The organism is Streptomyces sp. NPDC101191 (assembly GCF_044767915.1).
Classification (GTDB): Bacteria; Actinomycetota; Actinomycetes; order Streptomycetales; family Streptomycetaceae; genus Streptomyces.
Window position 1 is genome coordinate 341331 of the sequence record NZ_JBIWOU010000008.1, and the last position, 56814, is coordinate 398144.

49 protein-coding genes (1 of these 49 cut by a window edge) are annotated in these 56814 nt (G+C 72.9%); 20 read left to right on the forward strand and 29 right to left on the reverse strand.

Annotation, left to right across the window (positions count from 1 at the left end; translation table 11 throughout):
- Positions 1-3 precede the first annotated feature (3 nt).
- On the reverse strand, positions 4-468 hold the full coding sequence (locus tag ACIRQF_RS29790) for a hypothetical protein (RefSeq protein ID WP_376629176.1): 465 nt from the start codon (positions 466-468) through the stop codon (positions 4-6).
- Positions 469-576: 108 nt separating this feature from the next.
- Positions 577-1515 (reverse strand): tRNA (adenosine(37)-N6)-dimethylallyltransferase MiaA, encoded by a 939-nt coding sequence (gene miaA, locus ACIRQF_RS29795; protein ID WP_404096587.1) that lies wholly within the window; start codon positions 1513-1515, stop codon positions 577-579.
- Positions 1516-1629: 114 nt separating this feature from the next.
- Here miaA and ACIRQF_RS29800 point away from each other — a divergent pair, with 114 nt between their 5' ends.
- Entirely contained in the window at positions 1630-1866 is a 237-nt protein-coding gene (locus ACIRQF_RS29800; protein WP_404096590.1) for a gliding motility protein, read from the forward strand.
- A 63-nt stretch (positions 1867-1929) separates the two neighbouring features.
- Complete coding sequence (locus ACIRQF_RS29805) at positions 1930-2175, forward strand: antitoxin (RefSeq protein ID WP_376628555.1); 246 nt, start codon at positions 1930-1932, stop codon at positions 2173-2175.
- A gap of 284 nt (positions 2176-2459) precedes the next feature.
- Here the strand turns inward: ACIRQF_RS29805 and ACIRQF_RS29810 are convergent, their stop codons facing one another.
- The 5 genes from ACIRQF_RS29810 to ACIRQF_RS29830 all read right to left on the reverse strand — a co-directional run bounded on the left by ACIRQF_RS29810 (position 2460) and on the right by ACIRQF_RS29830 (position 8220).
- A complete protein-coding gene (locus ACIRQF_RS29810) occupies positions 2460-3167 on the reverse strand; it encodes a class III extradiol dioxygenase subunit B-like domain-containing protein (protein ID WP_376628554.1) in 708 nt (235 codons plus the stop codon).
- Positions 3168-3398: 231 nt separating this feature from the next.
- Positions 3399-4931, reverse strand: a complete 1533-nt coding sequence (miaB, locus tag ACIRQF_RS29815) for a tRNA (N6-isopentenyl adenosine(37)-C2)-methylthiotransferase MiaB (protein ID WP_404096593.1) — start codon at positions 4929-4931, stop codon at positions 3399-3401.
- Between the two features lie 158 nt (positions 4932-5089).
- A complete protein-coding gene (locus ACIRQF_RS29820; protein WP_404096596.1) occupies positions 5090-5764 on the reverse strand; it encodes a hypothetical protein in 675 nt (224 codons plus the stop codon).
- 36 nt (positions 5765-5800) lie between these two features.
- A complete protein-coding gene (pdxA, locus tag ACIRQF_RS29825; RefSeq protein ID WP_404096598.1) occupies positions 5801-6805 on the reverse strand; it encodes a 4-hydroxythreonine-4-phosphate dehydrogenase PdxA in 1005 nt (334 codons plus the stop codon).
- Positions 6802-8220 (reverse strand): four-carbon acid sugar kinase family protein, encoded by a 1419-nt coding sequence (locus ACIRQF_RS29830; protein ID WP_404096600.1) that lies wholly within the window; start codon positions 8218-8220, stop codon positions 6802-6804. Before ACIRQF_RS29830 ends, pdxA begins: the two co-directional genes overlap by 4 nt.
- 119 nt (positions 8221-8339) lie before the next feature.
- Here ACIRQF_RS29830 and ACIRQF_RS29835 point away from each other — a divergent pair, with 119 nt between their 5' ends.
- Positions 8340-9452: a LysR family transcriptional regulator gene (locus ACIRQF_RS29835; protein ID WP_404096603.1), complete on the forward strand. Its 1113-nt coding sequence runs from the start codon at positions 8340-8342 to the stop codon at positions 9450-9452.
- Here the strand turns inward: ACIRQF_RS29835 and ACIRQF_RS29840 are convergent, their stop codons facing one another.
- The 3 genes from ACIRQF_RS29840 to ACIRQF_RS29850 all read right to left on the reverse strand — a co-directional run bounded on the left by ACIRQF_RS29840 (position 9453) and on the right by ACIRQF_RS29850 (position 12638).
- Positions 9453-10850, reverse strand: coding sequence for a hypothetical protein (locus ACIRQF_RS29840; protein WP_382484852.1), 1398 nt, complete (start codon positions 10848-10850; stop codon positions 9453-9455). It lies immediately after the preceding gene.
- A gap of 299 nt (positions 10851-11149) precedes the next feature.
- Complete coding sequence (locus tag ACIRQF_RS29845) at positions 11150-12073, reverse strand: hypothetical protein (RefSeq protein WP_404096606.1); 924 nt, start codon at positions 12071-12073, stop codon at positions 11150-11152.
- A 79-nt stretch (positions 12074-12152) separates the two neighbouring features.
- Entirely contained in the window at positions 12153-12638 is a 486-nt protein-coding gene (locus ACIRQF_RS29850) for a hypothetical protein (protein ID WP_404096609.1), read from the reverse strand.
- A 589-nt stretch (positions 12639-13227) separates the two neighbouring features.
- On the opposite strand from ACIRQF_RS29850, the gene ACIRQF_RS29855 reads away from it, so the two are divergent.
- The 4 genes from ACIRQF_RS29855 (at position 13228) to ACIRQF_RS29870 (ending at position 17967) form a co-directional block, all read left to right on the forward strand.
- Positions 13228-14451 (forward strand): RCC1-like domain-containing protein, encoded by a 1224-nt coding sequence (locus ACIRQF_RS29855; RefSeq protein WP_404096611.1) that lies wholly within the window; start codon positions 13228-13230, stop codon positions 14449-14451.
- Positions 14452-14467: 16 nt separating this feature from the next.
- A complete protein-coding gene (locus tag ACIRQF_RS29860; RefSeq protein WP_404096614.1) occupies positions 14468-15646 on the forward strand; it encodes an RCC1 domain-containing protein in 1179 nt (392 codons plus the stop codon).
- Positions 15647-15696: 50 nt separating this feature from the next.
- A complete protein-coding gene (locus ACIRQF_RS29865; RefSeq protein ID WP_404096616.1) occupies positions 15697-16881 on the forward strand; it encodes an RCC1 domain-containing protein in 1185 nt (394 codons plus the stop codon).
- Between the two features lie 87 nt (positions 16882-16968).
- Positions 16969-17967 carry a TAXI family TRAP transporter solute-binding subunit gene (locus tag ACIRQF_RS29870; RefSeq protein ID WP_404096619.1) on the forward strand — a complete coding sequence of 333 codons (999 nt, stop codon included), beginning with the start codon at positions 16969-16971 and terminating at the stop codon, positions 17965-17967.
- Here ACIRQF_RS29870 and ACIRQF_RS29875 read toward each other — a convergent pair.
- Together ACIRQF_RS29875 and ACIRQF_RS29880 are read right to left on the reverse strand one after the other, a co-directional pair.
- Complete coding sequence (locus ACIRQF_RS29875; RefSeq protein WP_376628530.1) at positions 17946-19394, reverse strand: ATP-binding protein; 1449 nt, start codon at positions 19392-19394, stop codon at positions 17946-17948. The two genes, ACIRQF_RS29870 and ACIRQF_RS29875, sit on opposite strands and share 22 nt — an antisense overlap.
- A 19-nt stretch (positions 19395-19413) precedes the next feature.
- Positions 19414-20115, reverse strand: a complete 702-nt coding sequence (locus ACIRQF_RS29880) for a response regulator transcription factor (RefSeq protein ID WP_376628528.1) — start codon at positions 20113-20115, stop codon at positions 19414-19416.
- 274 nt (positions 20116-20389) lie between these two features.
- Between ACIRQF_RS29880 and ACIRQF_RS29885 the strand changes: the two genes are divergently transcribed.
- The 8 genes from ACIRQF_RS29885 to ACIRQF_RS29920 all read left to right on the forward strand — a co-directional run bounded on the left by ACIRQF_RS29885 (position 20390) and on the right by ACIRQF_RS29920 (position 27078).
- On the forward strand, positions 20390-21175 hold the full coding sequence (locus ACIRQF_RS29885; RefSeq protein ID WP_376628526.1) for an amino acid ABC transporter ATP-binding protein: 786 nt from the start codon (positions 20390-20392) through the stop codon (positions 21173-21175).
- A gap of 163 nt (positions 21176-21338) precedes the next feature.
- A complete protein-coding gene (locus ACIRQF_RS29890; RefSeq protein ID WP_404096622.1) occupies positions 21339-22259 on the forward strand; it encodes a glutamate ABC transporter substrate-binding protein in 921 nt (306 codons plus the stop codon).
- 150 nt (positions 22260-22409) lie between these two features.
- Complete coding sequence (locus tag ACIRQF_RS29895) at positions 22410-23057, forward strand: amino acid ABC transporter permease (protein ID WP_376628523.1); 648 nt, start codon at positions 22410-22412, stop codon at positions 23055-23057.
- A complete protein-coding gene (locus ACIRQF_RS29900) occupies positions 23054-23950 on the forward strand; it encodes an amino acid ABC transporter permease (RefSeq protein ID WP_376628521.1) in 897 nt (298 codons plus the stop codon). Before ACIRQF_RS29895 ends, ACIRQF_RS29900 begins: the two co-directional genes overlap by 4 nt.
- Positions 23951-24125: 175 nt before the next feature.
- A complete protein-coding gene (locus ACIRQF_RS29905) occupies positions 24126-25802 on the forward strand; it encodes an FAD-dependent monooxygenase (RefSeq protein ID WP_404096626.1) in 1677 nt (558 codons plus the stop codon).
- Between the two features lie 58 nt (positions 25803-25860).
- On the forward strand, positions 25861-25932 hold the full coding sequence (locus ACIRQF_RS29910; protein ID WP_322747027.1) for a putative leader peptide: 72 nt from the start codon (positions 25861-25863) through the stop codon (positions 25930-25932).
- 76 nt (positions 25933-26008) lie between these two features.
- Positions 26009-26596, forward strand: a complete 588-nt coding sequence (locus ACIRQF_RS29915; RefSeq protein WP_404096628.1) for a cysteine dioxygenase — start codon at positions 26009-26011, stop codon at positions 26594-26596.
- Between the two features lie 11 nt (positions 26597-26607).
- Positions 26608-27078, forward strand: a complete 471-nt coding sequence (locus ACIRQF_RS29920; RefSeq protein WP_404096672.1) for a rhodanese-like domain-containing protein — start codon at positions 26608-26610, stop codon at positions 27076-27078.
- Positions 27079-27311: 233 nt separating this feature from the next.
- Here the strand turns inward: ACIRQF_RS29920 and recX are convergent, their stop codons facing one another.
- From recX to ACIRQF_RS29940, 4 genes are all read right to left on the reverse strand, one after another.
- On the reverse strand, positions 27312-27998 hold the full coding sequence (recX, locus tag ACIRQF_RS29925) for a recombination regulator RecX (RefSeq protein ID WP_376628515.1): 687 nt from the start codon (positions 27996-27998) through the stop codon (positions 27312-27314).
- The gene (gene recA, locus ACIRQF_RS29930; RefSeq protein ID WP_404096630.1) at positions 27883-29019 is read right to left on the reverse strand and encodes a recombinase RecA; all 1137 of its coding nucleotides are present in this window, start codon (positions 29017-29019) and stop codon (positions 27883-27885) included. The genes recX and recA overlap by 116 nt, the downstream gene beginning before the upstream one ends.
- A gap of 430 nt (positions 29020-29449) precedes the next feature.
- A complete protein-coding gene (locus ACIRQF_RS29935; RefSeq protein WP_404096633.1) occupies positions 29450-30907 on the reverse strand; it encodes an AI-2E family transporter in 1458 nt (485 codons plus the stop codon).
- Positions 30908-30956: 49 nt separating this feature from the next.
- Complete coding sequence (locus ACIRQF_RS29940; RefSeq protein WP_376628510.1) at positions 30957-31151, reverse strand: DUF3046 domain-containing protein; 195 nt, start codon at positions 31149-31151, stop codon at positions 30957-30959.
- Between the two features lie 79 nt (positions 31152-31230).
- Between ACIRQF_RS29940 and ACIRQF_RS29945 the strand changes: the two genes are divergently transcribed.
- On the forward strand, positions 31231-32166 hold the full coding sequence (locus ACIRQF_RS29945; protein ID WP_376628508.1) for a hypothetical protein: 936 nt from the start codon (positions 31231-31233) through the stop codon (positions 32164-32166).
- Positions 32167-32205: 39 nt separating this feature from the next.
- On the opposite strand, the gene ACIRQF_RS29950 is transcribed toward ACIRQF_RS29945, so the two are convergent.
- From ACIRQF_RS29950 to ACIRQF_RS29960, 3 genes are all read right to left on the reverse strand, one after another.
- Positions 32206-32514, reverse strand: coding sequence for an AzlD domain-containing protein (locus ACIRQF_RS29950; RefSeq protein WP_376628506.1), 309 nt, complete (start codon positions 32512-32514; stop codon positions 32206-32208).
- A complete protein-coding gene (locus ACIRQF_RS29955; RefSeq protein ID WP_376628505.1) occupies positions 32511-33251 on the reverse strand; it encodes an AzlC family ABC transporter permease in 741 nt (246 codons plus the stop codon). The genes ACIRQF_RS29950 and ACIRQF_RS29955 overlap by 4 nt, the downstream gene beginning before the upstream one ends.
- Positions 33252-33553: 302 nt before the next feature.
- Positions 33554-34327 carry an AraC family transcriptional regulator gene (locus tag ACIRQF_RS29960; protein ID WP_404096675.1) on the reverse strand — a complete coding sequence of 258 codons (774 nt, stop codon included), beginning with the start codon at positions 34325-34327 and terminating at the stop codon, positions 33554-33556.
- A 324-nt stretch (positions 34328-34651) separates the two neighbouring features.
- On the opposite strand from ACIRQF_RS29960, the gene ACIRQF_RS29965 reads away from it, so the two are divergent.
- The 3 genes from ACIRQF_RS29965 to ACIRQF_RS29975 all read left to right on the forward strand — a co-directional run bounded on the left by ACIRQF_RS29965 (position 34652) and on the right by ACIRQF_RS29975 (position 41106).
- Entirely contained in the window at positions 34652-39289 is a 4638-nt protein-coding gene (locus tag ACIRQF_RS29965; protein ID WP_404096638.1) for an ATP-dependent helicase, read from the forward strand.
- A 196-nt stretch (positions 39290-39485) separates the two neighbouring features.
- The gene (locus tag ACIRQF_RS29970; RefSeq protein WP_404096641.1) at positions 39486-40289 is read left to right on the forward strand and encodes an Fpg/Nei family DNA glycosylase; all 804 of its coding nucleotides are present in this window, start codon (positions 39486-39488) and stop codon (positions 40287-40289) included.
- Between the two features lie 52 nt (positions 40290-40341).
- Positions 40342-41106: an SDR family NAD(P)-dependent oxidoreductase gene (locus tag ACIRQF_RS29975; protein ID WP_382484873.1), complete on the forward strand. Its 765-nt coding sequence runs from the start codon at positions 40342-40344 to the stop codon at positions 41104-41106.
- On the opposite strand, the gene ACIRQF_RS29980 is transcribed toward ACIRQF_RS29975, so the two are convergent.
- The 10 genes from ACIRQF_RS29980 to ACIRQF_RS30025 all read right to left on the reverse strand — a co-directional run bounded on the left by ACIRQF_RS29980 (position 41054) and on the right by ACIRQF_RS30025 (position 55728).
- Positions 41054-41335 carry a hypothetical protein gene (locus ACIRQF_RS29980; RefSeq protein WP_376628496.1) on the reverse strand — a complete coding sequence of 94 codons (282 nt, stop codon included), beginning with the start codon at positions 41333-41335 and terminating at the stop codon, positions 41054-41056. The genes ACIRQF_RS29975 and ACIRQF_RS29980 overlap by 53 nt on opposite strands.
- 125 nt (positions 41336-41460) lie before the next feature.
- Entirely contained in the window at positions 41461-41931 is a 471-nt protein-coding gene (locus tag ACIRQF_RS29985) for a Dps family protein (protein ID WP_376628494.1), read from the reverse strand.
- A 192-nt stretch (positions 41932-42123) separates the two neighbouring features.
- The gene (locus ACIRQF_RS29990) at positions 42124-42507 is read right to left on the reverse strand and encodes a helix-turn-helix domain-containing protein (protein WP_376628493.1); all 384 of its coding nucleotides are present in this window, start codon (positions 42505-42507) and stop codon (positions 42124-42126) included.
- Positions 42508-42616: 109 nt separating this feature from the next.
- Positions 42617-43150, reverse strand: a complete 534-nt coding sequence (locus tag ACIRQF_RS29995; protein WP_376628491.1) for a CinA family protein — start codon at positions 43148-43150, stop codon at positions 42617-42619.
- Entirely contained in the window at positions 43147-43833 is a 687-nt protein-coding gene (pgsA, locus tag ACIRQF_RS30000; RefSeq protein WP_376628489.1) for a CDP-diacylglycerol--glycerol-3-phosphate 3-phosphatidyltransferase, read from the reverse strand. Before pgsA ends, ACIRQF_RS29995 begins: the two co-directional genes overlap by 4 nt.
- A complete protein-coding gene (gene rimO, locus ACIRQF_RS30005) occupies positions 43830-45338 on the reverse strand; it encodes a 30S ribosomal protein S12 methylthiotransferase RimO (protein WP_376628487.1) in 1509 nt (502 codons plus the stop codon). Before rimO ends, pgsA begins: the two co-directional genes overlap by 4 nt.
- A gap of 81 nt (positions 45339-45419) precedes the next feature.
- Positions 45420-46256 carry a helix-turn-helix domain-containing protein gene (locus ACIRQF_RS30010; protein ID WP_376628485.1) on the reverse strand — a complete coding sequence of 279 codons (837 nt, stop codon included), beginning with the start codon at positions 46254-46256 and terminating at the stop codon, positions 45420-45422.
- Positions 46257-46478: 222 nt separating this feature from the next.
- Complete coding sequence (locus tag ACIRQF_RS30015) at positions 46479-49301, reverse strand: DNA translocase FtsK (protein WP_404096648.1); 2823 nt, start codon at positions 49299-49301, stop codon at positions 46479-46481.
- Positions 49302-49417: 116 nt separating this feature from the next.
- Entirely contained in the window at positions 49418-50092 is a 675-nt protein-coding gene (locus ACIRQF_RS30020) for a two-component system response regulator (protein WP_389758274.1), read from the reverse strand.
- A gap of 299 nt (positions 50093-50391) precedes the next feature.
- Positions 50392-55728 carry a HAMP domain-containing protein gene (locus tag ACIRQF_RS30025; RefSeq protein WP_376629170.1) on the reverse strand — a complete coding sequence of 1779 codons (5337 nt, stop codon included), beginning with the start codon at positions 55726-55728 and terminating at the stop codon, positions 50392-50394.
- Positions 55729-56123: 395 nt separating this feature from the next.
- Between ACIRQF_RS30025 and ACIRQF_RS30030 the strand changes: the two genes are divergently transcribed.
- On the forward strand, positions 56124-56814 hold the beginning of the coding sequence (locus tag ACIRQF_RS30030; protein ID WP_404096651.1) for a SpoIIE family protein phosphatase. 1961 nt of this gene lie beyond the right edge of the window; only the first 691 of its 2652 coding nucleotides appear in the window; the start codon lies at positions 56124-56126; its stop codon lies off the right edge, out of view.

The following is a 56814-nucleotide window of genomic DNA, read 5'->3' on the forward strand; positions in this document are numbered from 1 at the left end:
TGCTCAGCGCAGCCGGGCCACGCGCCAGACCGCGAGGGCGACCAGGAGGGCGCTGAGGGAGACGTACAGGGCGAGCACGCGCCAGTTCGGGCGTTCGCCGGAGCCGCGGGCGGGCAGCCCGGGCCAGGTGTGGCCGACCCGGCGGGCGGCCATCATGCCCCAGCCGGCCGCGCAGGAGCTGATCAGCAGGCCCAGCATGGCGACGACGGCACCGCCCTCGCCCGAGCCGAAGGCGAGCGGGAAGGCGAACATCAGGGAGCCGACGGCGGCGAGCCCGACGATCGGGGCGAGCTGCCAGATCCGCAGCCGGCGCTGCGGGCGCAGTTCCACCTCGACCTCCGCAGCGTCCACCTCGACGGCGCTGCCCTCGGCCTCGTCCGGGCCGTCCGGCGTCAGTCCGGGCGCCTCACCGGGGATTTCACCCCGGACGGCGGACTGCTGCTCTGTGTCGCGAGGGCCGGCCTCCATCGCCACGCGCCCTCCCAACTCGGACTCCACTTGGTCGATCGATGCTCGATGATGGCACGCTCCCGCCCCCCGGAATGACGGGCATGACGTCCCGATGCCATCACGTGATCAGGCTGTAACCGCTCGTTCGAGCAACGCCAGCGCCCGCCCCGGGAGTTCCCCGCGGTCCTCGACGGCGCCGCTGAGCCAGTGGACCCGGGGGTCACGGCGGAACCACGAGTCCTGCCGGCGCGCGAAGCGCTTGGTGGCGCGCACCGTCTCGGCGCGGGCCTCGTCCTCGGTGCACTCCCCCGCGAGCGCCGCGAGCACCTGCTGATAGCCGAGGGCGCGGGCCGCCGTGCGCCCCTCGCGCAGGCCCTGCGCCTCCAGGGTGCGGACCTCGTCGACGAGTCCCGCCTCCCACATGCGGTCGACCCGGGTGGCGATCCGCTCGTCGAGCTCGGGGCGGGCGACGTCGACGCCGATCTGCACGGTGTCGTAGACGGAGTCGTGACCGGGGAGGTTCGCCGTGAAGGGCTTGCCGGTGATCTCGATGACCTCAAGGGCGCGGACGATGCGCCGGCCGTTGCTCGGCAGGATCGCCCGGGCGGCCTCGGGGTCGGCGGCGGCGAGGCGGGCGTGCAGGACGCCGGAGCCGCGCTCCTCCAGCTCGGCCTCCAGGCGGGCCCGGAGCCCCGGGTCGGTGCCGGGGAACTCCATGACGTCGAGGGCCCCGCGCACGTACAGGCCGGAGCCGCCGACGAGGACCGGGGTGCGGCCCTCGGCGAGCAGCCGGTCGATCTCGGCGCGGGCGAGGCGCTGGTACTCGGCGACGCTGGCGGCCTCGGTCACGTCCCAGATGTCGAGGAGGTGGTGCGGGACGCCGCCGCGCTCCTCCACCGTCAGTTTGGCGGTGCCGATGTCCATCCCTCGGTAGAGCTGCATCGAGTCGGCGTTGACGACCTCGCCGCCCAGCTGCTGGGCGAGGAAGACGCCCAGATCGGACTTTCCGGCCGCTGTGGGACCGACGACGGCGATGACCCGCGGGGCGGGAGCTGCACTTCTCACTTCCCCAGTCTCGCAAACCCGACGGCCCGTCCCCGAATGAGCTACGTGACGGCCTTCGTCCGGCCTTCGTTGCCTGTTGCGGAATAAGGACCCTGAGTACGCTAGGGAGCAGATATGGGCGTTTTCGCACTTTTTCGCCGGAAGAGCAAGGAAGAGGCCTCCGGGACGGAGACCGTGACGGAGGAGGCGGAGGCGGCCGCCGACGCCTCCGAGGTGCTCGCGTCCTCGGAGGCCGGCGACCCCGCGGTGGAGGCCGCCGGTGCGGCGCCGGCCGAGGTCGTCGAGATCCCCAAGCAGCAGTCGGCGGAGGAGGCCGCGGACCGCGAGGCCGGCGAGAGCGCCCGTAGCTAGACGGCACGGATGCGCACGTAACGGCCCGGACCCGATCGGGTCCGGCGGAGGGAGGGTGACCCCATGGGTCTCCTGGATTCACTGAAGGCCAAGCTCGCCCCGGCCAAGGACAAGGTCTCCGACCTCGCCAAGGAGCACGGCGGCAAGGTGGAGCACGGCCTGGAGAAGGCCGCCAAGGTGGTCGACGAGAAGACCAAGGGCAAGTACAGCGACAAGATCGAGTCCGGCACCGGCAAGGCCAAGGAGGCCATCGGGCGGATCGCCCACAAGGACGAGGGTCCGCCCCCGCCCCCGCCGCCGACTGCCTGACCTGGCCCTCCCCCACGGGGGGGGGGGGGGGGGGGGCCGCGCCCCCCCCCCGCCGCCCCCCGGGGGGGCGCCCCCCCCCCCCCCCCCCCCCCCCCCCCCCCCCCCCCCCCCCCCGGGGGGGGGGCGGGGGGCGGGGCGCCCCGGGCCCGTCCGCCGTTGCGCTCTCTCCGCCCGCCGTCGCGAGTCCGCCGCCGCTGCGCTCTCTCCGCCCGCCGTCGCGAGCCCTCCGCCCGCCGTCGCGCGCGAACCCCGACGGGCGGGACACGACAACGGTTCGCGCCCGGCTAGCTCCAGGCGGCGACGAAGTAGCCGACGCCGTACGGGGCGTCCTCGTAGAGCAGCCGGCCCCCCAGGTCCGCGCCCTCGGCGGCGCCCGCGAGCACCTGCCACGGGGCCCGGCCTGCCACCTTCAGCTCGTACGCGAGCCGCTCGTCCAGGGCGAGCAGTGCCGCCCGGTCCGCCGCGCCGAGCGCCCGTGCGGCCTCCGCGTCGAAGGCCTCGGCGCGCTCGTCGAGATAGCCGGGCGCCTTCAGCGTGCGGCAGGCACTGCCGTCGCCCATCACCAACAGCGCCACCCGCTCCGCCGACGCCGCGATCTCCCGGCCGGTCGCCGCGCAGCGCGCGGCCTCCAGCGGCTCGCCGACGCCGAGGCCCTCGATGGGTGCGTCGGCCCAGTCGGTGTGCTCCAGGAGCCAGCCGGCGACCGCGAGCGAGGCGGGCAGCGGTCGGTCGCCGCCGGGCCCGTCGCCGAGCCGTACCGTCAGGTCGACGCCGAATCCGGCGAAGGAACCGGACGAGCCGGCGGGGAACACGCCGCGGGCGCCCTCGGCCGCCGGGCCGATGACGACGAGCCGGTCGGGGCGGGACGCGGCGAGCACGCCGAGCGCGTCGGAGCAGGCCGTACGGGCCTCGGCGAGCTCGGACGCGGCACCGGCCGCGACGGCGGGCACGAGCAGCGGGGGGCAGGGGCAGACGGCGGCGGCGACAAGCATGATCCGCAGCCTACTGCGCCACCGCGCCAAGGGCCGGTCCCCGTCCGGGGTCCGGGACCGGACGCCCACGGCTGCGGATACGGCTCGGGTGGTCGTACAGCAGCTCAGTCGGGGTCGTACAGCGGCCCCGGGTGGTCTTCCGCGGCTCAGCCGGGGTCGTACAGCGGCCCGGGTGGTCGTACCGCGGCTCAGCCGGGGTCGTACAGCAGCCCGGGTGGTCGTGCCCCGGTGTCAGTGGCTCCCGCAGGCCGGTGCGTCGGCGACCGGAGGCGGCTCCGGGACGCCGATCTTCGGCAGGCCGAGGAGCACGCCGGCCGGCTTGGCGGCGGCCGCGGCGGTGCGCTTCTCCCAGGCGTCGCCCGCGCGGGTGCGGCGGACGGCGGTGGTCGGGCCCTCAGCGAGGAGGTGGTGCGGGGCGGCGTAGGTGATCTCGACGGTCACGACGTCACCCGGGCGCACGTCCTCGTCCGGCTTGGTGAAGTGCACGAGGCGGTTGTCGGGGGCGCGGCCGGAGAGGCGGTGGGTCTCGCCGTCCTTGCGGCCCTCGCCTTCCGCGACCATGACTTCCAGGGTGCGGCCGACCTGCTTCTTGTTCTCCTCCCAGGAGATCTCCTCCTGGAGGGCGACGAGGCGCTCGTAACGCGCCTGCACGACCTCCTTGGGGATCTGCCTCTCCATGGTGGCCGCGGGGGTGCCGGGGCGCTTGGAGTACTGGAAGGTGAAGGCGTTCGCGAAGCGGGCCTCGCGGACGACGTGCATGGTCTGCTCGAAGTCCTCCTCGGTCTCGCCGGGGAATCCCACGATGATGTCGGTGGAGATGGCGGCGTGCGGGATCGCGGCGCGCACCTTCTCGATGATCCCGAGGAAACGCTCCTGCCGGTACGAGCGGCGCATCGCCTTCAGGACCGTGTCCGAGCCGGACTGCAGCGGCATGTGCAGCTGCGGCATCACGTTCGGGGTCTCGGCCATGGCGGCGATGACGTCGTCCGTGAAGTCGCGCGGGTGCGGCGAGGTGAAGCGGACCCGCTCCAGGCCCTCGATCTCCCCGCAGGCGCGCAGCAGCTTGCTGAAGGCCTCGCGGTCGCCCAGGTCGGAACCGTACGCGTTGACGTTCTGACCGAGCAGGGTGATCTCGGAGACCCCCTCGCCGACCAGCGCCTCGATCTCGGCGAGGATGTCGCCGGGACGGCGGTCCTCCTCCTTGCCGCGCAGCGCCGGGACGATGCAGAAGGTGCAGGTGTTGTTGCAGCCGACGGAGATGGAGACCCACGCGGCATAGGCGGACTCGCGGCGGGTCGGCAGCGTCGACGGGAACGCCTCCAGGGACTCCGCGATCTCGACCTGCGCCTCCTCCTGGACGCGGGCGCGCTCCAGGAGCACCGGCAGCTTGCCGATGTTGTGGGTGCCGAAGACCACGTCGACCCAGGGGGCCCGCTTGACGATGGTGTCGCGGTCCTTCTGCGCCAGGCAGCCGCCGACGGCGATCTGCATGCCGGGCCGGGCGGCCTTCATCGGCGCGAGGTGGCCGAGGTTGCCGTACAGCTTGTTGTCGGCGTTCTCGCGGACCGCGCAGGTGTTGAAGACCACCACGTCGGCGTCGCCGTTGGAGCCCGCGGGAGCCTTGACGTAACCCGCCGCCTCCAGGAGGCCGGAGAGCCGCTCGGAGTCGTGGACGTTCATCTGGCACCCGTAGGTGCGTACTTCGTAGGTTCGCGTCACGCCCTGCTCGGCCACGGCTCCGGTCCCGTCTTTGCTGCTGGTCACCTGACAAGGGTAAGGGGGGCCGAGGGCTGCCCCGCTCCGCCCGACCGCCGCCCCGCCCTCGCTGCCCGCCGCCTCGCGGCCGGGGGCCCGCCCGCTGCGGCCAGCAGCCCGGGCCGCGGGCCGGCGCTGCGACCGCCGCCGCGCGGTCCCGGCCGCCGCTACGGCCTGCTGCCACTCGCCTCCAGTACGGCCGTGAGCTGGGCGGCGAGCGTGCCCGCGTCGGGGCGGACCGCGCCCGCGAAGGCCGCCGAGCCCACCGTGAAGGCGTCGGCGCCCGCCTCGGCGAGGGCCCGGATCTGCTCCTGGGTGGTGAGCGAGCCCGCGACGACGAGCCGGCCGGCCGTCGCGGCGCGGGCCGCCCGGACCAGGGCGAGGGGATCGGCCTCGGTGGCGCGGTGGGCGAGCAGGTCGACGCCCGCGCAGCCGGCGGCCTCGGCCCGTCGGCAGTCCGCCGCGACACGGTCCGGGCCGCCGGCCAGGCGGGTCGGATGCCCCTGGGGCTCGCCCACGAAGGGCAGGTAACGGATCCGTGTCCCGTCGAGCAGGGCGAGGGTCTCCTCCACCCAGGTGCCGCCCATCAGCCAGTCCACGCCGAGGTCGACGGCCGCCCGTACGGAGTCGAGCGCCTGGTCGCGGCCGGTGGCGACGACCTCCAGATGGCTGGTCGCGCCGAGCGCCCTGATCTGCTCGTGCAGCCGGCGCAGGGTGACGGCGTCGACACCGACGTCCTCGAAGCCGATGTGGGTGATGCCGAGCTCGCGGACCGAGTCGAGGACGTGGAGGCAGTCGGTGACGGTCCGGTCGTCCCGGGTGAGCATGAAGACGAAGTCCATGGGGGTCCCTTCCAGGGCGTGGTCGAAGAACCCGCCCTACGCGTGGGGGGCCAGCTCGGTGGCGTGGCGCAGGGCGGTGAGCAGGCTGGTGTGGTCGGCGGTGCCGGTGCCCGCGAGGTCGAAGGCGGTGCCGTGGTCGACGCTGGTGCGCACGAACGGCAGGCCGAGGGTGATGTTGACGCCGTGCTCCAGGCCCAGGTACTTCACCGGGATCAGCCCCTGGTCGTGGTACTGGGCGACGACGGCGTCGAACTCGCCCGCCCTGGCCCGCATGAAGACGGTGTCGGCGGGCCAGGGCCCGCTCGCGTCGATGCCCTCGGCGCGGGCCGCACGCACGGCGGGTGCGATGACGTCGAGGTCCTCGCGGCCGAAGAGGCCGTTCTCGCCGGCGTGCGGGTTGAGACCGGCGACGGCGATCCGGGGCCTGCGGCCGGCGCCCCCGGCCGAACGCAGGGCCTCGTGGGTGAGCCGGACGGTGTCCAGCTCGCGCGCGACGGTCAGGGCGTCGATCGCGGTGCGCAGGGACTGGTGGACGGTGACGAGGACGATCCGCAGCTCGTCGTTGGCCATCATCATCGCGTAACGCCCGGTGTGGGAGAGCTCGGCGAGGATCTCGGTGTGCCCGGGGAACGGCAGCCCGGCGAGCCGCAGCGCCTCCTTGTTGATCGGGGCCGTGACGACGGCCCGCACGTCACCGGCGAGGGCGAGCTCCACACCCTTGCGGACGTACGCGTAGGAGGCGGCGCCCGCCCGGGCGGCGACGGTCCCGAGAGCGAGGTCCGCGGGCAGCGCCGGGCCTTCCGCGAGGACGTCGAGGACGCCGGGGGTGCGACCGGCTCCAGCGGGGGTCCGGACGGTGCGCACCTGGAGCCGGGTGCCGGTGGTGCGGCAGGCGCGGGCGAGGGCGCCCGGGTCGCCGATGACGAGGAGCGGAGCGGCGGCGGGTCGGCGCGGGTCGGCGCAGGCCTTCACGGTGATCTCGGGGCCGATGCCGTGGGGGTCGCCCATGGTGAGGGCGAGGGGGCGGGGCGGGCGGGTCACCGTGCCTCCCCCGCGGGTCGGACGTCCCGTGCCGGTCGGGCGCCTCCGGCGGGTCGGGCCTTACCCGCCCCTCGGGCGTCCTTCGCCTCACCGGAGTGCCCGCCCTCCCCCGCACCTCGGGCATCCTTCGCCCCGCCGGAGTACCCGCCCTGCCCCGGGGCCCGGGCATCCTTCGCCCCGCCGGAGTGCCCGCCCTGCCCCGGGGCCCGGGCATCCTTCGCCTCGCCGGAGTGCCCGCCCTCCCCCGGGGCCCGGGCCGCGGCCGGGCCTTCCGCCTCCCCGGCGCTCGCGCCCGTCAGGACCGCGTGGAGGCGGACGAGGGTGCCGTCGTCGCCGAAGCCGCCGGCCTTGACCAGGACCGGGAGGCGGGGCGCGGTCGGTCCGTGGAGGGTGCCCCGGGCGATGCCCGGCTCCGGTTCGTCGTACAGCTCGATGCCGGTGGCGCCGAGGGCGACGAGGACGGCGGCGGCCGTCTCCCCACCGGTGAGGACCAGCCCGTCGGCGCGCCGCTCCCTGATCATCTCGACCGCGGCGCCGGCGAGCCGGTCGAGCAGACCGCTGGAGTCGGCGGACCGCTCGTCGGGCGTGTGCAGGGTGCGGACGGAGGCCCGGGGCGGCGGGGTGGTCGCGGTGTCGTGCGGGCCGCGCTTCCCGGACTCCGCGTGCAGCGCGGCGAGCTGGCGCCTGCTGGCCGGGTTGGCGCTGCCGACGACGGTCAGCGGACGGCGTACGGCGGGGAGTTCGGGAAGCGGGTCGGCGGGTCGGCGGGTGTGGCGGCGGGCGAGGGCGGCGGCCAGGCCCGGCGACCCCACCCACAGGACGTCCTGGGGGCGCGGAAGGGCCGCCACGACGGCGTCGAGATCCGCCTCCGTGACCGCCGAGCAGACGAACACCCCGCCGGAGTCCACCAGTCGGGGCAGGTCCGCCGACCCGGCGTGCCCGGGTTCGACGAGGACGGCCTCCGGCAGGAGCTCGGTGAGGTCGGCCGTGCGGACCGGGTGGGCCGGGTCACGGGCGAACTCGCTCGCGTCGACCCGTACGCCCCGCACGTACTGGACGCCGCCGACCGTCGTACGGCCCTCGGTCGGGAAGGCCGGGGCGAGGACCGCCGCGCGGCGGCCCGACCCGGCGAGCGCGGCGCGCAGTTCGGCGGCGACATGGCCGCGCAGGGTCGAGTCGACGGTCTTGACGAGGAGGTCCGCACCCGCGTACGCCTCGGCCGCCTCCCCCGTCCGGGCGGCCGCCTCCGGCTCCGCAAGGAGACGGGTGCCGAGGTCGACGGCGGTGACGCCCGGCCCGTGGGCCTCCGGGGCGAAGAGGACCAGGGCGCGGTGGCCGGAACGGCGGAAGGGAGCGGCGCCGTCGGCGGCGCTGGTGAGGTCGTCGGCGAGGACGACGACGGTGGATGGCGACATCTGGGCGTGTCCCCCGGATCGTGGTAGATCGTGGTTCCGTGACGAGATCAACCCTGTCTCGCCGCGAACCCGCAGGACAAGCGATTCCTTCTCACCCCACCTGTGACGGGATTTCACACATGACCCGGCCGGACCTGCCCCCGCTGAACACCCTGCTGCCCTTCGAGGCGACCGTCAGGCACGCGAGCATGACCCGGGCCGCCCAGGAGCTCCACGTCACGCACGGTGCGGTCAGCCGCCAGGTGCAGAACCTGGAGAAGGCCCTCGGAACGCCCCTGTTCGAGCGGGGCGCGCGCTCGCTGCGGCCCACGCCGCAGGCCCGCCGCCTCGCCGCGGCCGTACGGGACGCGCTCGACCTGATCGAGTCGGCCGCCCGGGAGGTCTCCGGGCGGGACCGGGGCGCCGGTCCGCTCGCCCTGTCCTGCGAGCCCACGCTCCTGATGCGCTGGCTCATCCCGCGCCTTCCGGACCTCGCGGCCCGGCACCCCGGACTGACCGTGCACCTGTCGGCGGGCGGAGGCCCCGTCGCGTTCGCCCGCGACACGGTGGACGTGGCGCTGCGCCGGGACGACTTCCCCGTGCCCGAGGGAGTCAGCCGGGTGCCGCTGTTCGAGGAGTGGATCGGCCCGGTCTGCCGTCCCGGGCTCGCGACCCGTCTCCTTGACGGGGAACCCGTGCCGCTGCTGCACACCAGCACCCGGCCGACCGCCTGGGACGACTGGCGCCGCCTGACCGGGCACGCCCGGGTCACGGACCGGGCCACGACCTCGGAAGGGGCCGCGGCCCGGGCCTCGACACCCTCCCAGGCCCCGAACCCGGCCCCGAACCAGGCCCCCAACCCTGCCCGAAACCACGCCCCCGTCGCGGCCCCGGACCAGAACCCGGAGCAGGCCCCGGTCGCGGACCAGACCCCGGCAGCGGCCCCGGTCGCGGCCCCGAACCACGCCCCGGTCGCGCCCCCGGACCAGACCTTCGAGCACTTCTATCTCGCGCTCCAGGCGGCCGTCGCCGGCGTGGGCGTCGCCGTCGGGCCGTACGCGCTGGTCCACGACGACCTCGTGCGGGGCCAGTTGGCGGCGCCGTACGGGTTCGTCGCGGACGGTACGGGCTACGGCCTGCTCAGCCCGCGCCCGCCGGAGCACGACGGGCGGACCGCCACCCTCCTCGGCTGGCTGCGGGAGCAGGCGGCGTCCCTGACGCCGCCTGCCGGGGAGCGGTTCGGCTCGCTGTGATCAGCCGAGCGGGACGGTGCGGAATCCCCGGACGCCCTGCGCGACGGGCACGGGGACGCTCCGGACGCCCTTGTCGGAGGAGTACGCGGGCCCCGTGGCGCCGACCGGAGTGGTGGTCATCGGCCGGTCGGCGGCACACCGCTGCTTCTCCGCCTCCGACATGGGGCCGGTGCGCTGGAGCAGCCGGTCCGGCACCGCCCGCGAGGGTCCGTCGATCACGGCGTGCAGCCGGTAGTCGTCCTTCTTGCCGAGGAACCAGCCCTCGACGCGCTCGCGGCTCGGCTGGAGCTCCACCCAGCTGACCTCGCCCGGCTGGATGCGTTCCACGACGTTGCGCTGGTCGCTGCCGAACCACTGCCAGGCGCGCTGCCAGCCCTGCTCGTACGCGAGGGAGAACTGCCCGGACATCGGCCGCTCCTTGATCCGCTTCTCGTCCTCGGCGCGGTCGCCCGACGTGGGCAGTTTGGCCACGTCGTTGAGGGGCAGCTGGGCGGCGGCGTAGGTCTGGGAGATGCTGTCGTAGCTCCGCTCGGAGAAGGCGACGACCCTGGTGTGTTCGAGGGTGTTGCGGGTGCAGTTGACGAAGGCCTCGCCCACGACCCGGGACCGGTCGTAGTAGCGGAAGGACATGCCGGGGACGGGCCGGAAGACGCAGGCGTTCTCCCCGTTGCAGGCGGCGGCCGCGTTGTGGAGGGTCTTCTCGCGCTCGTTGCCCTTGTACGCCTCCGCCGTGCCGAGGGCGGTCTTGTCGACGGTCTTGTCGACCGCGGGCGGCGTCTCGACGGCCCGGATGCGGGCGATCATCGGCGTGCAGGTCACATGGGTTTTGGTGTCGGTGACCTTGGAGGTGAAGGTGAGCAGCGGTTCGTTCTCGGCCGCTGTGAAGACGTAGCTGCGCTTGGTCCAACGCCCCTTTCCCGGCGTCCCCTTGACCCGGTCGGGGTCGCCGGCGGTGGTGACGGCCTGGACGGGGCCGCCGGAGGCCTCGACGGTGTACGGCTGCCCGTCGGCGACCTGTTCGCCGGTGCACTCCTTGGAGACGGCCGGGCTGTCCTCGTAACTGATGGTCACCTGGGCGCCGTTGCGCACGCCGCGCAGGCGTTGCCTGAGCGTGTTGCCGTCCTTCTGGAGGGCGACGCCGTGGGCGTTGTCGGTCCGGCCGGAGGCGGTGGGCGAGTAACGCTGGTTCTGGCCGTCCCAGAAGTCGAGGCCGACGGTGGTGGGGCCGTCGCCCTTCATGACGGGGTCGGCGAAGTCGCCGTTGAGGACGGGGACGGTCTGCGGGGCGGCGGCCCGGGCGGGGGCCTCGGCGGCGTCCGCGGTCCAGCCGCCGAGGGCGGCGGCCGGGAGCAGGAGGCCCGCGGCGGCGAGCGTACGGAGCGGCGAAGAGGGAGACATGGGGACGGACTCCTCGTGGGGTGGTGGTGCGTGCCAGGGGCGGGACGGGGAGGGCTTGGGTGCGGCCCGGAGCCGGCGTGCCGGGGACTGCCGACGGCTCCGGGGGACCCGCGGGACGCGGAGCGGATGCGGCTCGGGGACCCGCGGGACGCCCTGCGGATCCGGCTCAGGAACCCGCGGGACACCCTGCGGATCCGGCTCAGGAACCCGCGGGACACCCTGCGGATCCGGCTCAGGAACCCGCGGGACGCCGGTGCGGATCCGGCTCGGGAACCCGCGGGACGCCCAGCGGATCCGGCTCAGGAACCCGCGGGGCGCAGGACGTCGACGTGCTTGGGCGCCGCGCCGGGGACGAGGGCCTCCCGGGCGGGGAGGGTGCGGAGCTTCGGCGTGTTGTTGTCGCCGTCGGACGCGGTGTTCTGCGGCGGCCGCTTGCGCCCGCACAGCTGGTCCGGGACGGCGTAGGTCTGGGCGACGAAGGTGCTGGAGTTGACCATGGAGGGGCTGTCCACGGCGATCCCGGAGACCTGGGCGCCGCTGCTCGTGACGAGCGAGCCGACGACGCGTCGCATGGCCGCGCTCGCCCCGAACACCAGCATGTCGTAGGGCTTCACGGTGGTCCGGTACGTCGTGGTCTCGGTGTTCTCGACGGTCCACGACTTGGAGTACGTGGCCTTGAAGGCGGCCTCGAAGGCGAGTTTGGCGCTCATCGAACCGGCGACCTTGCCGCCGGCGGCGACGCTGGTCTTGGTGCCGTTCGTCGAGGTCGGACCGTCCTTGAGGTTGGGCGTCTTGTGCTCGCTGGTGATGTCGTTGGTGAGGTTGGTGGTGACCTCGCCGGAGGCGGTGACGGTGCCCTCGGCGGTGATCTTGCCGGAGATCTCGCCGCCGATGTTGTCGGTGCTGGACGTGCGCAGCGCCACGGCGCGGTCGACGCTCATGTCGCTGACCGTGCAGTTGACGACCGCGTTGCCGAGGGACTTCACGGCGGTGGTGAACTCGCGGCCGTTCTTGGGATCGATGACGAAGCGACAGGACTCGGGCTTGCTGTCGCACTCCTTCAGGACGTCGGCGACCTTCGCCGGGCGTCCTGCGGAGGTGCTGGCGCGCGGGGCGGGCGGCTCGCCGGGTGCCTCGTCGGCGCCGGCCGGCGGGGCGAGCGGCACGGCGAGGCCGAGGGCCAGGGCGGGGAGGAGGAAGAGCGCGGGACGGCGCGGGGGCATGGGGGACATCCCTTCGGGACGAGGGTGCGTGGGTGTGGGGGGGCGGCCGGCCGGGGTGCGCTGCCGACCGGAGCCCGGGTCAGGAGCCGAGCAGCTTGCAGAGGTCGGAGACGGGGAACTGGGTCTGTCCGGGATCCGTGGATCCCTCGGGCAGCAGGGCGGGGAAGTCCGCGCAGGTGCTGGTGACGGCACTCTGGGCGTTGTCCTTGGGGTCGGGCTGGAAGCCGTTGATCGTGGCCGTCATGCCCGTGAGGCCTTCCTTCTCGCCGTTGCCCTTGGCCAGCTTGTCCATGCAGCTGTCCGAGCCGGGCTTGCACTCCTCCAGCTGCTTGCCGACCTTTTCGATGTCCTTGCCGGCCTTGTCGGCCGACTCCTTGGTCTTCGCCTGCTGGGCGTCGATCTCCTTGGCCTCGGCGGCGTTGGCCTCGTTGTCCTTGCAGACCTGGTCGTCGGGCGCGCATTCGGCGGCGGAGGCGAGCGGCGCCCCTGACAGAAGGAGCGCGGAGGCGAGCACGGCGGCGCCGAGCACCCGCCGGACGGACGCCCGGGAACGGAGGATGGGCATGACAACTCCCTGGGGACATAGGTGAATTGACAGACGCGGGAAGAGCGCAGGGATCGCGGCAGGGACCGCCGACAAGATCGCCAAGACGCATGCCGACGCTAACCGGACGGGTCGCGGCGCCAGGGCAGGACACACGGCGCGGCGCCCGCCCCGCACCCCGCTCACCACATCGGCGGAGCGCATCCGCGGTCCGCCGGACGGCCCGTCGGAGGGCCGTCCCCGGGGGCCGTGCGGGTGCCCCTGCGGGAACCCGTCCGGATGGCTACCGGGCCGTACGGAGACGACCCCGGCACCGTCCCCGCCGGGCCTCTCACCCTGCCGGTCCGCCGCCGATCGGCGGCCCTGCCACGGGGGCGCAGGGGACCCGGCGCACTGCGCACGATCCGGTGAAAACCCCTCCCCGGACCGCTCCCCGAACGGGCGTCCGACATACGGGTGTTTCAACGCTCCCGGCTCGCGCCCATGATCACCGTCGGCGAGGCTGCTGCTGTGTCCGACGGCCCGTCCCGGCCGTCCGACCGGCCCCGGGCGTGCCATGCCCGCGGGCCGTCAGCTCCCCCGTACGTCCCCCACGAAGGAGAGCAGACCCATGTCCCGACCGTCCCGACCGTCGCGCTCACGGCGCGGTCCCTGGCGCGCCCTGCGCGGCCTGACGCTCGTCACCGCGCTCGCCGCCGTCCCGGTGCTGGCCCCCACCGCCACCGCCAACGAGGGCAACCCGACCGTGCTCAGCTGGGGCGCCGGCCGCACCGGCCAGCTCGGCAACGGCACCCTCGCCGACAGCCTCTCGCCCACCTCGGTCACCAGCCTGTTCCGCGGCGACGTCGACCAGATGTCGGCCGGCGGCACCTCGTCGGCGGACTCGTTCACCCTCGCCCGTACCGACAAGACCGTGAAGTCCTGGGGCCACAACTCCTCGGGCCAGCTGGGCAACGGTGGCAACGACAACCAGACCGTGCCGACGACCGTGCCGCGGCTGACCAACATCAAGGACATCGCGGCGGGCGGCAAGCACGCCCTCGCGCTCGACACCGGCGGCCAGGTCTACTCCTGGGGCGACAACTCCTACGGCCAGCTGGGCAACAACCGCACCGGCGACAGCCGCACGGTCCCCGACCGGGTGCAGGGCATGCCGAAGGTCAAGCAGATCTCGGCCGGCTGCGACTTCAGCCTCGCGCTCCTGGAGAACGGCAAGGTGTACGCGTGGGGCCGCGGCATCCACGGGCAGCTCGGCAACGGCAGCCGGGCCACCAGCTCCGTGCCCCGGCAGGTCCAGGGCCTGGAGAACATCGTGTCCATCGACGCGGGCTGCTACCACGCCCTCGCACTGACCGCCGACGACACCGTCAGGTCCTGGGGCTACAACCTCTACGGCCAGCTGGGCAATTCCAGCACCAAGTCGTCCACGGTCCCGGTCGACGTCGACTGGCTGGAGGGCGTCTCGGAGATCGAGGCCGGCGCCTTCCACAACTACGTCAAGACCAGTGACAGCCACGTCTGGGGCTGGGGGAACAACCAGTACGGGCAGCTCCTGGAAGGCGACGAGGCCTTCGGCGACAACGTCTCGCGCACCAACCGCACCGCCCCCGTCGAGATCCCGCGCCTGGAGGGCGTCCAGCACCTGGCGGCGGGCGCGCGCCACGGCGTCGCGGTGACGGCGGACGAGGTCTTCGCCTGGGGCCACAACAGCGAGGGCCAGCTCGGCAACGGCACGACCGTCTCCCGCTTCGAGTCGGTGAAGATCCTCAACGAGGGCTCGAAGGTGAAGGACGTCGCGGTCTCGCTGGGCGGCAACTCGACGTACGCGTACTGAGCGGGGTGCGTACGTCATGACGTACCGCCCCCTCGTACGCGCCGCCGCTGCCGTGGTCACGGTCCTCGCCACCGCCCTCCCCCTCGGCGCGCCGGCGCACGCCGGACCGGGCGACCCCTGGGTGCGGGCCTGGGGCGAGAACAACGCGGGCCAGCTCGGCAACGGCTCCACGATCGACCAGTACACACCCGCCCCGGTGAAGGGCCTCGCCCGTGAGGACGTGCGCGAGCTGACGAGCGGCGGCTGGACGGCCGACCAGGTGTTCGCCCTCGCGCTGCTGAACGACGGCACCGTCCAGTCCTGGGGCGGCAACGTCAACGGCCAGCTCGGCGACGGCACCACAGTGAACCGGGGCTTCCCGGGTGCGGTCGCCGGCCTGTCCGGGGTGACCGACATCGCCGCGGGCCTCGACTTCGCCCTGGCCCTGCGGGGCGGACGGGTGCTGTCCTGGGGCAGGGACGCCAACGGCCAGCTCGGCGACGGAGCCCCCGACGCCGCCGCTCCGGTCACCCGCCCGGTTCCCGTGCAGAGCCTGAACAAGGTCAAGGAGATCGCGGCCGGCTGCCAGTTCGGCGTCGCCCTGCGCGACGACGGAACGGTGTGGACCTGGGGCCGCAACCACGAGGGCCAGCTCGGCGACGGCTCCACGACCGACCGGAGCACCCCGCGGCGGGTGCCCGGCCTGGCGGACGTCGTCGCCGTCTCGGCCGGCTGCCGGCACGTCCTCGCCCTGACGGCGGACCACACGGTCAAGGCCTGGGGCCGCAACGGCAACGGGGAGCTCGGCAACGACAGCACCCAGGCGAGCCCTCTCCCGGTCGACGTCGCGCACCTCGACGGCGTCACGAGGATCTTCGCCGCGCCGTACCACAACCACGCGCTCCTGGACGACGGCAGCGTCCGCGCCTGGGGCTGGAACAAGAGCGGCCAGCTCGGCGACGGGACCGCGGTCAGCCGGACCACTCCGGTCCCCGTGACCGGACTGAGCGGGGTCACCTCGCTCGTCGGCGGCTACGGCTTCACCGTCGCCCTCCTCGACGACCAGTCGGTCGTCGCCTGGGGCGAGAACGATCTGGGCCAGCTCGGCGACGGCACCGCCGCCGCCTCCCTTTCCCCGGTCCTCACCCTGCCCCCGGGCAGCGGCACCACGCGGCTCGCCACCGCCATCGCCTGGAAGTCCGGCTTCGCCTACTGACCCGTCCCGGTCGGTCCCCCACTTCCCACCTCACATCGAAAGGCACGCAGATGACCCCACCCCTGCGCCTCACCCTGCTCGCCGCCCTGTCCCTGGCGGCCCTGAGCACCACCGCCCTGCCCGCGACCGCCGCCGGCACCGACCCCTGGGCCCGCGCCTGGGGCGAGAACGGACAGGGCCAGCTCGGCAACGGCTCCGTGCTCGGCCAGCAGACCCCGTCCGCCGTCACCGGCATCGCCCGTGACGACGTGCGCCGGCTGTCCGGCGGCGGGGGCGGCGCCGCTGCCGCCGCCAACGCCTTCGCCGTGGCCCTCCTCAAGGACGGCACCGTGAAGTCCTGGGGCGCCAACACCACCGGCCAGCTCGGCAACGGCACCACCACCGCCCAGAACTTCCCCGGCACCGTGGCCGGGCTCTCCGGGGTCAGCGCGATCTCGGCGGGCCTCAACCACGTCCTCGCCGTCAAGGGCGGCCGCATCCTGGCCTGGGGCAGCAACGCCTCCAAGCAGCTGGGCACCGGCCAGGACACCACCAACCCGTACAAGAACCCGATCCCCGTACAGAGCCTGGACAAGGTGAAGGACGTCGGCGCGGGCTGCGACTTCAGCGTCGCGCTGCGGCAGGACGGCACCGTCTGGACCTGGGGCAAGGGCGACAACGGACGGCTCGGCACCGGCAACAACACCACCCGCGAGACCCCGCAGAAGGTGCCGGACCTCGCCGACGTGGAGTCGATCGCGGTGGGCTGCGAGTACGTGCTGGCGCTGACGGCCGACGGCACGGTCAAGGCCTGGGGCAAGGGCGGCGACGGCCAGCTCGGCAACGACGCCACCGCCGACAGCAACAAGCCGGTCGACGTCGCCTACCTCGACGCCGTGGCCAAGATCTTCGCCACCAACGCGACCGGCTTCGCCGTCCTCGACGACGGCAGCGTGGCCGCCTGGGGCAGGAACACCGAGCGGCAGCTCGGGGACGGCACGGCCGCCAACCGCACGACCCCGGTCGTCCTCGACCACCTGAAGGGCGTCCAGGACATCGCGGGCGGTCTCGACTTCACCCTGGCCGCGCTCGACGACGGCTCGGTGATCGCCTGGGGCGCCAACGCGGCCGCCCAGCTCGGCGACGGCACCACGACCGGAACGACCGGTACGGCGACGACGACCGCGCTCCCGCCGGGCAGCGCGGTCACCCATGTCTCCGCCACCACCACCGGGAAGTCCGGCTTCGCCTACTGACGAGTAGCCCGACGCCGGAGCACCGTCCTGGCCGGGGCGTGACGTCCGCCCTGGCCAGGAGCGGGACCGAGCTGGCAGGATCGCGCCATGCCTGCCGCCCTGTCCCGCACCGCCCGCCGCCGCCTCTTCCAGGTCTCGGCGGCCCTGCTGGTGCTGGTCGGTGCGCTGACCTGGTGGCTGGTTCCTTTCGGTACGAAGACGCCGAGCGGGCACATCGCCTTCAGCACCGGCGTGCCGACGGGCGTCTACCAGAAATACGGCGAGCTGCTCCAGCAGGCCCTCGCCAAAGACCTTCCGGACGTCTCGATAACGCTGAAGAACAGCGAGGGGTCCCAGCAGAACCTCGCCCGGCTCGCCTCCGGCGAGGCCGACTTCACGGTGGCGACGGCGGACGCCGTGGCCCAGTACCAGCGGGACCGCAAGCCCGGCTTCGACCGCCTGCGCGGCTGCGCCCGGCTCTACGACGACTACATCCAGCTGGTGGTCCCCAAGGGCTCGAATGTGCAGTCGGTGGCCGATCTGCGCGGTCTGCGGGTCGGCGTCGGACAGTCGGGGTCGGGCGTGCGCCTGATCGCCGACCGGGTCGTCGCGGCGGCCGGGCTCACCCCGGACGTCGACATCGTCCCGGTGCCGGCCGGCATCGACACGATGCCGGGGCTCCTGGAGCGGCGGAAGCTGGACGCCTTCTTCTGGTCGGGCGGCCTGCCCACCGAGGCCGTCCAGAAGCTGTCCGAGCGACTGCCCGTCCGGCTGGTGCCGCTGGACGACGCCCTGGTGGAGAGCCTGCACGACGTGGGCGAGTCCACCCGCTACTACCGCTCGGCGACCATCCCGGCGGACGCGTACAGCCTCGCCCAGGACGGCAATCCCGTGGACACCCTGGCGGTGGCGAACATCCTGGTCACCACGGACCGGGCCGATCCCGACCTGGTCGAGGGCTTCACGCGCACGGTCATCGGCAGCCGCGACCGCATCGGCAACCAGGTCCACCCGGCGCAGCTGGTGGACCTGCGGACCGCGGTCTACACGGACCCGCTCCCGCTGCACGAGGGCGCCCGGCGCTACTACCGCTCCGTGAAGCCCTGACCCGGGCCGCCCGGGTCCCCGTCGCCGCCCGCCCACGGGTCGTCGCGCGGCACGCGGACGGTCACCTTCAGGCCGTGCGGCTGGTGGTGGGCGTACGCGATGGTGCCGCCGCCCGCCGTGAGCAGCACGCGGGAGATGGAGAGGCCGAGGCCCGAGCCGTTGACGTTCTGGTGCCGGCCGGAGCGCCAGAAGCGGTCGCCGATCCGCTCCAGCTCCTCGTCGGTGAGCCCGGGGCCGTGGTCGGCGACCTCGATCTCGACGGTCGCGCCACCGGGTGAGAGCCGGACCGCGACGCCGACCTCCTCCCCCGCGGGGGTGAACTTCAGGGCGTTGTCGATCACGGCGTCCAGCGCGCTGGAGAGCGCCACCGGGTCCGCCCAGGCGGTGAGGGCGGCGGTCTCGGCGACGATCCCGACGCCCTTGTCGTCGGCGACCGGGCGCCAGGAGGCGACCCGCTCGGCGGTGAGCGCGCCGATGTCGGTGAGCCGGAGCTCGGCGGCGGTGTGCTCGGCGAGCGCCAGGTCGAGCAGGTCGTCGAGGACCCGGGCGAGCCGCTTGCCCTCGGTGCGGACGGAGGCGATCTCCTCGTTGCCCTCGGGCAGCTCCAGGGCGAGCAGCTCGATGCGCAGCAGGAGCGCCGCCAGCGGATTGCGCAGCTGGTGGGAGGCGTCGGCGACGAAGGCCCGCTGCTGTTCGAGGACGTCCTCGACGTGGTCGGCCATCTCGTTGAAGGAGCGGGCCAGGTTGCGCAGTTCCGGCGGTCCGCCGGCGGCCGCGACGCGGGACTTCATCCGGCCGGTGGCGATGTCGTGGGTGACGGCGTCGAGGACCCGGACGGGGCGCAGGACCCAGCCGGTGAGCCGGAAGGCGGCGCCGACGGCGAGAAGCATGGCGGCGGCCTCGCCGGCGAAGATCAGCAGCCAGTCGCGCAGGATGCGCGAGCGCAGCTGTCCGGTGGGCGAGTCGGTGACCACGACGGCGACGACGTCGCCGTCCCGGACGACCGGGGAGGCGATGGTGAGCCGGGCGTTCCCCTGCCAGGGCCAGACCTGCGGCGGGTCGTGGCTGCGGCGGCCGAGCAGGGCCTCGTTGAACGCGCGCCGGCCCTCCCCCTCGTACGGGACGACCCAGTCCTCGGGGGCGGCGGCCATGGAACGGTTGTCGCGGTAGAAGATGCCCGCGCGGATGCCGTAGACGTCGTGATAGCTGGCGAGCTCGCCGCTGAGGGTGGAGCGGCGTTCGTCGGGGCCGATGTTCCGCTCGCTGACGAACTGGGCGAGCGCGGCGAACCGGGCCGCGTCGTCGAGCCGGTCGACGACCACCCGCTGCTGCTCGGAGGCGGCGGTGCTGGCGGCCAGCGGAAAGCCGAGGGCCAGCAGGACGCCGGCCATCAGGACGATGAGGAGCGGAAGGAGTCGGGTGCGCACGAGCGGGCCGGCCCCTTGGTTACGCGGTGGGCGCGACCAGGCGGTAGCCGACGCCCCGCACGGTCTCGATCAGGGTGGGCATGCGCAACTTCGAGCGCAGGGAGGCCACATGGACCTCGAGCGTACGACCGGTGCCCTCCCAGTTGGTGCGCCAGACCTCGCTGATGATCTGCTCGCGGCGGAACACCACACCGGGTCGCTGGGCGAGCAGCGCGAGCAGGTCGAACTCCTTGCGGGTGAGGGGGACGGCGTCGCCGTCGACGCTGACCCGGCGGGTGGGCAGCTCGATGGTGACCGAGCCGAGCTGCAGCGTGCTGTCCTCGGCGGCTCCGGCCTGCTCCTCGGCACCGCTGCGCCGGCTGACGGCGTGGATGCGGGCGAGCAGCTCACCGGTGTCGTAGGGCTTGACGACGTAGTCGTCGGCGCCGAGATTGAGGCCGTGGATCCGGGAACGCACGTCGGCGCGCGCGGTCACCATGATCACGGGGGTGGTGGTGAGCTTCCGGATGCGTCCGCAGACCTGGTAGCCGTCCTGGTCGGGCAGCCCGAGGTCGAGCAGGATCACCCCGTACGAGGGGCGCTCGCCGTGCGCGGCGGGAAGCACGGCCTGGAGCGCCTCCTCGCCGTTGCGGGCGTGGGTGACGGCGAAGCCGTGCCGGGCGAGGACCGCGGAGAGCGCGGCGGCGACGTGGTCGTCGTCCTCGACGAGCAGCAGTCTCATGGCCCTCCTCCGTGATCTCTCCGTGCGGCGCGAGGCGCGTGATGACGTTCTGTGTACCAGGGCATGAACGCCGATGGTCACGGTCACAGTCAAGTCCGCCCCGGTGAAGCCCGCGCTTCTGTTATCCACCCGGTACGGCACCGGCCATCCCGTTCACGCAGTGTGTCCGGTTGCGACCGGATCGTTATCCTCAAACTTCGCTCAGATGTGATGACGCTCCGCACACCCGGTCTCTAGTGTCCTCCCCAACCGAGCAGGACGGAGTGAGAAGCCGATGAGCGGAGTGTCAGTGACCAAGGGTTCGCAGGACGCGGTGCCGGCCACGGACGACCTGGTCGTGCTGTCCGACGTGAACAAGCACTTCGGCGCGCTGCACGTGCTCCAGGACATCGACCTGACGATCCGTCGGGGCGAGGTCGTGGTGGTCATCGGCCCGTCCGGGTCCGGCAAGTCCACGCTGTGCCGCACCATCAACCGCCTGGAGACCGTCGACTCCGGCAGCATCACGATCGACGGGAAGCCGCTGCCCCAGGAGGGCCGGGAGCTGGCCCGCCTGCGGTCGGACGTCGGCATGGTCTTCCAGTCCTTCAACCTCTTCGCGCACAAGACGGTGCTGGAGAACGTGATGCTGGGCCAGGTCAAGGTCCGCAGGACGGAGAAGAAGGCGGCGGAGACCAAGGCCCGCGCACTGCTCGACCGGGTCGGCGTCGGCACCCAGGCCGACAAGTACCCGGCGCAGCTCTCCGGCGGCCAGCAGCAGCGCGTGGCCATCGCCCGCGCGCTGGCCATGGACCCGAAGGTCATCCTCTTCGACGAGCCGACCTCGGCGCTCGACCCGGAGATGATCAACGAGGTCCTGGAGGTCATGCAGCAGCTGGCCCGGGACGGCATGACGATGGTCGTGGTCACCCACGAGATGGGCTTCGCCCGCTCGGCCGCCAACCGCGTGGTCTTCATGGCCGACGGCCGCATCGTCGAACAGGCCGCCCCCGACGAGTTCTTCAGCAACCCCCGCAGCGACCGCGCCAAGGACTTCCTCTCGAAGATCCTGCACCACTGAGTCCGCACCAAGGGGATCCCGCGCACGCGGACCCCCCGCACCACGGGGTCGCGCGCCGGCGCGGACCCGGCACCGACGCCACGCGCCCGGAACTCCTTAGTCACTGCACGCGACGTGCTGCACACTGACGATCAACTACCCTCGACCCTTAGGGATGTTCACGATGAAGCTCCGCAAGACCGCGGCCGTGGCCGTTGCCGTCCTCGCACTCACCGCGACCGCCTGTGGCGGCAAGGAGGGCTCGGCCGGTGACAAGCCCGCCACCAAGCCCGGCGACTCCGGCGCCCCGCAGCTCCCCACGTACAAGGTCGCGACCGGTGTCGACCTGGCCGCGTCGCCGACCTTCAAGAAGGCCAAGGAGCGCGGCAAGCTCATCATCGGCTCCAAGGCCGACCAGCCCTACCTCGGCTTCGAGGACCAGGCCACGAAGAAGCGCTCCGGCTTCGACATCGAGATCGCCAAGATGATCGCCGCCGACCTGGGCTTCTCCGAGGACCAGATCGAGTGGAAGACGGTCGACTCCAAGCTCCGCGAGACCGCCATCTCCACGGGCCAGGTCGACTACTACGTCGGCACCTACACGATCAACGACAAGCGCAAGGCGCAGGTCGGCTTCGCGGGCCCGTACTACCAGGCCGGCGCCGACCTCCTGGTGCGCAAGGACGAGACCGGGATCACCGGCCCGGAGGGCCTGAAGGGCAAGAAGGTCTGCTCGATCACGGGCTCGACCCCCCTCCAGGAGATCAAGAAGCCGCAGTACGGCGCGGAGACCGTCGAGCTCGGCAAGTACTCCGACTGCGTCCAGCAGCTGCTCACGAAGCAGGTCGACGCCGTCACCACCGACGACTCGATCCTCAAGGGCTACGCGGCCGCCAACGCCGGCAAGCTCAAGGTCATCGGCAAGCCGTTCACCAAGGAGCCGTACGGCATCGGCATGAACAAGGAGGACAAGGCCCTCCGCGACAAGGTGAACGACGTCCTCAAGGCGCACGAGGACGACGGCACCTACAAGAAGATCTACGAGGCCACCCTCGGCCTCTCGGGCTCGGCCTACACCGAGCCGCCGGCGATCGTCCGCTACTGACGGCCGCCCCCCACGCGCGGACGCCCCGCAGCCCCGTAGCCACGTACACGTCCTCCCCGGACGCCGGCTCCGGTGCCGCGGGGCGTCCGCCCCTCAGCCCGTACACCTGCTGCCCGCAAGCCCGCCGCTGACTGCCGACGCGGAGTCCTCATGAACGTACTGCTCGACCATTTCGCGGAGTTCCGCAACGGATTCATAGGAACCGTGGAGATCACCGCCGTCAGTTCGGCCATCGCGCTGGTCCTCGGCATCGTCGTCGCCGGCTTCCGGGTCTCCCCCGTCCCCCCGCTGCGCTTCTTCGGCACCGCGTGGGTGACGCTGCTGCGCAACACCCCGCTGACGCTGCTCTTCCTGGTCTTCTTCTTCGTGGTCCCGGAGATCCTCTTCCCGGGCATGAGCCCGTTCCTGCTGGCCTCCCTCGCCCTCGGCTTCTACACCTCCTCGTTCGTCTGCGAGGCGGTCCGCTCGGGCATCGGCACGGTGCCGCTGGGCCAGGCCGAGGCCGCCCGCTCGCTCGGCCTGACCTTCTCGCAGACGCTGCGCCTGATCGTGCTGCCGCAGGCCACCCGGACCGTGCTGCCGCCGCTCAGCTCGATCTTCATCGCCCTGACCAAGAACTCGGCCATCGCCGGCGCCTTCAGCGTCACCGAACTCTTCGGCTGGCAGACGCTGATGAGCGAGGAGGGCTACGCGATCGGCCCGGTCTTCGCCTGGGTCGCCGTGGCCTACCTCGTCATCACCTTCGCCATCAGCGGACTCTTCCGTCTCCTTGAGCGCAACATGGAGGTCGCCCGATGAGCGCCAGCGTTCTCTTCGACGCCCCCGGCCCCAAGGCCCGCATCCGCAACCGGATCTACGCCGTCGTCGGCAGCCTCGTCCTGCTCGCCCTGCTCGTGATCAGCGTCATGCGGCTGAGCGACAAGGGGCACCTCGCCCCCGAGATGTGGGACATCTTCAACTACGCGGGCATCCGGCAGAACATCGCCGACGCGCTGCTCGCCACCCTGAAGGCCTTCGGTCTCGCCGCGGTCGGCTCCCTCGTGCTCGGCGTGCTGCTCGCCGTCGCGCGGCTCTCCGACCACAAGGCCGTCAGCTGGGTGGCCACGGGCTTCATCGAGGTCTTCCGGTCCCTGCCGCTGCTCATCACGATCTACGCGGTGTGGGTCGCCTTCCTGACGGACTACTCGCTGTGGGCCCTGGCCGTCGGCCTGTCCGTCTACAACGGCTGCGTCCAGGCCGAGGTGCTGCGCGCCGGCGTCAACTCGGTGCCGCGCGGACAGCGTGAGGCCGCCTACGCGCTCGGCATGACCAAGACCCAGGTGATGACCAGCGTCCTGCTGCCGCAGGCGATCCGGGCCATGCTCCCGACGATCATCAGCCAGCTCGTGGTCACCCTGAAGGACACCTCGCTCGGCTTCGTCATCCTCTACCCCGAGCTGCTCTACTCGGCCCGCCTGATCGCCTCCAACACGCTGGTCAACGGCCAGTACCCGTACGTGTCCGTGATCGTGGTCTTCGGCGCCGTCTACATCGCGCTGTGTCTGGCGCTCTCCGCGCTGGCCACCTGGATCGAGAAGCGCGGACGGCGGGCGAAGACCGGCATCAAGGTCTCCGACGCGGAGGCGCAGGCCGTCGTGGCGACCGCGGACGCCGGCACGCGTGGCGGCACCGGCGGCCCCGGTACGGCATAGAACTGACGGTATGTGACATCATCCGGGGGCAGTGGCGACGCCGCTGCCCCCGTCACTTGACGCACGCAGCCCCAGTGGGTTGCATACGTTCTGTGATCAAGCTCCGGGCCCGTGCCACACTCTGCTGTGCTTCCCGCATGACCGTACGGCCTCGCACGCCTTCAGGAGCCGCGCCGTGGACCCGGTGATCATCGTGGGCGCGGGGCCGGTCGGCCTCGCGCTCTCCCTCGCCCTGGCCGCCCAGGACGTGCCCTGCGTCGTCCTCGACGAGACGGCGGGCAAGGAGGAGCCCCGACCCGCCCGCACCGTGGTGCTGCGCGCCGACATGGCCGCCCTGGTGGAGCGGCTCGGCTGCGCCACGCTCCGTGACGAGGGGGTCCGCTGGGTCGGCTGGCGCTCGATGCGCCGCCGGCAGCAGATGCGGCACGTCCCGCTCGACCTGGGCCTGGCCGGCGCGGAGGGCGGTGCCGACATGCCGGCCGCCCCGCTGCACATCCCTCAGCACGCGCTGGCCCGCGGCCTGCGCGACGCCGCCGTGCGCGAGGAGCTCGTCACGCTCGTCACCGACGCGCGGGTCGACACCGTCGAGCAGGACGCGCACGGGGTCGGCGCGCACACCCGGGGCCCCGACGGCACCTGGTGGCGCGGCAGCCATCTGGTCGGCTGCGACGGCGCCCGCTCGACCGTGCGCAAGCTGCTCGGCGTCCGCTTCCCCGGGCGCACGGCGGTCGAGCGCTACGCGGTCGCCGCGCTGCGCACCGAACTCCCGTGGGCGGGCGAGGCCCTGTTGCATCGTCAGCCGCCCTGGCGGGGCGTCGGCGACGAGATCGCGGCCCGGCCGCTGCCCGACGGGGTGTGGCGGATCGACTGGCTGCTGCCGCCGCGCGGCGAGCTCGTCACCCCCGACGCGCTGGTGACCCGCATCCGCGACACGCTCGCCGGCTGGTGCGAGGGCACGACCCCGCCGTACGACCTGATCGACACCGGCGTCCACACCGTGCACCACCGGCTCGCCCGCCGCTGGCGGGTGGACCGGATCTTCCTCGCCGGGGACGCGGCGCACCTGCTGGGCGCGGTCGGCACCCAGGGGCTCGACGAGGGGCTGCGGGACGTCGAGAACCTGGCCTGGAAGCTGGCCCACGCCTGGCACCACCGGGACGCCTCGCCCACCCTGCTCGACAGCTACCAGAGCGAGCGCCGGGCCGCCGTCGCGGGCCTGCTGCGCGCCGCCGACCAGGCGCTGCCGCTGCTGCGGGGCGGCGGCGGGCTCCGTACGTACCTGTCCGGCGGCGGGCGGGGACACGACGCCCTGCTCGCCGACGGGCACCTGGGGCGCGGCCCGCTCGGGGCGCTGCCCGCGTACCCGCACTCCCCTCTGGCGCCGGAGCCCTCCGAGGGCCGGATCCCGGTGGGCACGCCTGACGGGGCTCCGGTCGAGGACGTCCGGGTGACGGCCCCCGACGGCACGACCGTGCGGCTGCGGGACCGGCTCGGCCAGGGCCGGCAGCTGGTGCTCCTGGTCGCTCCCGGCACCGGGGTGTGGGACCGGCGCCACTGGGTGAGCGCCGGTGTGATGCCGCGGCTCGCCGAGGCCGTGGACGCGCTGCCCGCGCCGGCCGAGCTCCTGGTGACGGAGGCGTACCCCGGGGCCCCGGCGCACGCCGTGCTCCTGGTGCGCCCGGACGGGCATCTGGCCGCCGCGTTCGCCGGGGTGCGGCCGGAGGAACTGCACGCCGCGGCGGACGCGGTGCGCGGCGGCGACCCGGCGGCCGGGGAACCGGCCGAGGACGAGGACGGGGACGGGGAAGCGACCGCGGACGTACCCGTGGACGCGTCCGTGGACGCCTCCTGACGGACGATTGACCGCCGCGGGCGTCCATGGTGTACTCCGGAGCGTGACCGACACCTATGTGCGCCTGTGGCGGAGGGTCCATATGGACCTGATCCGCTACGCGGGCTGCGTGTGTCGCCCGTCCTGCTGAATTCGCCTCCCCCTTCACGGCTTTCGCGCGCCCCTCCGGGTCCCGCGCGCTTTCGCGAACCTCAGGACGGTCCTACGTGCCTCAGACACAGCACACCGCCACGCCCGCTTCCGGGCCCTCGCCCTCCCCCGCCCCCGCCCCCGCAGCTTCCCCCTCGTCCGCCTCCTCCTCGGCTCCCACGGAGGCCGACCTGCTGGACTTCGTGCGGCGTAAGGCCGCCGACACCGCGCTGATCGACTCGCTCCCCCTCGATCCCGAGGGGCGTACGTGGGTACGGCTCGACGGGCCGGGCGGCAGCGAGGCCTGGCTCATCGGCTGGCCCCCGGGCACCGGGACCGGCTGGCACGACCACGCCGAGTCGTTCGGCGCCTTCGCCACCGCGCGCGGCTCCCTGCGGGAACACTCCCTCGCGGTACGGCTCCCGGCAGGCGGCTGGAAGAACCTGGAGCTCGCCGACGGCGTCGACCGCGGCCGGGAACTCCCGGCCGGCCGGGGCCGCGCCTTCGGCCGCCACCATGTGCACGAGGTGCTGAACGAGTCGCACGCCGAGCACGCGGTCTCGGTGCACGCGTACTACCCGCCGCTCCCCCTGATCCGGCGCTTCAGCCGGACGGGCGCGGTGCTCCGTCTCGAGCAGGTCGAACGCCCGGAGGACTGGCAGTGAGCGACGCACCCCTGCGCGGGACCGCCGGCGCGGCCACGGACGGACGGAGCCGCGAACCCATCGGCGAACGCGTCGGGATCGACGTGTTGTTGGAGCGGGTGCGGGCCGGCCTCGAACGGATCGACGCCCATTCCGCGTACGAGGCCTACGAGGCGGGTGACGTCCTGCTCGTCGACATCCGCTACGCGGCGCTGCGCGACCGGGACGGCCTGATCCCGGGCGCCCTGATCGTCGAGCGCAACGAGCTGGAGTGGCGGCTCGACCCGCTCGGCAGCCATCGCGTGCCCGAGGCGGACAGCCACGACCTACGGGTCGTGGTGCTCTGCAACGAGGGTTACGCCTCCTCCCTCGCGGCCGCCTCGCTGCATCAGCTGGGGCTACGGCGCGCGACGGACCTCGTCGGCGGCTTCCAGGCCTGGCGAGCGGCGGGCCTCCCAGTGCTCCTCCCGGCGAACCGGGAGCCGGTCCAGGAGCCGTCCTAGAAGACGGGCCCGGGAACCCGGAGCGGCGCTGGACCGCCGGGAAGCCCGACCGGGAGGGCGCGCGCGGGACAGGCGCGCCGGAAGGACGGGCAGGTCGGACAGGCAGGACGGACGGGGTGGCCGAAAGGGCGTCCGGTCGGACGGCACGGGAGGCGTTCGGGGAAACGGGAGGGAAGGCGAAGGGAAGCGACGGGGAGGGTGAGAGGAAGCAGGAGGGACGCGGGAACAGCGGGCTAGAAGGGCTCCTCCAGTCCCTCCGTGTCCTCGCCCTCCTCCTCCAGGGCCTGGCGGACCACCCGCAGGGCCATGCCCTCCGGGTATCCCTTGCGGGCGAGCATGCCGGCCAGCCTGCGCAGCCGCCGGTCGCGCTCCAGGCCGCGGGTCGCCCGCAGCTTGCGGTCGACGAGCTCGCGGGCCCGGACCTCCTCCTGGTCCGAGTCGAGCCGCTCGACCGCCTCCTGGATCACGGTGGGGTCGACGCCCTTGGTCCGCAGCTCGCGGGCGAGGGCCCGGCGGGCGAGGCCCCGGCCGTGGTGCCGGGACTCGACCCAGGCCCCGGCGAAGGCGGCGTCGTCGATGAGCCCGACGTCCTCGAACCGGGAGAGCACCTCGTCGGCCACCTCGTCGGGGACCTCCCGCTTGCGCAGGGCGTCGGCGAGCTGCTTGCGGGTCCGGGGGGTCCCGGTGAGCAGGCGCAGGCAGATCGCCCGCGCCCGCTCAGCCGGATCCTGGGACGACAGCTCCTTCTCGGCCCTCGACGAGTCGGGGCTGTCGTCCGGCCATTCGGTGCGACCGGTCACCGGTTCAGCTCTTGGCCGCGGTGGCCTTGGTCGCCTTGGCGGCCTTGGCCGGAGCCGGGACGGCCTTGCCGGCCTCGTCCGTGCCCGCCGCCGTGTCCGCGGCGCTCGCCGCGTCCGCACCCGGCTCGGCCGAGGGCTCCTCGGGCCGCACGCCGACGCCCAGCTTCTCCTTGATCTTCTTCTCGATCTCGTTGGCGAGGTCGGGGTTGTCCTTCAGGAAGTTGCGGGCGTTCTCCTTGCCCTGGCCGAGCTGGTCGCCCTCGTACGTGTACCAGGCGCCGGCCTTGCGGACGAAGCCGTGCTCCACGCCCATGTCGATCAGGCCGCCCTCACGGCTGATGCCCTGGCCGTAGAGGATGTCGAACTCGGCCTGCTTGAACGGAGGCGCGACCTTGTTCTTGACGACCTTGCAGCGGGTGCGGTTACCGACCGCCTCCGTGCCGTCCTTCAGGGTCTCGATGCGGCGGATGTCGATGCGCACCGAGGCGTAGAACTTCAGGGCGCGGCCACCGGTCGTGGTCTCCGGCGAACCGAACATCACGCCGATCTTCTCGCGGAGCTGGTTGATGAAGATCGCGGTGGTCTTGGACTGGTTGAGCGCGCTGGTGATCTTCCGCAGCGCCTGGCTCATCAGACGGGCCTGGAGACCGACGTGCGAGTCACCCATCTCGCCCTCGATCTCCGCGCGCGGGACGAGCGCGGCGACGGAGTCGATGACGATGAGGTCGAGGGCGCCGGAGCGGACCAGCATGTCGACGATCTCGAGGGCCTGCTCACCGTTGTCCGGCTGGGACAGGATGAGGTTGTCGATGTCGACGCCCAGCTTGCGGGCGTACTCGGGGTCGAGGGCGTGCTCGGCGTCCACGAAGGCGACCTGGCCGCCGGCCTTCTGCGCGTTGGCCACGGCGTGCAGGGTCAGGGTCGTCTTACCCGAGGACTCCGGGCCGTAGATCTCGACGACACGGCCACGCGGCAGGCCGCCGACGCCGAGGGCGACGTCGAGGGCGGTCGACCCGGTCGGGATGACCTCGATCGGCTCCCTCGAGCGCTCACCCATGCGCATGACGGCACCCTTGCCGAATTGCCGTTCAATCTGTGCGAGCGCGGCGTCGAGCGCCTTCTCGCGGTCGGTTCCTGCCATGGGTTCCACCCGGTTTGCTTGAGTCGATCGCTTCATGTGAAAGACGCTAACCCCTGCCACTGACAATGGGCCCCGGCGTCCCTCCCGACCTGTGGATAACTCGGCGAAAACCCCGTGATACCAAGGCCCTGAACTCCCATGAGAATGGATGTTCGATTTTCGTGTCAAGCGCACCACGCCGTGCCACGACACGGACGGCGGCCCCACCTGCCTGTCCTTCCGGACAGGCCCTCTCACTCCGCGCGCGCGACGCCGGCGTGGCGTTCCTGGTCCTGCTGGGGGGTGCGGCCTGGACCCTGTCGCTGCCCACCGGGCCGGGGAAACGGCCCTGCGGCCAGGGCCGGCCGGCGGGTCCGGCGCGGACGCCGGCGCCGACGCCGGGCCGGCGGGTCCGACGGGAACGCCAGCGTGGGCGCCGGTACGGCAGGCCCTAACCCCGGCCCTGCTTCCCCTGGCCCTTCTCCGCCTGTTCCTTCTTGTGGTGCAGCGCCTTCTGGAGGCGGGCGACGACGGCCTCCCCGTAGCGCCGGTGGCCGTGGACGCGCGGATCGTCGGTCACGTCGTACCGCTTCACGTAGGCGCCGAGGAAGGCCTGGAGCGTGGCGACGGCCGGGATCGCGATCAGCGCGCCGACCGCGCCGAGCAGCGCGGTGCCCGCGATGACCGAGCCGAAGGCCACGGCCGGATGGATGTCCACCGTCTTCGAGGTCAGTTTGGGCTGCAGCATGTAGTTCTCGAACTGCTGGTAGACCACGACGAAGACCAGCACCCACAGTGCGTACCAGGGGTCCACCGTGAAGGCGATCAGCATCGGCAGGGCGCCCGCCAGATAGGTGCCGATCGTCGGGATGAACTGCGAGACCAGACCGACCCAGACGGCCAGGGCGGGCGCGTACGGGATGCCCAGGATCTCGAAGAGCACGAAGTGCGCCACCCCGGAGATGAGCGCCATCAGGCCGCGCGAGTAGAGATAGCCGCCGGTCTTGTCGACGGCGATCTCCCAGGCGCGCAGCACCTCGGTCTGCTTGGCCGGCGGCAGGACGGAGCACAGCGCGCGGCGCAGCCGCGGCCCGTCGGCGGCGAAGTAGAACGCGAACAGGAAGATCGTCAGGAGCTTGAAGAGGCCGCCGAGGAGCGTCGCGGAGACGTCCAGGACACCGGCCGCGCTGTTCTGCACGTACTTCTGGAGCCAGCCGGAGCGCAGCACGCTGTCCTGGACCTCGACGCGGGACAGCTCGGTGTGGAAGTGCTGGTTGGCCCAGTTGATCAGGGAGTCGAGGTACTTGGGGAAGTTCTCGACCATGTCGACGATCTGGCCCGCGAGCATCGAGCCAAGGAGCACGACGAAGCCGACGCCGACGATCAGGACGCCGAAGAAGACGATGAAGGTGGCGAGGCCGCGGCGCATCCCGCGCGCCGCCATGCGTCCCACGGCCGGTTCGATGGCGAGCGCCAGGAAGAAGGCGAGCAGGATGTTGACGAGCAGACCGATGAGCTGGTGGAAGGCCCAGTTGCCGAGCTGGAAGCAGGCGTAGAGCGCGAGGGCGAGCACCAGGGCCCGGGGCAGCCAGCGCGGCATGCGCGCCCCCGGGGCGCCCGGCTCGGCGGGGGCGGCCGACCTCGCCGCCTCCTTGGAGGAGGAGGATTCCGCCGCTTCTCTGGAAGCCGCTTCCTTGGAGGAGGCCGATTCCGCGGTCTCCGGGGAATCGGGAGCGCCCGGCCTGCGGGCGCCCGTCACCCCGGGCGTCGCGGCCGGCCCCTCGTCGCGCCCGGTCGGCACGGGGGCCCGCCCCGGGGTCGCCGTCCCGCCCTCGTCGGGCAGGGCGCCGCGGCGGTCGTCGTCATCGTTCTCGTCGGCGGTCTCGTCGTTCGCGTCAATCGGGGCCACCCCGCCAGTCTCGCGCACCGCGCGGACATTCCTGGCCGGACCCCTCACATCATCGTTTCTCGGCCGGTACGCCGACGGCCGTGCAGACCGCCCGCCAGACGTCCTTGGCCTCCCAGCCGGCGTCCAGTGCCTCGTGCACCGTGCGCCCGCCGAGTTCCGTCATCACATGGTCCCGGGCGAAGGTCTCGGCGTAGGACGCACCGAAGTGGTCCGTCATCCGTTCCCAGAAAATCGTCAACCGCATGACCCCAGTATCCCGCCCTCAGGAGTGCAGCCCGGGCCGTAGACCTTGTCAGACGCGCTTTCGCGCCTACCGTCGGAACATGGCCGGAAATCCTCCTGAGAACCCCGCTCCTGTCGCGTCACCCCTCGCACGGGCCGAGCACTTCGTCTGGCTGACCGCCCGCGTGCTCGAACAGCGCCGGTTCGCCTACCACTTCCTGCGTGGCGGTGCGGACCCCGTCGAGGCCGCGCTCACCGCGTACCTGAACGAGGACGGCGGCTACGGCCACGCCCTCGAACCCGATCTGCGCGGGCCGGTCAGCCAGCCGCTGCACACGGCGCACGCCCTGCGGGTGCTCGACTCGATCGGCCGGTGCGGCGGGCTGCGGGTCGAGCGGATCTGCCGCTATCTGACCGAGGTCTCCACCCACGACGGCGCCCTGCCGGCCGTGCACCCTTCGCAGCGCGGCTATCCGACGGCGCCGTTCGTGCCCGTCGTGGACGATCCGCCCAGCGAACTCCTGACCACCGGGCCGGTGGTCGGCCTGCTGCACCGCAACCAGGTCTGGCACGCCTGGCTGTTCCGGGCCACCGAGTTCTGCTGGGCGGCCGTCGACGCGCTGGAGAAGTCGCATCCGTACGAGGTCCAGGCCGCGGTCGCCTTCCTCGACGGGGTGCCGGACCGCGCCCGCGCCCAGGCGGCGAGCGACCGGCTCGGACGGCTCGTGCGCGAGCAGCGGCTGGCCGTGCTCGACCCGGACCGGCCGGAGGACTGTCCGGTCGCCGACGGCTACGCGCCGGGCGAGCACCACTATCCGTACGACTACGCGCGCGTGCCGGACTCGCTGGCCCGCCGCTGGTTCACGGACGAGGAGATGAGCCGCTCCCTGGACCACCTCACGGCGATCCAGGAGGAGGACGGCGGCTGGCCGGTCACCTGGCGCCAGTGGGCGCCGGGCACCGCCCTGGAGAACCGCCCGATCGTGACCGTCGAGGCGCTGCGGACCCTGCGGGCGCACGGCCGCGCGATCGTGTGAGGCGGCCTGCCGCGGCCGCCGTCGTGGCGGCCGCGGGGGTCAGCCGCCCAGCGCCCGGACGCCGGCCGTGACGAGGACGGCCGCCCCGACGACCACCAGGAACGGGGCTCGCAGGAAGAGGGCCACGGCCGCGGCGGCGACCCCGGCGGCGCGGGCGTCCACGGTCAGGGCGCCCTCGGCGCTGAAGGTCTGCTGGGCGGTGAGCGCGGCCAGCAGCGCGACAGGCAGCAGGGCGGCGAGGCGCTGCACCAGGGGACGCTCCAGGGTGTGGGCCGGGACGAGCAGGCCGAGCAGCTTGACCAGGTAGCAGCCGCCGGCGGTCAGCGCGATGGCGATCCAGACGTTCATCGGGCGTCCTCCTTGGAGCGGCCGCCGGCCCGACGGCCCCGGAACCAGAGCACGGCGGGTGCGGCGAGCGCGGCGGCCAGCACGGGGACGCCGGCCGGCAGCACGGGCAGCAGGCCCAGGCCGAGCAGGACGGCGAGGGCGGCGGTGGCCCGCTCGGTGGCGGACTTCAGCATGGGCGCGAGCAGGGCGAGGAAGACGGCGGGGCCGGCCGCGTCCAGGCCCCAGGCGGCGGTGTCGCCGATGGCCTCGGCACCGAGGGCGCCCAGCAGTGTGGTGAGGTTCCACAGCACGTACAGCGTGAGACCGGTGACGGTGAAGCCGAGGCGGGCGGCCCTGCGGTCCGGCTGGGCGAGCGCGACGGCCGTGGTCTCGTCGATGACCCACTGCGCGGCGAACGGCCGGACGGAGCGGCGCAGGGCGAGCAGCTGCGAGAGCCGCAGCCCGTAGAAGGCGTTGCGGGTGCCCAGGAAGAACGCCCCGGCGGCCGCGGTGAACGGGTTCCCGCCCGCCGCGAGGGCGCCGACGAGCGCGAACTGCGAGGCGCCGGTGAACACCAGCAGGCTGAGCGCGCAGGTCTGGAGCAGGCTGAGGCCGGCCCCGGCAGAGGTCACGCCGAAGGCGAAGCCGGAGAGACCCACGGCGACGCCGACCCCCAGGGCGTCGCGCACGACGGCCGCGTCGCTCTTGGGGGCGGTCCCGTCGCCGCGTATGACGGGAGGTGCTGTCTGTTCTGCCACGTCAGCGACGGTACGGGGCGGGGCCGGGCCGGGTCTTGTACGTTCTTGCGGCCGTCGCCGGACGCCCTCGGAGGCCCGCCGCCGGACGCCCGGCCCCGCGAAGGGGCCGCCGCGCCCCGCCGGCGGACGCCGGGCACGAGCGGACGCACGAGCCGGGCCCCGGGGACCACGAGCCGGGCTTAACCGCGAACAGAAGCCCGGCACGAGCGGACGCCGGGTCCCGCGGACAGGAGCCCGGCCCCGGTGACGGTCGCCGGAGGCCCGCCTCCGCGCACGTTTCGGGACGCCTGCCGGTGGATCCGCTACCGGGCGCCCCGCGCCCGCTGGTACGCGCCCGGAGGCACGCCCACGCTCCGGGTGAAGTGCCGGTTGAGATGGGGCTGGTCCGTGAAGCCGACGGCGACGGCCGCGTCCGCCGGCGGCGTTCCCGCGTCCAGGAGGCGCCTGGCCCGGCGGACCCGGGCGTCGGTCAGCCAGGTGTGCGGCGGCATCCCGTAGGCGGCCCGGAAGGCCCGTAGCAGCGCGAAGGGGCTGGTGCCGAGCTCCGTGGCGAGCTGCTCCAGGGTCGGCGGGTCGGCCATCCGCTCCTGCAGGACGGCACGCGCGCGTGCCGCGTCCCGCGCCCCGGCGGCGAGCGGCGCCAGCGGCGTGACCCGGCCGCCGTGACTGCGCAGCATCCGGGCGGTGACGAGCCGCAGCAGGCTGTCGGCCGCGAGCGCGTTGCCCTCCTCGGCGGCCCGGTGCACGCCGATGACCAGCTGCGCCGCGTACGGGTCGTCGACGACGGGGTCGGTGAACCCGACGCCGCCGCGCAGCGCGATGGTCTCGGCCGCGATGGACCGGATGAGCTCGGCGTCGGGGTAGATCGTGCGGTAGGTCCAGCCCTCGGGCACCCCGGCATGCCCGGTGTGCGGGGTGTCGGGGTTCACCAGCGCGATCTGTCCGGGGCCCGCGTGCACGAGGTCGCTGCCGTAGTGGAAGGCCTCGACGCCCTCGGTGATGGCGGCGAAGACGAAGCTCTCGTGGGTGTGCCGGGAGAAGGACTTCCGGACGTAGTGCGCGTGCAGCAGGTCCACCCCGGGGAGCCCGGCCGGCTGCCAGTACCGGGCCCGCTCGCCGCGGGTCGCTCCCCCGCCCTGCGCGGGCGCACCGCTGCGGTCGCCCGCGGCGACGGCATGCCCGCGCGGCCGCGCGCCGGACCCCGAGAGGGAAGCGGGGGCGGTGGGGGCAGCAGGGGCCGCCGGGTGCGCGGGGCCCGTCGGCGTGCCCTCGCTGGACCCGCTTCCCTGCCTCCGGTCACCACGCGCCATTCCCCCATTCTGCGCCACCCCCGCCGACCGCCACGAGCCGGTTTCCCCAGGTCCGGGCGGTTGTCAGTGGCGGGGTGCACGATGGAGGGCATGGTCACGTCCGCACTCGACTCGTTCTCGCCCGCGACCCGCGGCTGGTTCACGGGTGCCTTCACCGCGCCCACCGCGGCGCAGGAGGGCGCCTGGCAGGCCATCGGGGCGGGCGCGGACGTGCTCGTGGTCGCCCCGACCGGTTCCGGCAAGACGCTCGCCGCCTTCCTCGCCTCCCTCGACCGGCTCGCGGCCACTCCCCCGCCCGCGGACGCGAAGAAGCGCTGCAGGGTGCTGTACGTGTCACCGCTGAAGGCGCTCGCCGTCGATGTCGAGCGCAATCTGCGCTCCCCGCTGACCGGCATCCGGCAGGAGTCGGTCCGGCTCGGCCTGCCCGAGCCGGACGTGAAGGTGGGCATCCGGTCCGGCGACACCCCGCCCGCCGAGCGGCGGGCGCTCGCGACCCGGCCGCCGGACATCCTGATCACCACCCCCGAATCGCTGTTCCTGATGCTGACGTCGGCCACGCGCGATGCCCTCGCGGGCGTGGAGACGGTCATCCTGGACGAGGTGCACGCGGTCGCCGGCACCAAGCGCGGCGCGCATCTGGCCCTCTCCCTGGAGCGGCTCGACGAGCTGCTGCCCCGCCCCGCCCGCCGGATCGGCCTGTCGGCGACGGTGCGGCCGGTGGAGGAGGTGGCGCGCTATCTGTCGCCGCAGCGCAAGGTGGAGATCGTCCAGCCGCCGTCCGGCAAGGAGTTCGACCTCTCCGTGGTCGTGCCCGTGGAGGACATGGGCGAGCTGGGAGGCTCCCCCGCCTCCGAGGCCGCCGAGGGCGGCGAGCGCCCCTCCATCTGGCCGCAGGTGGAGGAGCGGATCACGGACCTGGTGCAGGCGCACCGCTCGACGATCGTCTTCGCCAACTCGCGCCGTCTGGCCGAGCGCCTGTGCAACCGGCTGAACGAGATCGCGTACGAGCGCGCCACCGGCGAGGCCGTGCCCGAAGGGGCGCCGCCGGCCGAGATCATGGCCCAGTCGGGCGCGGCGAAGGGCGCGCCGGCGCTGCTCGCCCGCGCGCACCACGGGTCGGTCTCCAAGGAGCAGCGCGCCCAGGTCGAGGAGGACCTGAAGGCGGGCCGGCTGCCCGCCGTGGTGGCCACGTCCAGCCTGGAGCTGGGCATCGACATGGGTGCCGTGGACCTGGTCGTCCAGGTCGAGTCGCCGCCCTCGGTCGCCTCCGGACTCCAGCGCGTGGGCCGCGCGGGGCACCAGGTGGGGGCGGTCTCGACGGGTGTCGTCTTCCCGAAGTACCGGGGTGACCTGGTGCAGTCGGCGGTGGTGACCGAGCGGATGCGCAGCGGCTCCATCGAGTCCCTGCGGGTCCCGGCGAATCCGCTGGACGTGCTCGCCCAGCAGCTGGTGGCGATGGTCGCCCTGGACAGCTGGCAGGTGGACGACCTGCTGGCGACGGTCCGCCGGGCGGCCCCGTTCGCGGCGCTGCCCGATTCGGCCTTCACCGCCGTCCTGGACATGCTGGCCGGGCGCTATCCCTCGGACGCCTTCGCCGAGCTGCGCCCGCGCGTGGTGTGGGACCGGGTCGCGGGCACGGTCACCGGCCGGCCGGGCGCGCAGCGGCTCGCGGTCACCTCGGGCGGCACGATCCCCGACCGGGGGCTCTTCGGGGTGTTCCTGGCGGGCGCCGACCCCAAGAAGGGCGGCGGCCGGGTCGGCGAGCTCGACGAGGAGATGGTGTACGAGTCGCGGGTCGGCGACGTCTTCACACTGGGCACGACCACCTGGCGCATCGAGGACATCACCCGCGACCGGGTCCTGGTCTCGCCGGCGCCGGGTGTGCCGGGGCGGCTGCCCTTCTGGAAGGGCGACCAGCTGGGCCGCCCGCTCGAACTGGGCCGCGCGGTGGGCGCGTTCCTGCGCGAGGTCGGGGCCCTGGCGCCCGACGACGCCCGGCTCCGGCTCCTCGCCGCCGGGCTGGACGCCTGGGCGGCGGACAACGTGATCGCCTACCTCGCCGAGCAGCGCGAGGCCTGCGGTCATGTGCCGGACGACCGGACGATCCTGGTGGAGCGCTTCCGCGACGAGCTCGGCGACTGGCGGGTCGTCATCCACTCCCCGTTCGGGGCGCAGGTGCACGCCCCGTGGGCGCTGGCGCTCGGCGCCCGGCTGGCCGAGCGGTACGGGATGGACGCCCAGGTCATGCACGCCGACGACGGCATCGTGCTGCGCCTGCCGGACGCGGACCTGATGGGTCTCGACCTGCTCGACAGCGAGCCGGTGGACCCGGGACGCCTGTCCGACACCACCTTCGACAGCGAGCAGGCGCCCGTCGGCGCGGCCGACGTCGCCTTCGACAAGGGCGAGATCGAGCAGATCGTCACCGACCAGGTCGGCGGCTCCGCGCTGTTCGCCTCCCGGTTCCGGGAGTGCGCGGCACGCGCCCTGCTGCTGCCCAAGCGCAATCCGGGCAAGCGCACCCCGCTGTGGCAGCAGCGGCAGCGCGCGGCGCAGCTCCTCCAGGTGGCGAGCGAGTTCGGCTCCTTCCCGATCGTCCTGGAGGCGGTCCGCGAGTGCCTCCAGGACGTCTTCGACGTCCCCGGTCTGCGGGAGCTGATGGGGGACGTCGAGTCCCGCCGGGTGCGCCTGGTGGAGGTCACCACCCCGGAGCCGTCGCCCTTCGCCCGCTCCCTGCTCTTCGGCTACGTCGCCCAGTTCCTCTACGAAGGGGACTCGCCGCTCGCCGAGCGCCGGGCGGCGGCGCTCTCCCTGGACTCCCGGCTACTCGCGGAGCTCCTCGGCCAGGCGGAGCTGCGGGAGCTGCTCGACGCGGACGTGCTGGCCGAGCTGGAGCGGGAGCTCCAGTGGCTGACCGAGGACCGGCGCGTCAAGGACGGGGAGGGCGTCGCCGACCTGCTGCGCGTGCTCGGCCCGCTGACCGACGCGGAGCTGGCCGAGCGGGGTGCCGAGCCGGACTGGGTCCTGGAGCTGTCCCGGGCCCGGCGGGCGATCCGGGTGCGGATCGCGGGGGCGGAGCACTGGGCGGCGATCGAGGACGCCGGCCGGCTGCGGGACGCGCTGGGCACGGCGCTGCCCGTGGGCGTGCCGGAGGCGTTCACGGAGCCGGTGAAGGATCCCCTGGGCGACCTCCTCGCGCGCCATGCCCGCACGCACGGCCCGTTCACGTCCTCGCAGGCCGCCGCCCGCTTCGGGCTGGGCCCGGCGGTCACGGACGGCGCCCTCCAGCGACTCGCCGCCGCCGGCCGGGTGGTCCAGGGCGAGTTCCATCCGTCCGGGATCGGCCAGGAGTGGTGCGACGCCGCCGTCCTGCGCCGGCTGCGCCGCCGTTCCCTGGCTGCCCTGCGGCACGAGCTGGAGCCGGTGCCCCCGGCCGCGCTCGCCACGTTCCTGCCCCAGTGGCAGCACCTGGGGAGCAACAGTCTGCGCGGCATCGACGGCCTGGCCCGCGCGATCGAGCAGTTGCAGGGCGCGCCGGTGCCGGCCTCGGCCCTGGAGAAGCTGATTCTGCCGTCCCGGGTGCGGGACTACTCGCCGGCGCTGCTCGACGAGCTGACGACGACCGGCGAGGTGGTCTGGGCGGGCGCCGGCGCGCTGCCCGGCAAGGACGGCTGGGTCTCGCTCTATCTGGCCGACGCGGCGCCGCTGCTCCTGCCGCCGCCGCACCCGCTGGAGCTCACCGGCCTGCACGAGTCCGTCCTGACGACGCTCTCCGGCGGCTACGGACTGTTCTTCCGCCAGATCGCCGACCAGGTGCGGGCCACCACCCACCCGGACGCGACCGATCCGCAGCTCGCCGACGCCCTGTGGGACCTGGCCTGGTCGGGCCGGCTCACCAACGACACGCTGGCCCCGCTGCGCTCCCTGCTCGGCTCGGGCCGTACGGCGGGCTCCACGGCGCACCGCGCCCGGCGTACGGTCCCACGCGGCCGGTACGGGACGCTGAGCGCCGCCGCCCGCCCGGCCTCCCGCACCGGCCCGCCCACGGTGAGCGGCCGCTGGTCGCTGCTGCCCCCGCAGGAGCCGGAGCCGACCCACCGGGCGCACGCCCTGGCCCGGACCCTCCTCGACCGGCACGGGGTGGTCACCCGGGGCGCGGTGGCCGCCGAGGGCGTGGAGGGCGGCTTCTCGGCGACGTACCGGATCCTGTCGGCCTTCGAGGACAGCGGCCAGGCTCGCCGCGGCTATGTGGTGGAGGGACTGGGCGCCGCCCAGTTCGCCATGGACGGAGCCGTGGACCGGCTCCGGGCCGCCGCGAACGCCCGGGACCGCGGCGTCGAGGAGGGGGCGGGCCCGCGCGCGGTCGTCCTGGCGGCGGCCGACCCGGCGAACGCGTACGGGGCGGCCCTGTCATGGCCGGAGCCCCCGGCGGGCGCGGGCCACAAGCCGGGGCGCAAGGCGGGCGCGTTGGTCGTCCTGGTGGACGGCGAGCTGACGCTCTACATGGAGCGCGGCGGCAAGACGCTGCTCTCCTGGCCCGCCGAACCGGACTCCCCGGCTCTGCGGGCGGCGGCCGAGGCGCTGGCGGCAGCGGCGGCGGCGGGTTCGCTCGGCACGGTCACGGTCGAGCGGATCAACGGCGCGACCGCCCTGACCTCGCCCTTCGCCCCTTCTCTGGAACGGGCCGGTTTCCACGCCACCCCCCGCGGCCTCCGCCTCCGCGCCTGAAACATGGAGGCCCGCGAGCCGCGCGGGGCGCAGGAAGCACCTTTGGCACCGGAGGGCGCCCCAGGGCCCTGCGGGCCCCTGAGCCGCCCGCGCGCACGCCCCGTGCCGGCCGGCGCCGATCGCGCCGGTCGCGAGCGCGCACGCCCCGCCGCCCGCGCGCATGTCCCGGCGGCGTACGCGCGGGCATGATGGCCTCATGCCCGAAGGAGACACCGTCTGGTACGTGGCCCACCGGCTCGACGAGGCGCTCGCCGGGCGGGTGCTCACGCGCTCCGACCTCCGGGTCCCCCGCTTCGCGACCGCCGATCTGACCGGGCGCCGGGTCCTGGACGTCACCCCCCGCGGCAAGCACCTCCTGACCAGGATCGAGGGCGGGCTCACGCTCCACTCCCACCTGCGGATGGACGGGGCCTGGCGGGTGTACGCCACCGGCGAGCGCCCGCACGGCGGCCCCGCCCACCAGATCCGGGCGATCCTCGGGAACGCCGAGTTCACGGCGTACGGCTACCGCCTCCCGGTCCTGGAGCTGATCCGCACGGCGGAGGAGTCCCAGGCGGTCGGGCATCTCGGCCCCGATCTGCTGGGTCCCGACTGGGACCCGGCGGAGGCCGTGCGCCGCCTGGCGGCCGATCCCTCGCGGACCCTCGGCGAGGCGCTGCTCGACCAGCGCAACCTCGCGGGGATCGGCAACGTCTACAAGTCCGAGCTGGCCTTTCTGGCCGCCGTCACCCCCTGGCTGCCGGTCGGCGAGCTCGCCGAGGGCGTCCCGGAGCGGCTGGTGGCCACCGCGCACCGGCTCCTGGAGGCGAACAAGGAGCGCCCCCACCGCCGCACGACCACCACGAGGCGCGGCGAGCTCCTCTACGTCTACGGCCGCGAGGGCCGGCCCTGTCCGCGCTGCGGCGCCGCCATCCGCAAGGCCGAGCTCGGCGACCGCGTGACGTACTGGTGTCCCGCCTGCCAGGAAGGGCCCGCGGCGGGAGCAGGGAGCGGCGGGTAAGTCCCCGGCAGGGGAATTGACGGGCCGTCAGATTCGGTCGTACGGTCCGGACATGGCCCTCACCGCGTACGACCTCACCGGCCGCACCGCCTTCGTCACCGGCGCCGCGAGCGGCATCGGCCGCGCGACCGCCGCCCTCCTCGCCGAGGCCGGGGCGAGCGTGCACTGCGCGGACCGCGACGAGTCCGGCCTCAAGGAGACCGTGAGCCTGATCTCCGCCCGGGGCGGCGCCGCCCACGCCCATCCCCTCGACGTCACCGACCGCGCAGCCCTCGCCGCCGCCGTCCGCGCCGCCGGGCCGCTCCACGTGATGGCGGCCATAGCGGGGATCATGCACACGAGCACGGTGCTGGAGACGCGCGACGAGGATCTCGACCGGGTCCTCGCGGTGAACTTCAAGGGCGTGCTCCACGCCTGCCAGGAGGCCGCCCGCTCGATGATCGACGCCGGCGTGCCGGGCTCGGTCGTCACCATGGCCTCGGGCGCGATGGACACCGCAAGCCCGGGCCTGCTCTGCTACAGCGTCGCCAAGGCCGCCGTCGTGCAGCTCACCAAGACCCTGGCCGCAGAGGTCGGCCGACACGGCATCCGGGTCAACGCGGTCGCCCCGGGCTGGATCCGCACCCCCATGACGGACCGCCACGAACCCGCCGCGCAGCAGCAGGCCGAGGCCGCGATGGTCCGCGTCTCCCCGCTCGGCCGCGTCGGGGAGCCGGCGGACATCGCCCACGCGGTGCTCCATCTCGCCTGCGACGCCTCGTCGTTCACGACGGGCCAGATCCTCCGCCCCAACGGCGGCGTGGCCATGCCCTGGTGACCAGGTCGGCGATGCGCCGCGACGGGCCGCCGGGGCGTGCCGAAGAGGCGGCCACGTGCACCGGCAACAGGCTCAGCCCCCAGCCGCCCGCAGCCACCGCCCCCTCGACCGGCCCCGACTCGCCGGGCACCAGCAGCAGGCGCAGCACCGCCCACCACCAGAGCCCGCCGGCCACCAGTCCGACCGCGACCAGCATGAGCGTCACCAGCGGACCCCGTCGCCCTACCATGGCCGCCTCCTCCGGTCGAGGCTAGTGGGGCAGGATCACCCGGCGGGAGGGCGCACAAGGGGCAGACCGGGCGCACCCCATGGGTATCGCCGTCAGCTCCGCCATCGCCCGGCGCTCCGCCGTCATCAGGCACTCTCCGCCTGGTACATCCAGGAGTGCTTCTCGAGGTCGGCCGTGAGCCCGATCAGGATGTCCTGACTCACCGGATCAGGGTCAGCCGTCACGTCGATGCGCTCACGCATCCGTGCCACGACCGCGCCGAGCGCGTCCACGAGGATCCGTACGGCCTCCTCGTCCTTGATCCAGCCCTCGGGGACCGGACCGATCGCGCTCCCGGACGACACCGTCGACGCGCGGCCGTCCGGGTTCACCCCGAGTGCGGAGGCGCGTTCGGCCACGGTGTCGGAGTGGGTGCGGGCGGTGGTGACGACTTCGTCGAGCTGGAGGTGGACCGAGCGGAAACGGGGACCGACCACGTTCCAGTGCACCTGCTTGGCCACCAGGGCGAGATCGACCAGATCGACCAGCGCCCCCTGCAGGGCGCCCCCGACCGTCTTGAGGTCGGCCTCGGACAGCGTGCTCTTCACCACGGACATGCGAGATCTCCAAACAGTCGTTTGTTCCCCCCACCATGCACGTCTCGCCCGAATCCGGCATCTCAAACGGACCCGCCCGAAGCCGGGACCGAGCCCTGTACCGACCGACGTGGCGGCCTCGGTGAGCAAGAGAAAAGCCCCGGTCGGCGCCCCTTGTGAGGGCGTCGACCGGGGCTTCACCCCAGATCGTTCTCAGGCGGCGACGACGTCCACCGCTTCCGCGGGCGCCTTGATGGTCACCCGCTCGGTGGGCACACCGCCCACCGACGTCACCGACACCGAATTCAGCATCGGTCGCACCGGCGCCGACACCGGTTCGCTCGCCGCTGCCGACTCGGCCAGTTCGGCCAGCGACAGCTCGTCGCTCACTTCACGCATGAGCTCGGACATCCGTACGTCCAGCGCGTCGCAGATCGCGGAGAGCAGCTCGGAGGAAGCCTCCTTCTGCCCCCGCTCCACCTCGGAGAGATAGCCGAGTGAGACTCGGGCGGACGAGGAGACTTCGCGCAGAGTACGGCCCTGGCGCTGGCGCTGCCGACGCAGCACGTCACCCAGCAGGCGACGGAGCAGAATCATCGGTGGCTCCCTCCTCGGACCGCGTAGCCGCATCCTTCACGCCCCACCGTACCGCCTCGCGCCGCGGCCGTGCGGGGAGCGATGTCGTGTTCACTCATGGCTGCAAACATCAATCTCCCCCGTTCTGTTCCGTATCCTGTGCCCGCGCATTTTCCGAGTGTTCGTCGCCGAGCAGTTCACACAGCAATTCGAGCACGCTCCGTACACTCTCTCTACGGATTTCCGCTCGATCGCCGTTCAACCTCAACGCGGCCACCTTCCCGGCCCCGGCACCGTCCCCCGCGGGCCCGGAGACGGCCACGTACACGGTCCCCACCGGCCGGCCGTCCTGCGGCTCGGGCCCCGCGACGCCGGTCGTCGCGACGCCCCAGTCGGCCCCGAGGCGCCCCCGAACCCCCGCCGCCATCTGCAGCGCGACCTCCGGGTCGACCGCGCCGCGCTCGGCCAGCAGGGTGCCGTCCACCCCGAGCAGTTGCTCCTTGAGGGGCGTGGCGTAGGCCGTGACGGAGCCGCGGAAGGTCTTCGAGGCTCCCGGCACCCCGGTCAGCTCCGCGGCCACCAGACCGCCCGTGAGGGACTCCGCCACCGCCAGCGTGTGACCACGCTCCGCGAGCAGCTCCAGCACCCGGGCGGCCTCGCTCATCGTCCGTCCGCCTCCGCGCGGTCCGTCCCGTCCGCGGCCGCGCGCTCCGCCGCGAGCCCCTTGCGCCTCAGGACGACCGCCTGTCGCACATAGTCCAGACCGGTGACGACCGTCAGCACGACGGCCACCGCCATCACCCAGAAGCGCAACGTGGCGAGTGGACCGGTGAGCATCAGCACGTACATGCCCACCGCCGTGCCCTGCGCGAGCGTCTTCATCTTCCCGCCGCGACTGGCCGGAATGACCCCGTGCCGGATCACCCAGAAGCGCATCAGGGTGATCCCGAGCTCACGGGCGAGGATCACCCCCGTCACCCACCACGGCAGGTCGCCGAGAGCGGACAGGCTGATCAGACCGGCCGCCATGATCGCCTTGTCGGCGATCGGGTCGGCGATCTTCCCGAAGTCGGTGACCAGGTTGTACGCCCGCGCCAGGTGCCCGTCGAAGACGTCCGTGATCATGGCGACGGCGAAGGCCGCCCACGCCCAGGCGCGCCAGGCCGGGTCGTGCCCGCCGTCCTGGAGCAGCAGCACCACGAAGCCGGGCACGAGCACGAGCCGGATCATGGTGAGGATGTTCGCGATGTTCCACAGGCTGGCCTGATTGACGGCCGCAGTGCCCAGCTTGCCGCGAGGCGCCGGCCTACCGGTCCCGCCCGTCGCGGATGCCGGGACTCCGGTCATCTGCCCGCCTCCTCGAAAAGACACTCGGCCACGAGGTCGACGCCCTCGGTGTCGACGACCTTGGCGCTGACCATACGGCCCGGGGCCAGGCCGAGGCCCTCGGCGGAGTCCGCCGGGACGATCACCTGGCCGTCGGTCTCGGGCGCCTGGTGGGCGGCCCGGCCGATCCAGCCGTCCTCGTCCTCGTCGAAGGACTCGACCAGTACTTCCAGGGTCTCGCCGATCCGCTCCTCCGCGCGCTGGGCGGTGAGCTCCTCGGCGAGCCGGGACAGGTGGGCGAGGCGCTCGTCCACCACGTCCTGCGGGAGCTTGTGCTCGTACGTGGCGGCCTCGGTGCCGTCCTCGTCCGAGTAGCCGAAGACGCCGATGGCGTCGAGGCGGGCGTGGGTGACGAAGCGTTCCAGCTCGGCGAAGTCCGCGTCGGTCTCGCCGGGGAAGCCGACGATGAAGTTGGAGCGGGCACCGGCCGTCGGGGCCTTGGTGCGGATGGTCTCCAGCAGCTCCAGGAAGCGGTCGGTGTCGCCGAAGCGGCGCATGGCCCGCAGCACGTCCGGGGCGCTGTGCTGGAAGGACAGGTCGAAGTACGGGACGACCTTGTCGGTCGAGGTCAGCACGTCGATCAGGCCGGGGCGCATCTCGGCGGGCTGCAGGTAGCTGACCCGGACCCGCTCGATGCCGTCGACGGCCGCGAGGTCGGGCAGCAGGCTCTCCAGGAGGCGGATGTCGCCCAGGTCCTTGCCGTACGAGGTGTTGTTCTCGGAGACCAGCATGATCTCCTTCACCCCCTGCTCGGCGAGCCACCGGGTCTCGTTCAGCACGTCCGAGGGACGGCGCGAGACGAAGGAGCCGCGGAAGGACGGGATGGCGCAGAAGGAGCAGCGCCGGTCGCAGCCGGAGGCCAGCTTCACGGAGGCCACGGGGCTGGTGTCCAGGCGGCGGCGCAGGGGCGCGCGCGGGCCGGAGGCGGGGGCCAGACCCTCGGGCAGGTCGGCCGGCACGTTCTCGGGGGCCTCGGCGGCCGTCCCGGCGCCGTCCCCGTGACCGGGCAGGGCCACCGAGGCCGCGGCCTGCTGGCGCTCCACCGGGGACAGCGGGAGGAGCTTGCGCCGGTCGCGCGGGGCGTGCGCCTCGACGTTGCCGCCGCTCAGGATGGTCTGGAGGCGGCCGGAGATGTCGGCGTAGTCGTCGAAGCCGAGCACACCGTCGGCCTCGGGCAGCGCGTCGGCGAGCTCCTTGCCGTAGCGCTCGGCCATGCAGCCGACGGCGACGACGGCCTGGGTGCGGCCGTGGTCCTTCAGATCATTGGCTTCGAGGAGGGCGTCGACGGAGTCCTTCTTGGCGGCTTCGACGAAGCCACAGGTGTTGACGACGGCGACGTCTGCGTCCTCGGCGTTCTCGACGAGCTCCCAGCCGTCCGCTGCCAAGCGGCCTGCGAGCTCCTCCGAGTCCACCTCGTTACGGGCGCAGCCGAGAGTGACAAGGGCGACGGTACGGCGTTCGGGCATGGGCTCAAGACTACTTTGTCCCGGCCGTACCTCCGTCGCGCAGGGTTCACCTGCGCGACGGAGGTCACACACGGGGCGGGCTCAGCCGGCCTGCGGGTCGCCCTTGGTGTACGACAGGCGCTCGACCTGGCCGGACTCGAAGGAGTCCTCGATCTTCTTGCCGTTGACGTAGAGCTCGATCGGTCCGGCGTTGCCGAGGATGAGATCGATCCGCTCGTCGTCCTGGAAGGTCTTGGACTCGCCCGCGTTCAGCAGGCCGTCGAAGAGCAGCTTGCCGTCGTGGGCCTTGGCCGAGATCCAGCTCTTGTCGTCGGTGGCGGTGAGCTTCACGGTGACCTTGTCCTGCGGGACCGCCGCGATGGCGCTCTCGGAGGGCACGGGCTTGGGGTCGGCCGGCTTGGCCGGCTTGGGCTTGGCGGGGGCGGTGGTCTTGGAGGCCGGGGCCGGGCCCTCCGCGACCGCGCCGTTGCCGCGCACGTCGTTCCCGTTGAACATCGTGAAGCCGACGAAGCCGACGACGGCCACGATCGCCGCGACCATGGCGGCGGTCCAGTTGGGACGGCGGGGCTCGGGGCGGATGCGTTCCGCCTCGAACAGCGGGGCGGCCGGCGTGGGTGCCGGGCGGCCGCCGTGCTCGGCGTCGTACTGCTCGATCAGGGAGGCCGGATCGAGCCCCACGGCGCGCGCGAGCGTACGGATGTGCCCGCGGGCGTAGACGTCGCCGCCACAGCGCGAGAAGTCGTCCTCCTCGATCGCGTGCACGATCGGGACGCGCACACGGGTGGAGGCGCTGACCTCTTCGACGGTGAGACCGGCGGCGACACGGGCCTGCTGGAGGGCACGACCGATCGAATCCCGGTCATCTGCCGGGAAGTTCCGGTCGTCCTCGGGGGATTCGGGGGAGTTGCCGATGGACACGAGAGCGCCTTTCGAGCGTGTAGCCACCTGCTGGATGTTCAGTCTATGGGTGGTACGAAAGGGTGGGGCAACCGGGCGGGCGTCGTTTGTACGCCATGAGGCTGGGACAGGGTCCTGTCCCTCCCTCCAACTTGACGTACGCCCAGGGGAAACGGTTGCCCTCGTTCCCTTACGAGTGAGTCTCGACCCGGTCTCGTTACGGCCGCGCCTGCGCGCCCCCGCTCAGGCGCCGGGGCCCCCGCCCCGGATCACGTCGAGCACGGCGTCCAGCTCGTCCGGCTTGACCAGCACGTCCCGGGCCTTGGAACCCTCGCTCGGCCCCACGATGTTGCGCGACTCCATCAGGTCCATGAGCCGGCCGGCCTTCGCGAAGCCCACCCGCAGCTTGCGCTGGAGCATCGAGGTGGAGCCGAACTGGGTCGAGACGACCAGCTCGGCGGCCTGGCACAGCAGGTCCAGGTCGTCGCCGATCTCCTCGTCGATCTCCTTCTTCTGCTTGGTGCCGACCGTGACGTCGTCCCGGAAGACGGGCGCCATCTGGTCCTTGCAGTGCTGGACGACGGTGGCGACCTCGTGCTCGGTGACGAAGGCGCCCTGCATACGCGTCGGCTTGTTGGCACCCATCGGCAGGAACAGGCCGTCGCCCTTGCCGATCAGCTTCTCGGCGCCGGGCTGGTCGAGGATGACGCGGCTGTCGGCGAGCGAGGAGGTGGCGAAGGCGAGTCGGGAGGGCACGTTCGCCTTGATCAGACCGGTGACGACGTCCACCGAGGGCCGCTGGGTGGCGAGCACCAGGTGGATGCCGGCCGCGCGGGCCAGCTGGGTGATGCGCACGATCGCGTCCTCGACGTCCCGGGGCGCGACCATCATCAGGTCGGCGAGCTCGTCGACGATCACCAGGAGGTAGGGGTAGGTCTTGAGCTCGCGCTCGCTGCCCGGCGGCAGCTGCACCTTGCCGTCCCGGATGGCCTGGTTGAAGTCGTCGATGTGCCGGAAGCCGAAGGCGGCCAGGTCGTCGTAGCGCAGGTCCATCTCGCGCACGACCCACTGCAGGGCCTCTGCGGCCCGCTTGGGGTTGGTGATGATCGGCGTGATCAGGTGCGGGATGCCCTCGTAGGCGGTGAGTTCGACCCGCTTGGGGTCGACGAGGACCATCCGGACGTCCTCCGGGGTCGCTCTTATCATCACCGAGGTGATGAGGCAGTTGATGCAGGACGACTTGCCGGAGCCGGTGGCACCGGCCACCAGGATGTGCGGCATCTTCGCCAGGTTGGCCATCACGTAGCCGCCCTCGACGTCCTTGCCGAGCGCGACCAGCATCGGGTGGTCGTCCTCCGCCGCCTCGGCCAGCCGCAGCACGTCGCCGAGGTTGACCATCTCGCGGTCGGTGTTCGGGATCTCGATGCCGACCGCGGACTTGCCGGGGATCGGCGAGATGATCCGCACGTCGGGGCTGGCCACGGCGTACGCGATGTTCTTGGTGAGCGCGGTGATCTTCTCGACCTTGACGGCCGGACCGAGCTCGACCTCGTAGCGGGTGACCGTCGGGCCGCGGGTGAAGCCGGTGACGGCCGCGTCGACCTTGAACTCGGCGAAGACGTTGGTGAGCGACTCGACGATGGCGTCGTTGGCGGCGCTGCGGGTCTTGCCCGGGCCGCCGCGCTCCAGGAGGTCCATGGAGGGCAGCGCGTACGTGATGTCGCCGGAGAGCTGGAGCTGCTCGGCCCGCGGCGGCAGGTCGGTCGGCTCGGGCGCCGGCTTCGTCAGGTCGGGGACGCCGCCGCCCGCCGATCGGTCCTTGGCCGCGCCCCGCGCGGTGGGCACCGGGGCGGACGGGCCCTTCGCGGTGTCCGGGGCGGCCGGGGCGGCGTCGGCCGCGGAGCGGGCCACGGCGGCGGCCCGGTCGGCGGTCAGGTCCCGGGTCAGGTCGGCGACCAGCGGCGAGGGCGGCATGCCGTTGAGGACGGCGCCGTCCAGCGCGGCGGCGGCCGCGGCGGCCACGTCCACCGGATCGAGGCCGGAGGTGTCGAAGGCCGACGGTGAAGGGGTGCGGCGGCGGCCGCGCCGCTCCAGGGCGGCGGCCTCGGCCCGGTCCGCGTCGAGGTCCGCACCGGAGCCGGGGGCACGCCGGCGTGCGGGACGGGCGGCCCGGGGCGCGTCCTCGCGGACCTCGCGCCAGTCGTCGCCGTAGGCGTCGTCCTCCTCGGGCTCGTACTCCGGCTCGATGATGCCGAGACGGGCGCCGAGGGCGCGGAGCCGCTGGGGGATGGCGTTGACCGGCGTGGCGGTGACGACGAGCAGGCCGAAGATCGTGAGCAGCACCAGCAGCGGTACGGCGAGCACCTCGCCCGTCATGAAGACCAGCGGCTTCGAGGCGGCCCAGCCGATGAGCCCGCCGGCGTCCTGCATGGCGTCGGTGCCGTCGCCCCGGCCGGGCGAGCCGCACGCGATGTGGACCTGCCCCAGCACGCCGATCACGAGCGCGGACAGACCGATGACGATCCGGCCGTTCGCCTCCGGCTTCTCCGGATAGAGGATCAGCCGGACGCCGATCGCGCCGACCAGCAGCGGTACGAGCAGGTCGAGGCGGCCGAAGGCGCCGGTGACCAGCATCTCCACCAGGTCGCCGACGGGTCCGCGCAGATTGGACCAGGTCCCGGCCGCGACGACCAGCGCGACGCCGAGCAGCAGCAGCGCGAGCCCGTCCTTGCGGTGCGCCGGGTCGAGTCCCTTGGCTCCCCGCCCTATCCCCCGGAACATCGCGCCCACACCGTGCGCCAGCCCGAGCCAGAGCCCGCGAACGAGCCGGTACACGCCCCCGGTGGGGGACGGCGCCGGGCGGGGCGCGGGCTTCTTCGCCGCGGTCCTGCGCGCGGGCGCGCGCTTGGCGGGCGCGGCCTTCTTGGCCGGCGCCTTCTTCACGGGAGGCTTGGCGGGGGACTTGGCGGGCGCCGCCTTCTTCGCGGTGCCGGTCGTACGGCCGGCGCGCGGCTTCGCGGTGCCCGCCGTGCCCTGGGAACCCTTGCCGGACGTACGTGAGGCCATGATGCTGAGGTTACCGGTGGGGCCGTCCGGGAAACACGCTCACCCGTTCGTGTCGCTCTTGCCATGGCGCGGAACTGACGCCCGCTCACCGCGGGCGCCGGCGCCGTGACCGCCCGTCAGCTCTGCGCGGGCAGGCTCGGCGCGCCGCCCGTACCCGGCTCCAGGGCGTCCAGGGCCCGCCTCAGGCCGGTGAGCTTGCGCTCCAGGTGCGCCGCGGTGGCGACCGCCGCCGCGTCGGCGGAGTCGTCGTCCAGCTGCTTGGACAGCGCCTCGGCCTGCTCCTCGACCGCGGCGAGGCGGGCGGAGAGCTCGGCCAGCAGGCCGGCGGACTCCTTGCTCTGCCCGTTCGCGCCGCCGCCCTCCAGCTGGAGCCGGAGCAGCGCCGCCTGCTCGCGGAGCTGGCAGTTCTTCATGTACAGCTCGACGAAGACGGAGACCTTCGCGCGCAGCACCCACGGGTCGAAGGGCTTGGAGATGTAGTCGACCGCACCCGCCGCGTACCCCCGGAAGGTGTGGTGGGGGCCGTGGTTGATGGCGGTCAGGAAGATGATCGGGATGTCCCGGGTCCGCTCGCGCCGCTTGATGTGCGCGGCCGTCTCGAATCCGTCCATCCCCGGCATCTGGACATCCAGCAGGATGACCGCGAAGTCGTCGGTCAACAGCGCCTTGAGCGCTTCCTCCCCGGACGATGCCCGCACCAGCGTCTGATCGAGCGCGGAGAGAATGGCCTCCAGCGCCAGCAGATTCTCCGGCCGGTCATCGACCAGGAGGATCTTGGCCTTCTGCACCATGCCCCGTCCTCCTCGTCCCGGCACAGGTTCGCTCCGGCTCTGCGAGCCGGGGGAAGCACCGGGCGCCGCCCCAGAAGACGACTCCCATGCGCCGTCCGTCCTTGTGCCGGTCATCGTAGCCGCACCCCGCCCGTCGCCACACCCTGTCACCGCATTGTCACGGAGCACGCAGGTCCGTGCCCGTACGTCGAACGCGGTGGGAGACCAGAAGGTTCCCCGTCCGGCGGCTTCTCACACCCGTGTGGCGACGGTCCGTCGGCGGCGGGATCCCGGGAGTTCCGGGGACCCCGCCGGCGCCGTCAGCGCCCCTCCCCCCGCATCCACTGCTCCATCACCGTCAGCAGGTGATCGGGGTCGACCGGCTTGGTCACGTAGTCCGAGGCCCCGGACTCGATGGCCTTCTCCCGGTCGCCCTTCATCGCCTTGGCGGTCAGCGCGACGATCGGCAGCCCCGCGAACTGCGGCATGCGCCGGATCGCGGTCGTCGTCGCGTATCCGTCCATCTCCGGCATCATGATGTCCATCAGCACCACCGCCACGTCGTCGTGCTGCTCCAGGACCTCGATCCCCTCGCGGCCGTTCTCCGCGTAGAGCACCGCGAGGCCGTGCTGCTCCAGGACGCTGGTGAGCGCGAAGACGTTGCGGATGTCGTCGTCGACGATCAGCACCTTCTCCCCCGCGAACGAGAAGGTCGGCCGCTGATGCGGCTCCGGCCGCTCCTCGTCGGCCGCCGTCTCGTCCTTCCCGGGCTGCCCGGGCAGCTGCGCCCGCTGCTCCGCGCTCTTGCGGCGGTGCCGGAACAGCGCACCGGCCCCGGAGCGGGCCTCGGTGTGCACCGGTGCGGGTGCGAAGTGCACCAGCCCCCCGGCGGACTCCAGCTCGTAGCCGATCCGGTCCTCCGGGTCCTGCTGGTCCTGCCCCTGGCCGGGGTGCACCGGCTCGACCGGGCTCAGCGGCAGGTACAGCGTGAACGTCGAGCCGCGGCCCGGCTCGCTGGCCGCGTAGATCTCGCCGCCGAGCAGCCGCGCGATCTCCCGGCTGATCGACAGGCCAAGACCCGTACCGCCGTACTTGCGGCTGGTCGTGCCGTCCGCCTGCTTGAACGCCTCGAAGATCACCCGCATCTTGCCGGCGGCGATGCCGATACCGGTGTCGGTGACCGAGAAGGCGATCAGGTCGGCCTCCGGATCGCGCAGCGACCCGGCCTCCAGGAGCTGCTCCCGGATCGACTGCGGCACGTCCGCGCCGGCCGGCCGGATCACCAGCTCCACGGCGCCGGTGTCGGTGAACTTCACCGCGTTGGACAGCAGGTTGCGCAGCACCTGCAGCAGCCGCTGCTCGTCCGTGTGCAGCGTGGCGGGCAGCTCGGGCGAGACCCGCACGGAGAAGTCGAGGCCCTTCTCCGCGGTGAGCGGCCGGAAGGTCGCCTCCACGTAGTCCACGAGCTGCACGAGCGCGATCCGGGTGGGCGAGACGTCCATCTTGCCCGCCTCGACCTTCGACAGGTCGAGGATGTCGTTGATCAGCTGCAGCAGGTCGGAGCCCGCGCCGTGGATCGTCTCGGCGAACTCCACCTGCTTCGGCGTCAGGTTGGCATCGGCGTTGTCGGCGAGCAACTTGGCCAGGATCAGCAGCGAGTTGAGCGGCGTGCGCAGCTCGTGCGACATGTTGGCCAGGAACTCGGACTTGTAGCGCATGGAGACGGCGAGCTGTTCGGCACGCTCCTCCAGGACCTGCCGGGCCTCCTCGATCTCGGTGTTCTTCACCTCGATGTCCCGGTTCTGACGGGCCAGCAGCTCGGCCTTGTCCTCCAGCTCCGCGTTGGAGTTCTGCAGCTCCTTCTGCCGGTGCTCCAGCTCCGCCGAACGCTCCCGCAGCTGCTCGGTGAGCTCCTGCGACTGCTGGAGCAGCACCTCGGTACGGGTGTTGACGCTGATGGTGTTGACAGTGGTCGCGATCAGCTCGGCGATCTGGTTGAGGAAGTCCCGCTGGATCTGCGTGAACGGCTGGAACGAGGCCAGCTCGATCACGCCGAGCACCCGGCCCTCGAACAGCACGGGCAGCACGATCACATGGGCCGGGGAGGCCTCGCCCAGACCGGACGAGATCTTCAGATAGCCCGGCGGCACGTTGACCTGGATGGTCCGCTTCTCCTCGGCGGCCGTGCCGATGAGCGTCTCGCCCGGCCGGAACGAGGTCGGCATGGAGCCGGCCGAGTAGCCGTAACTGCCGCGCATCCGCAGCTCGTACGAGCCCTCGCCCTCACCCACCGGCTCGGTGTCGCTGTTGGCGGATCCGGTCGGCATCGCCACGAAGAAGGCACCGTGCTGCGCGGAGACCACCGGCGTCAGCTCGCTCATGATGAGCGAGGCGACGTCGTCGAGGTCGCGACGTCCCTGCATCAGACCGGAGATACGGGCCAGGTTGCCCTTCAGCCAGTCCTGCTCGTCGTTGGCGAGGGTGGTGTCGCGCAGGTTCGCGATCATGGTGTTGATGTTGTCCTGCAGGGCCTGGATCTCACCGGCCGCGTCCACACCGTCGATCTTGACGTTGAGGTCGCCGCGGGTCACCGCGGTGGCGACGGCCGCGATGGCACGCACCTGACGGGTCAGGTTCCCGGCCATCTCGTTCACCGACTCCGTCAGGTCCCACCAGGTGCCCTCGACGTCCCGCACCCGCGCCTGACCGCCCAGCTGCCCGTCGGTGCCCACCTCGCGGGCCACGCGGGTGACCTCCTCGGCGAAGTTGGACAGCTGGTCGACCATCGTGTTGATGGTGCTCTTCAGCTCCTGGATCTCGCCGCGCGCGTCGATGTCGATCTTCTTGGTGAGATCGCCCTTCGCGATGGCGGTGGTGACGGCCGCGATCTGACGCACCTGACCGGTCAGGTTGTCGGCCATCGAGTTCACCGACTCGGTCAGGTCCTTCCAGGTGCCCGAGACACCGGGCACGCGGGCCTGACCGCCGAGGATGCCCTCGGTGCCCACCTCACGGGCCACCCGGGTCACCTCGTCGGCGAACGAGGACAGGGTCGTCACCATCGTGTTGACGGTGTCGGCGAGTTCGGCGACCTCGCCGCGCGCCTCGACGGTGACCTTCTTCGTCAGGTCGCCGTTGGCGACGGCCGCGGACACCCGGGAGATGTTCCGCACCTGGCTGGTCAGGTTGTTGGCCATCAGGTTGACGTTGTCGCTCAGGTCCTTCCAGATGCCCGTCACGCCGCGCACCCGGGCCTGACCGCCGAGGATGCCCTCGGTGCCCACCTCACGGGCCACCCGGGTCACCTCGTCGGCGAAGTTCGACAGCTGGTCGACCATCGTGTTGACGGTCGTCACCAGCTCCAGGATCTCGCCCTTGGCGTCGACGGTGATCTTCTTCGACAGGTCGCCGCGCGCGACCGCCGTGGTGACCTCGGCGATGTTCCGGACCTGGAAGGTCAGGTTGTTCGCCATGAAGTTCACCGACTGGGTCAGGTCCTTCCAGGTGCCGGAGACCCCCTGCACCTCGGCCTGACCGCCCAGGATGCCCTCGGTGCCCACCTCACGGGCCACCCGCGTCACCTGGTCGGCGAAGCTGGAGAGCTGGTCCACCATCGTGTTGAGGGTGTTCTTCAGCTCCAGGATCTCGCCGCGCGCGTCCACGTCGATCTTCTGCGACAGGTCACCACGGGCCACCGCGGTGGCGACCTGGGCGATGTTGCGCACCTGGGCCGTCAGGTTCCCGGCCATGCCGTTCACCGAGTCCGTCAGGTCCCGCCACACACCGGCGACGCCCGGCACCTGCGCCTGACCGCCGAGCCGCCCGTCGGTGCCCACCTCACGGGCCACCCGCGTCACCTGGTCGGCGAACGCCGACAGCTGGTCCACCATCGTGTTGATGGTGTTCTTCAGCTCCAGGATCTCGCCGCGCGCGTCCACGTCGATCTTCTGCGACAGGTCACCACGGGCCACCGCCGTCGTCACCTGGGCGATCTGCCGCACCTGCGAGGTCAGGTTGCCGGCCATGAAGTTCACCGAGTCGGTGAGCTCCCGCCACCGCCCGGAGACGCCGTCCACCCGCGCCTGACCGCCCAGCCGGCCCTCGGTGCCCACGTCGCGGGCCATCCGCGTCACCTGGTCGGCGAACGAGGACAGCTGCGACACCATCGTGTTGACGGTGTTCTTCAGCTCCAGCATCTCGCCGGCCACGTCGACCGTGACCTTCTGCGACAGGTCGCCGTTGGCCACCGCCGTCGTCACCTGCGCGATGTCCCGCACCTGACCCGTCAGGTTGCGGAACGCCGTGTTCACCGAGTCCGTGAGGTCCTTCCACGTACCGGCCGCGCCGGGCACCTCGGCCTGACCGCCCAGCAGACCCTCGACGCCGACCTCCCGCGCCACGCGGGTCACCTCGGAACCGAAGGCCGACAGCTGGTCCACCATCGTGTTGACGGTGTTCTTCAGCTCCAGCATCTCGCCGGCCACGTTCACGGTGACCTTCTGCGACAGATCGCCGTTGGCCACCGCCGTCGTCACCTGCGCGATGTCCCGCACCTGCGTGGTGATGTTGCGGAAGACGGTGTTGACCGAGTCCGTCAGGTCCTTCCACGTACCCGCGGCACCCGGCACCTGCGCCTGACCGCCCAGCAGACCCTGCGCGCCGACCTCGCCCGAGACGCGGGTCACCTCGTCCGCGAAGGTCCGCAGCGTCTCCGTCATCTGGTTGATGGTGTCCGCCAGCTGCGCGATCTCGCCGCGCGCCGACACCCGCACCTTCTGCGACAGATCGCCGTTGGCGACCGCCGTGGTGACCTCGGCGATACCCCTCACCTGATTGGTGAGATTCCCCGCCATCGTGTTGACGGAGTCGGTGAGGTCCTTCCACACACCGGCGACCCCGGCCACCTCGGCCTGGCCGCCCAGCTCGCCCTCCGTGCCCACCTCGCGGGCCACCCGGGTCACCTCGGAGGAGAACGAGGACAGCTGGTCCACCATCCGGTTGACGGTGTTCTTCAGCTCCAGCATCTCGCCGGCCACGTTCGCCGTGACCTTCTGCGACAGATCACCATTGGCCACCGCCGTGGTGACCAGCGCGATGTCCCGCACCTGCGCCGTCAGCCGGTTCGCCATCGTGTTGACCGAGTCCGTGAGGTCCTTCCACGAACCGGACATACCGCGCACCTGGGCCTGACCGCCCAGAATGCCCTCCGTGCCCACCTGCAGGGCGACCCTCGTCACCTCGTCGGTGAACACCGACAGCTGGTCGACCAGGTTGTTCACGGTCCGCGCGACCTTCAGGAACTCGCCCCGAAGCGGCCGCGTCACCCCGTCCGTACCCTCGGAACGCAGCTCCATGCGCTGCCCGAGGTCACCCTCGGCCACCGCGGACAGCACCCGCCCCACCTCGGACACCGGCCGCGCCAGCTCGTCCACCAGCGCGTTCGCGGCCTCGACCGCGGACGCCCAGGCCCCCTCGCCGGCGCCGGTCTCCAGCCGTTCCGACAGCTTGCCCTCGCGGCCCACCACCCGGCGTACCCGCGACAGCTCTCCGGTCAGATGCGTCTGCCGGTCCGCGACCTCGTTGAAGACGGCGGCGATCTCCGCCATCATCCCGTCGCCCGAGACCGTCAGCCGCTTACGGAAGTTCCCGTCCCGCATCGACGCCAAGGCGGCCAGCAGCCGCTGCAGCGCCGCCGCGTCCACCTGGACCGTGCCCCCGCCCCGGGAACGGCCGCCGCCCTTCGCCCGCGAACCGCCACCGCGTCGCGTCGTCGTGCCAGACTCCACCGTGTCCCTCCCGAAGGGGTCGACCGTACCGATCGGTCCTCGTTACCAGCCTGCCCAGTGTTTCACCGTGTCCGAACCAGGCCATAACAGTTCGGCAGCTTCGCACAACGTCCCCACGTCCGCGGGACCGAAACAGCGTGACCGGCATCCGCTGGGACAGCGAAGGTAAGTAACCTGGCATCCGGCTGTCCAACCGCCCCGGTCCGCCCGGCGGGGGCGGGACGGCGCGAGCAGCAGCACCGGACAGCGGGAGGGGCAGACCGACCATGGCAGAGCCGGGCGTCGAAACGCGTACGAGGAGTTCAGTGATCACCGCGCGGGCGGCTGCCAGTTTCGAACCCATCGGGCGGTCCGTCGCGACCGCCCGAGCCTTCGTCCGGGACACCCTCCAGGGCTGGGGATACGCCGAGGTCGTCGACGACGCGGTCGTCCTGACCAGCGAACTCGTCACCAACGCCGTGATCCACGCCGGCACCGCCGCCGACGTCCTGTGCCTGCGCCGCGACGACGGCGTCCGCATCGAGGTCGCCGACCGCTACCCCGAACGTGAGATTCCCCTCCAGCACGCCCGCACCATGGGCAGCCCCGACCGCGAGAACGGCCGGGGCCTTCTGCTGTGCGCGGCACTCGCCGCCCGCTGGGGCGTCGACTACACCCCCACCCGCAAACACGTCTGGTTCCACCTCGACCTCCCCGACCGCCCCGTGGGCACCCGCTCCGCGGGACCCGTGCTGCCCGACGCGCTGCTCCCCCTCGCCGAGAGCCGGGTCCGCGTCGCCGTCGTCCAGATCGACGGCGGCGGCGCCATCACCGCCTGGAACGAGGACGCCGAGGAGCTCTTCGGCTACGGCTCCGAGCAGGTCACCGGCAAGCCCCTCGGCGACCTCGCCGCCTGGCCCCACACCCCCGGCATCGGCACCGGCCTCGCCGAGGCCCTGCGCCTCTCCCGCTGGGAGG

Excerpts from the sequence above, each read along its gene's own strand:
- ACIRQF_RS30015 (WP_404096648.1), bottom strand. The coding sequence starts at position 49,301 with ATGGCCTCACGTACGTCCGGCAAGGGTTCCCAGGGCACGGCGGGCACC.
- ACIRQF_RS29950 (WP_376628506.1), bottom strand. The coding sequence starts at position 32,514 with ATGAACGTCTGGATCGCCATCGCGCTGACCGCCGGCGGCTGCTACCTG.
- ACIRQF_RS29840 (WP_382484852.1), bottom strand. The coding sequence starts at position 10,850 with ATGTCTCCCTCTTCGCCGCTCCGTACGCTCGCCGCCGCGGGCCTCCTG.
- ACIRQF_RS29870 (WP_404096619.1), top strand. The coding sequence starts at position 16,969 with ATGCCTGCCGCCCTGTCCCGCACCGCCCGCCGCCGCCTCTTCCAGGTC.
- ACIRQF_RS29900 (WP_376628521.1), top strand. The coding sequence starts at position 23,054 with ATGAGCGCCAGCGTTCTCTTCGACGCCCCCGGCCCCAAGGCCCGCATC.
- ACIRQF_RS29855 (WP_404096611.1), top strand. The coding sequence starts at position 13,228 with ATGTCCCGACCGTCCCGACCGTCGCGCTCACGGCGCGGTCCCTGGCGC.
- ACIRQF_RS29845 (WP_404096606.1), bottom strand. The coding sequence starts at position 12,073 with ATGCCCCCGCGCCGTCCCGCGCTCTTCCTCCTCCCCGCCCTGGCCCTC.
- ACIRQF_RS29810 (WP_376628554.1), bottom strand. The coding sequence starts at position 3,167 with ATGCTTGTCGCCGCCGCCGTCTGCCCCTGCCCCCCGCTGCTCGTGCCC.
- ACIRQF_RS29880 (WP_376628528.1), bottom strand. The coding sequence starts at position 20,115 with ATGAGACTGCTGCTCGTCGAGGACGACGACCACGTCGCCGCCGCGCTC.
- ACIRQF_RS30020 (WP_389758274.1), bottom strand. The coding sequence starts at position 50,092 with ATGGTGCAGAAGGCCAAGATCCTCCTGGTCGATGACCGGCCGGAGAAT.
- ACIRQF_RS29895 (WP_376628523.1), top strand. The coding sequence starts at position 22,410 with ATGAACGTACTGCTCGACCATTTCGCGGAGTTCCGCAACGGATTCATA.
- ACIRQF_RS29965 (WP_404096638.1), top strand. The coding sequence starts at position 34,652 with ATGGTCACGTCCGCACTCGACTCGTTCTCGCCCGCGACCCGCGGCTGG.
- rimO (WP_376628487.1), bottom strand. The coding sequence starts at position 45,338 with ATGCCCGAACGCCGTACCGTCGCCCTTGTCACTCTCGGCTGCGCCCGT.
- ACIRQF_RS29945 (WP_376628508.1), top strand. The coding sequence starts at position 31,231 with ATGGCCGGAAATCCTCCTGAGAACCCCGCTCCTGTCGCGTCACCCCTC.
- ACIRQF_RS29865 (WP_404096616.1), top strand. The coding sequence starts at position 15,697 with ATGACCCCACCCCTGCGCCTCACCCTGCTCGCCGCCCTGTCCCTGGCG.
- ACIRQF_RS29830 (WP_404096600.1), bottom strand. The coding sequence starts at position 8,220 with ATGTCGCCATCCACCGTCGTCGTCCTCGCCGACGACCTCACCAGCGCC.
- ACIRQF_RS29985 (WP_376628494.1), bottom strand. The coding sequence starts at position 41,931 with ATGTCCGTGGTGAAGAGCACGCTGTCCGAGGCCGACCTCAAGACGGTC.
- ACIRQF_RS29980 (WP_376628496.1), bottom strand. The coding sequence starts at position 41,335 with ATGGTAGGGCGACGGGGTCCGCTGGTGACGCTCATGCTGGTCGCGGTC.
- ACIRQF_RS29805 (WP_376628555.1), top strand. The coding sequence starts at position 1,930 with ATGGGTCTCCTGGATTCACTGAAGGCCAAGCTCGCCCCGGCCAAGGAC.
- ACIRQF_RS29800 (WP_404096590.1), top strand. The coding sequence starts at position 1,630 with ATGGGCGTTTTCGCACTTTTTCGCCGGAAGAGCAAGGAAGAGGCCTCC.
- ACIRQF_RS29835 (WP_404096603.1), top strand. The coding sequence starts at position 8,340 with ATGACCCGGCCGGACCTGCCCCCGCTGAACACCCTGCTGCCCTTCGAG.
- ACIRQF_RS29790 (WP_376629176.1), bottom strand. The coding sequence starts at position 468 with ATGGAGGCCGGCCCTCGCGACACAGAGCAGCAGTCCGCCGTCCGGGGT.
- recA (WP_404096630.1), bottom strand. The coding sequence starts at position 29,019 with ATGGCAGGAACCGACCGCGAGAAGGCGCTCGACGCCGCGCTCGCACAG.
- pgsA (WP_376628489.1), bottom strand. The coding sequence starts at position 43,833 with ATGACCGGAGTCCCGGCATCCGCGACGGGCGGGACCGGTAGGCCGGCG.
- ACIRQF_RS30025 (WP_376629170.1), bottom strand. The coding sequence starts at position 55,728 with ATGCGGGACGGGAACTTCCGTAAGCGGCTGACGGTCTCGGGCGACGGG.
- ACIRQF_RS29975 (WP_382484873.1), top strand. The coding sequence starts at position 40,342 with ATGGCCCTCACCGCGTACGACCTCACCGGCCGCACCGCCTTCGTCACC.
- ACIRQF_RS29885 (WP_376628526.1), top strand. The coding sequence starts at position 20,390 with ATGAGCGGAGTGTCAGTGACCAAGGGTTCGCAGGACGCGGTGCCGGCC.
- ACIRQF_RS29940 (WP_376628510.1), bottom strand. The coding sequence starts at position 31,151 with ATGCGGTTGACGATTTTCTGGGAACGGATGACGGACCACTTCGGTGCG.
- ACIRQF_RS29850 (WP_404096609.1), bottom strand. The coding sequence starts at position 12,638 with ATGCCCATCCTCCGTTCCCGGGCGTCCGTCCGGCGGGTGCTCGGCGCC.
- ACIRQF_RS29970 (WP_404096641.1), top strand. The coding sequence starts at position 39,486 with ATGCCCGAAGGAGACACCGTCTGGTACGTGGCCCACCGGCTCGACGAG.
- ACIRQF_RS29990 (WP_376628493.1), bottom strand. The coding sequence starts at position 42,507 with ATGATTCTGCTCCGTCGCCTGCTGGGTGACGTGCTGCGTCGGCAGCGC.
- ACIRQF_RS29995 (WP_376628491.1), bottom strand. The coding sequence starts at position 43,150 with ATGAGCGAGGCCGCCCGGGTGCTGGAGCTGCTCGCGGAGCGTGGTCAC.
- ACIRQF_RS29890 (WP_404096622.1), top strand. The coding sequence starts at position 21,339 with ATGAAGCTCCGCAAGACCGCGGCCGTGGCCGTTGCCGTCCTCGCACTC.
- ACIRQF_RS29860 (WP_404096614.1), top strand. The coding sequence starts at position 14,468 with ATGACGTACCGCCCCCTCGTACGCGCCGCCGCTGCCGTGGTCACGGTC.
- ACIRQF_RS29820 (WP_404096596.1), bottom strand. The coding sequence starts at position 5,764 with ATGGACTTCGTCTTCATGCTCACCCGGGACGACCGGACCGTCACCGAC.